Below are 57671 nucleotides of genomic sequence, written 5' to 3'. Positions count from 1 at the left end.
TTGCAGTAAGACTTCTTTTATCTCTTCTGCTGTACACCCAACATTCAATGCTGCATTTAAGTGTACTTTTAACTGCGGCTGACAGTGCCCCAATGCTGTTAATGCCGCAACCGTCGCGATTTCACGCGATTTGATATCCAGTGCAGGTCGCGAGTAAATATCTCCGAACGGGTATTCAATGGTGAACTTGGCTAAGTCCGGACAGATATCTTGCAGACTATCAATAACGTTATGCCCTGCCTCACCATCGATGTCTGAAAGCAGTTTTAATCCTTGATCAAAGCGTGACGATGACATGTTGATGCTCCTTTTGTATGAATCTAGGAACACTCTACAAGTTAGAGTTAACTCTAAGTCAACGAACTTTTCCTTGCTTATACAAATCTATTTTTGCTTCTAGCGCTGCAAGGTGTTGCTTCTGTAACTCTATGTATTCAGTCAGTTTTTCTTGATGTTTCTCTAGCAATACCTGACGCTCTTCAATCGTGCTCTCGCCTACTTCACGTAAATCTGCGTACTTAAGGATCTCTTCAAGCGGCATCGCGGTGTCTTTCAAACGTTTGACGAACTCGATCCAAGACAAGTCTTTGGCGCTATACATCCTATGTCCACTGGGGGATCTTTGAATATTCTTCAATAAACCAATTTTTTCATAATATCTGAGTGTATGAGGCGACAGTTCAACACGCTTCGAAAACTCACTCATGTTCATGCTCATTTCCCTACTTAAATTGCTGTATACCCAAGTAATCTCAAGGTGCTAGGTTCAGCAAGAATGACTTGGTTTGAAGGCGAGGCAACAATTTGAAGCTCTAGTGGTTCTAAATCAAAAATCGTTAACGAAACATACGAACCAAGGCAACTCGCCCTTCAAAGCACCTGTGCTATAAAGGCACTCAAATTTTCAATAGCTTTAATCATATAGAAAGAAGCGATGATCCAACAAATTAGGTAGCCTAAACTCAACCTTCTTGATGAAAACGCCAAGTAACAAGACATTGAAAACCATACCGTAGGACTCGACATGGAACGTCAAAAGCATCGGCTATCAATTTGTTTGACCGCTAGCATTACCGCACTGGTCTGTATTCTACTTCTACCGCTATCGGACAACATGAAGCTGTTTTCAATCTTAGCCGTAGAGAGCGTCATTGCGTTCAGCTACAACTGGAAGCAAAGCGTTTCAAAACCAAAAGAATAATCTGGCTTATACGGCTTATACCATTGCGATCCACACAAAAAAGGCGCTGTATATACAGCGCCTTAACTCTTTATGTGATCTTATCCGTTATGGTTTAAACCGTTGGGATAGATGCACGCCATGCTTGGTTTTGGCTATCAGCAATTGAGCGGAACAGCTCACGCAACTCTTTTAGCAACCCTTCTTGGAAGCCGACGTTTTCGTCTGCTGTCTGTTTAGCTGCTTGTGCGCGTGTCGCTAGAACTTCGTCTTCTTTACTACGAGCTTGAGCTTTGGTTTGCTCTACGTTTGACGCAGAGTTTGCCATTTGAGTCAGAGCTTGAATGACTGAGTTCGTCGCTTGGTTGTTGCCCATTTGCTTATCAAACTTACGTCCGTAAGCCGTGGTATCCGCTTTGATATGATCCATATCGGTACGAATCATATTTGCTTCGCGGTGCATTTCCCCACGTTTTACTTTCGCGCCTTCAAAGCCTTTGGTGTTTTTGATCTCAGCCATTTTGGCATCTAAGTTCGCTTGTTGCCCCTTAAATGCTTTGTTACCAGCGGCTTCTTGTTTGATCTTCTTACCTGCTTTCATTGAGCCAACTGCGCCCATGATTGCAGTAACACCCGCCATAACACCAGAGATAACCGCCATTGCGATCATCGCTTTGGCTGAGTTGTTAAGCTCTTGTGCTTGGCTCTTAAGGCTTGCTACGTTTGCTTCAACGGCAATTTCACGCTGCAGCACTTGCTGCTCACGGCTTAACTTAGACACTTGGTAAAGCAGGCTAAGTAGAGACAGTGACTGTGAAACGGCATCCGACGGAGATTTAATGACCTGCTCACCGTTTAGGGCTTTTTCTGTCGTCTGCATTAGCAGATTCACAGTTGGCGCCAATGCGCTCATCAGCTTTTCAACTACTCGAGCTTGATCGCCGATTGCAGGTGCTTTTGGACCATCCAATTGGTAATGTTTAGGACCTGATACTGCCGCCTCGCTGTTACCACGGATTGCCGCAGCTTCCGTTTTTGTCTCAGGCGCTTTTTCAGCCTTAGTGGTTTTACCTAGCTCGCCCAAACCGTAAAGATCTGCACGTCCAGTATTGCCAATTTTATCTAACATAAACGCTCCTTAAACCGTCGCTGGACGGCTCATCACCGCTTGCATCGTTTCGCCTTTCGCCTGAATCATCTGCATGATGACACTCATTAGCTCTTGGAAATCTTCCATCAGCTTAGCGATCTCTTCTTTAAGCTTGTCGATAACCGCTTGGCTAAGGGTCATCTTCGCTCGAAGGCTTGTGATGTCAGCTTGGATTTCTGTAACATCTGCGTTATCAGACGCATGAACCGCATCAGTGACCCCCTTACCAACGTTGACAGTAAGGTCGACGGTTTCTGCACCAAAACGGATTGCTTTCGCAGTCGTAGTCGCAGCTTTAGAGCCCATATCTGCGATCTTCGCCATGTTCGCTGCTGCTTTGGTCGCAATATCAGTGACTTTCTGTGCAATCTTACCTGCACTCTTCGCCGCCAATTTCGCGATACCACCTGCAGCTGCACCGCCAAAGGTGACGATTGCCCCGATAACTGCTACGGCAATCTCTAAAGCCATCACGACTTTGTTGAGAGCATCGACATTAATGCCAGCCTCTTTCATCGCGTCTTGTACAGCTGGCTCTTGTAGAACCATGCTAACCGCGCCCATCACGCCGCCCGCAATCATTAATGCGCCTGCTGCCGCACCAACACCAGTAGCCACCATGATGGCACCAACGACAATAGAGACAACAGCACTGATCCAACCAAAGATCTTAGAGGCTAAACCTGACTTTTGAGCTTCTTTTGCCGCAGCTTCAGACTCTTTGATCTTCTCTTGGTTTTCTGCCATTTCTTGCTCGTGCTTCGCTTTCGCTACTTTCACTTCCTGAATTTTAAGCTCGTTTTGAGCGCTCTTCAGTTTGTCTGTGATTGCAGCCAGCTCTACTTCAAAATCATCCGCAGAACCTGCGATGATTCTCACTGCTAGCGAGCCCGTATTGTCGGCAACCGCATGCAAAACCTTGGCAATCGAGTCTACGATTTTTTGTAGCTGAGCCATGGCTTTCAGCGTAAGTTCATTAACCTTATCGCTTACTGCGGCATTAGGTGCATCAAGCTGAACTTTAACTTTACCAGTGTTCAATGCTTCAGCATCTTTACCTTTTACGTTTTCAACGGTTACAGAAGGTGACGCATGAGATGCGGTCTTCGTTACCTTGTCTAACGTAGTTTGGCCAGAATCAGGTGTGTATACCTGGCTCTGAGTGCGGTCAAGTGCAATAGAATTCATATTCTAGTTACTCCTTTTGTTTCTCACCGCTTCTAACATGATGTCTGCTCGTTGATGCAAGTCTGCATACTCTGATTTCCCGGCAGACATCTCCTTCGCGCTGTAAAACCCACTCTCTGCTTCTGTCAATTGCTCAAGCTTAAGGTGACATTCTGCAGAGTGGAAAGGTGGGCGTGGATCATTAATATCCACAAGCGCAGCGTAGCTGTAGGCGTCAATCGCCTGCAGGTACTCACCCAGTTCCTGACGAGCGGCTCCCAAACCAATAAAAAAGCGCGCTTGGTAATGATCAAGCATGCTAAGTAGTTGGAAAACCTTAGCGGCCTGCTCTACCTTGCCTGATTGGAAAAAGTTGTATCCAACCGCGTAAATGTGCTCGATAGTATCTGCCGATACGTCGTGCAGCATTTTTAACGTTCCCCCATCCTCTAGAAACGAAAGTAGTTCCTCTGCTTGCATTTGAGATGGGTCAGTTGCCGCGTTTTGTGTAGTCATGGTTGTTTATCCTTAAATCGCTCGTAGGATTTCTTGTAAAATACTGTGGTACTTCTGAACAAACTTGTTCATAGCTTCAACGGTAGAGTTGTATTGAGAGCTGGTGTCGTTCAGCTCAGTGGTTTTGATTTGCACTTCATCGTTAAGCAACTTGGATTTAGCACTGACAGAACTAGAAAAATTAGACAGTTTTTTTGACTTCTCTTCGTCTTTAAAGCTTGCATTGTTAGACAAACTTACTCCCTGCTTTTGCAGAAAGTCTTGATGATTGTTAATACCGTTGTCTGTTAGGTACTTATATTCAGGTGAGGCTTTAAAGTCTGCATCTGAACCATAGTTAAAATCTGCAGCAGTAAACCCATAATCAACAGGTTTGTATGTGCCATCAACACTTTGTTTGGAGTGAATCTTTGACTGAACAACGCCAAATACTTTCAACTGAACGGTGAGGTTCTCTAACGTTTCTTTCTGCGCATTTCGTTTTTCAAGTCGGTTAACGCGACGCTCGTTTAAGGCAAACAGCACACGCTCATCAAAGCGATCACCAATGCTGGATTCAATCACAGACAGTAAATCGCGAGCAGTCAGAGAGTGTTCCGCTTTAACATCAGCGTGCTCTTTCCCGTCAGCTCCTGTGGTTATCTTCTTTTCTTCTTCTGAGATTTTGCTCAAGCGCGTATTTAACTTGCTAAGGTTCTCCATCATTTTTTGATGACGCGTAATGAAATCAGTACCAATGTCTTTTCTGGCAACAATCTTCTCAAATAGCAGGTTTATGTCTCGTGCAGTATTTTGTTTGATTAGATCAACCTGATCTTGCGTCGCTTGGTATTTCTGTACCTTATGGAGGTTACCGTAAAAAGTATCGACTTGCTTGTTCACAAGGCTTACCGCAATGCTAGAAAACAAACTCGAAAGTGTTATCGCATTTGGGGAGTTCTTGAGGTTTGCTACCACGGCATTAAGCACGTTTTGCAGTTGACCAACCTGTCCTGCCCCGTATTCGTTTTCGTACTGACCTTTCACTTGTTTTGCTAGGTCATTTAATGCACCGGTAAGCTCTTGCTTGGACATACCTGGAATCCAAGCAATCTTATCTGCCAAAGCCTTAGCATCACTGTTACTTAACGTGATGCCTACGCTGTCCAAAGAAGTAACCAGTTGAGCTGTAACCGCTGCACTAAAGCTTTCTTGCGTTAGCAAGTAGTCCGAGTTCTTGAGCCCGTTGATATCTACCGAGCCTAGATTACGAAAGGCATTGCGCAAAAATGAAATCGCACTATCACGGACTTCGCTAGAGCTCATTTGCTGCGCAAGAGCGTCTACAAATTTGCTGATCTCTGCTGTCGCGGCTGTAAGCGCGCTCGCATCTAGAACTGCAATTTGCTGCGCTTGGGTGCTTTGGCTGCCTAAACGAAACTCATTGATAAAATCTGTTGGAAGCGAGCTGTCGACCGTATCTTTTAATTGCTTATCGAACCAAGACTGGAATTGATGCGCGAGCGTGTTGTTTACGCCAGTCACTACGTCTTGAGGCGCAATCTGACCATTCACCGCTTGGTGTTGCAGTGACTGCATCCAATGCGCAGCAGTCTCAGCGGCAGCAGTCCCCGTAAAGGCGGCTTGCTTTTCTAGCAGCGTGCGTAATGAATCTGCATACAGGTCCAAACTTTCTTGTTCGGTACGCCCAACTACCATTGGTAATTGGCGAATCAAAGACTCTAATTGAGCTGCATCGGAATCGCCTAGAATTGGAGAAAGGGTCTCTACCAAACGCTGCTGGAAAGAGGCTTGAGAGTCACGATTCGTTGCTGTATTTAGAACTCCAGATACAGAGTTCATGGTTGTCATATCCGTCATTTAGAAACCTCTAGATCACCATGCCACGCATCATTGTTGGTCGCTTGCGCCTAGAGCCTTTGGTACTCGTGGCTTGCACTTGATGCTGTTGTTGTCTGCGGCGTTGTACTTCTTCAAGCAGTTCATGCTCTGCTTGTTTCATCAATTGGGGCGAAGCATTTAACCCATCGAGCAGAATATTTCCTGCTACTGGACCAACGCCTAATCCTTCAAGTAATTCATTGAAGACATCAGTTCTATCTTCCGCATTACGGATAGCAAGTTCTGATTTTTCAATGGTTTCGGTAAAGGGTTGCTTCATCTTGATACCTATCTTAAAGCGAAGCATCTCTTGGATGCTGTCAGTAACAGTCGAGAGTTTTTACTTTTTTCTCTTTTTAAGTGGGCGGTAATCACTGAGGCGCAAGAAGTACCAATCTTCTTGTTCATCGTGGCTCGCCCCACAGGCTTTTAAATAGAACTGCGCTAACCTTTGGCTACTCATATTGCTGCCTCGCAATACGTCAACGTTGCCGCGAATGCTCCAATCGGGTGGGTACAATCGGATCGCGTGTTCTGCGAGCAAAAACAGTGCAGAGAAAGGATTGCTCAAACCTTGATTAGGGCTGATTCTTCGCAGCAGTACGATGATGATTTCACCTTCTTCTACTCGGAATACCAGTTCCATACCGTCGCACTCGTATCGTTGCCCGAGCAAGATGGTGCTTTTCTGCCAAAAGTAAGGCGTCACTTCGATTCCTGACGCCATTAAAGACTGAGCGAGTTCACACGCCATTACATTCCTACCCTTCCCAGCGGTTGAATATTGATTTGCTGCGTCAGTTCTTGGAACGACAACACTGGCAGTTCGTAGTATTCAGATTCAATCAATTTACGTACGTAACGACGCACATCCATCGACACCACCAGCACAGGTTTATTTGGCATGCGGCTCAAATCACCGATGGTTTGCTTAACGTCGCTGACAAACTGTTGAGTCACAGAAGGGTCAAGCGCTAAGTAGCTGCCCGCTGAAGTCTGGCGAATACCGTTACGGATCGTATCTTCCAAGCTCTGATCCAACAGATACGCAGGCAGCATATTTTGACCGCTGGCGTACTTGTAACAGATGTAGCGTTTCAAGCTGGAACGGATGTATTCCGTCAGTTGAACCACGTCTTTCTCTTTTTGTCCCCACTCAACCATTGCCTCTAAGATCACACGTAAGTTACGAATAGAAATATCTTCAGAAACGAGGCGTTGCAGGATTTCCGTCATCTTTTGTAAAGGCACAATACGTTGCGCTTCTTTCACTAATTCGGAGTAGCTGCCTTCCATTTGTTCAAGCAAGTAACGGGTCTCTTGAATACCGATAAAGTCTTGGGCGTACTCTTTCAGTACGTGTGACAGGTGGTAAGTCAGAATGCGGTCGGGAGTCAAAAAGCCCACATGGCTGTTTTGCAATTTTTCTCGGTGACTGTGGTCAACCCAAATACTCGAAATGCCCGGCAGAAAGTCGTCATCGTTTTCGTAAGGCACACCCAGTAAATCGATCTGCTCATTGCCCTCTGTCACCAGCAATTTTTCGCTTTCAATTCGACCGCGAGCAACCGGTACTTCTTGCAATTGAATCAGGTATTCACCGTTGCTCATCCCTTCATTAAATCGCAAGTGGATGCCCGGGAATGGCACACCTAGATCGAGGTACAGCGCGCGTCTGACTCGTGCGAGTTCATCATTTAATGCCACAGCTTCTAGGCTCTCTTGTAAGCGAGAATCCAAGTCGATGAGCAGCGGTACTGTCATCGCAAACTCTTCTTGTTCACCCAATTTGCCTTTGCTGTTGCGAGAAGGGGTTGGTTTATTCGGTTTGGCAGCTGGCGAGCCCGCTCCTTGGGCGACAAAACTAGGTAGGTCAGAACTGTCAGATTCGCTTTGCTTTCTCTGTTGATAGAACAAGAAGAAACCACCACCGCCTACAACAACGGCAAGCACAAGGAAAGTGATTTTCGGGAAGCCTGGAATGAGTGCAAACAGCACCAATAGGACACCACCAATCAATAAAGCTCTTGGTTGCGCGGTAACCTGACCACCGATATCTGAACCTAGGTCAGAGGAATCTTCATTTGAAACACGTGTAACGATAATACCGGCCGTAATAGCGATAAACAGCGCCGGAATCTGCGATACCAGGCCATCACCGACGGTCAAAATAGCAAACAGTTCAAGCGCTTCAGACGCAGACATGCCCTTTTGAGTCACACCAATGGTCACACCGCCCAGAATGTTCACCACGATGATCACCAGACCGGCAATGGAGTCCCCTTTTACGAACTTCATTGCACCATCCATCGAACCGTACATTTGGCTTTCTTTTTCGATCAATGAACGACGATGACGCGCCTCATGAACGTCGATCACCCCAGCACGCATATCGCCGTCGATACTCATTTGCTTACCCGGCATCGCATCAAGGGAGAATCGAGCACTGACTTCCGCAACCCTTTCAGAACCTTTGGTGATCACCATAAACTGAACGATGGTGATGATCAGGAACACCACGATACCCACGACCAAGTTACCGCCAACTACGAAGTTACCGAAGGTATAAACGATCTGACCGGCGTCGCCTTGCAGAAGGATAAGTCGCGTTGTCGTAATAGAAAGTGACAAGCGAAACAGCGTTGTAATCAAAAGAACTGCCGGGAATGCAGAGAATTCCAGCGGTGAGGTAATGTAGATAGCAAGCATCAAAAGGACGACCGCTATACTCATGTTGGTACCGATTAGTACATCCACCAATGCCGTCGGTAAAGGCAAAATCATCATAAAGACGATCGCCAATAGCATCACGGCGAGCATGATGTCTTTGCGTTGTCCAACTTTGTTTAGAATATCGATCAACTTATTCATTTGATTCACTATTTAGAGATTTCAGATAACGTCGATGAGCACGGCGTGCCCCCTCAACATCATTTTGTTTCCAGCGCGCTTGGCTGAGACAAAACCATAAGCCCGCTTTATTTGAGTTGTTTGCTTCCAATAAGCTTTCGCACAGCTCGATTGAACGTGTGTAACGACCAGAATTCAGGCATGCCACCGCCAGTGTTTGGCGAGCTTCTTGATGCTCTGGTTCGATTTCCAACAACGCATCCAGCAACGTGATCGCCTGTTCGGGCTTTTGATATTGAACTTGGAGTGCTGCGTGGATAAGCAATAGCTCCACATCTTTTGTTTGCAACATGGGGCTTAAACCTGAATCAGTAGATTCAACGCCATGGTGAGATAACGTTGGTCTAATTGCGTGTTTTGCAGCGTTTCCACCGCTTGGGAAAGCGCATGGGAACCGTTTTGCTGTGCCAATTCCTGAAGTCGCTGCTGAGTCGTATCAAACTGCTGACGATACTTGTCTGGGCGAAGTAGCTCTGAATGGGTAAGCTTTGGCTTGGCGAGCGACATCAAGTACTGCTCAGATGGGCGAAGCTCATACAGTTTCTCTAAGTGCGTCGCGATGGCTTGACCATCAGGCAACAGTTGAAAGCGCTGTGGGAAATCGTTTTCAACTTGCTCAAGAGAGACATGAGTAAAGCCTTCAATACCAACGTTTAACGTACTAATTCTACTCATAAATTCGCCACATCATTGTGTAAGCGAACCAAGAGCGCGAATGCTTGTTCGATAGTTGGCAATGTCACTTCATCACCTTCAATTTGCGCAGAGAAAACCAGCGTCTGTTCATCGAGCAAGCCAGTTTTAATGGTAAATGGCCAACCTTGCCCTGCATGGCAAAAGCTCAGTGCCTTCTTGATCGGCTCATTAGATTGATGCCACGGCAGCGCTTTCGCCAACATAAGAAACAAACAGTCCTGATGCTTCTCAAGGTGCAAAGTACCGCTCTGTTCAAAGCTCAACTGAACACGTCCTGCTGACGAGAAATCCACAGCGTCAAGCCCCATTCCTCGGCAAAAATCATCCACTGACGCATCAATCCAATTCATCGTCCCACATTTCCTCTTCTTCTAAATCAATCGCTTCATCAAGCGCTTTTTGCACGGCTTGTATTAGGTTTTGTCGCTGTTCTTCATCGTTAAACACATCAATTGGGATATGCCGAACCAGTTTATGCAGCTCTCTGAAAAAGCTAATTTTTCGCTCGGTGGATTCCAATTCCATGGCATTCGCTAAGTTCCAGATCTCTTCACTGCCCACCCAGCGCTGCTCAACTAAAGCAATGACATCTGACATCAAATCAGTAACTTGATAAGCCATGGCTTGCCTGCTGAGGTTTAAACATCTGATAGAGATTGCCAACTTGGTCTTGAAGGGTGTTCAGCGTTTTAAGCTTTTGCATATCTGACATCAAAAGCTGCAACTTAACTGAGTCGATATTGCTACCTTGAACGCTTAAGTCAGCACTCATGCCTTGCAACATAAAGTCGACCGCCGTAGACACCTCTTTTTCACCAAAGCGCTCAACCACATCCTTGTATGCTGAGCCTAAACCTTGGTAGCTATGTACGGTGTCGCGATAGAAACCACGCAGTTGGTGCAAACTGCTGAAGCCTTGTTCTTGGCTGTATTCGTCCGCAAAACTGGATACGCGAATTTCAGTATCAATTTGAGACCATGAATCTGGGTTTTGCTCAAAGTTCAGAAGGGCTTGGTCGATCAGCGCCAGTAGGTTCTTACTTTCTGGGTTAGCGCCAAGAAACTTTTTGACCGCTTTTAATGCAAGGTACTGGTGGCTTTTCTCTTCAGAAAAACCATTAAGGTACGCTTGTAACTGGGCAATTGTTGATAAGTTGCCACTTGCCATTTTGGCAGCAAGGTCTTTGATCTTTTGGTTCTTCTCAAGATCAGGCACTTTTCTTAGGTAATCAGAAACCAACTCGTGGGCTTCATTAACGCGAATACCGCCATCTTTCACTTTGCGTTTGGTCAGATCTTTTTCCGCTTTTTCTGAGCCTAATGACGTCAGCTCTTCCATCGCGTCAAACAGTGATTGAGTAGCATTGTGTACACGGACAGTTTCGCCTCGATAGTTGCCACCAATTGACTCCCCAGAACGTGAAGACTCAAGACCGCTTCGAATTGGCGTGTCAAACTTGTTACCCGTTGTAATTTGATTATTGATAATACTCATTCACTTGCACTCCTTTCGTACAATATGAGCGAATTATAAGAATTGCATTTGCAACGGGCTGTCAAAATCAGACGTGTTTTTTTAGGGCGTTTTAAGTTTTCTAAAAACTCCCGACCAATAGTCACTATAAATACTGCACCATCCTTTTTATTCTCTCAGCATCAGTTATTGCGCATGTTTTCCTAAATTGAACGACTTCTCATACATCACCGAAACCCAACAATCTGCAATCAAACAGACACGTTTGATCCAAATCCGCGGTCGAGTTACTCAAGTTACCGGCACCATCATCAAAGCCGTGGTGCCAGGTGTACGTGTCGGTGAACTTTGTGAGTTGCGTAACCCGGATCAAACCTTGTCGCTGCTAGCGGAAGTGGTTGGCTTTCAACAACATCACGCGTTACTCACCCCACTTGGCAACATGTTTGGTATTTCCTCCAATACCGAAGTAAGCCCGCTTGGGAAGATGCACGAAGTGGGTGTTGGTGAGCACCTGTTAGGGAAGATTCTGGATGGTCTGGGTCGACCGTTTGATGGCACCCAAAGCAAAGAGCCGAGTGCTTGGTATCCGGTTTACAGAGACGCGCCGCCGCCGATGCAGAGAAAACTGATCGAGAAACCTATTTCCATGGGGGTTCGTTCGATAGACGGATTGCTCACCTGTGGCGAAGGGCAAAGGATGGGTATTTTTGCGGCAGCGGGCGGTGGTAAAAGTACCCTACTCGCAAAACTTATTCGTTCTGCCGATGTTGATGTAACGGTCCTCGCCCTTATCGGTGAAAGGGGTCGTGAGGTAAGAGAATTTATCGAGCACGACCTTGGTGAAGAAGGCATGGCAAGGTCAGTATTGGTTGTTGCGACCTCCGACAGACCAGCAATGGAACGTGCCAAAGCAGCGTTTGTCGCGACCTCTATCGCGGAGTACTTCCGAGACCAAGGTAAACGTGTCTTGCTGCTTATGGATTCAGTGACGCGCTTTGCCCGAGCTCAGCGTGAAATTGGCTTGGCTGCTGGTGAACCACCAACACGACGAGGCTATCCGCCCTCTGTTTTCGCTGCACTACCAAAACTGATGGAACGTGCGGGTCAATCAGACAAAGGTTCCATCACCGCGCTGTATACCGTGCTTGTAGAAGGTGACGATATGACAGAGCCAGTTGCCGATGAGACCCGTTCGATACTGGATGGTCACATCATTCTTTCTCGCAAACTGGCAGCGATGAACCACTACCCAGCTATTGATGTACTTCGCTCCGCGAGCCGTGTGATGAACCAAATCGTGGACAAAACTCATCAAGCGTCGGCAGCTCATATGCGTGAAATGTTGGCAAAATATGAAGAAGTGGAACTGCTGATCAAAATTGGTGAATACCAACATGGTGCTGACAGCCGCGCGGATATGGCGATTGCACAAGGTGATGATATCCGAGCGTTTTTACGCCAAGGCACACACGAACCAAGTGAACTCGACGAAACCGTGGCTCACTTACGAGGACTGGCGGGCTTATGATCGAGCAGTTACTAGAGATAAAAAAGATTCGAGCTGATCGAGCAGACAGTGCCGTTCAGCAGCAAGAGTATCGAGTCAATAGTGCGCTTTCTTTATTGCGAAAAGCCGAGCAGTCCGTGGTCGATTATCACCAATGGCGAAAAGAGGAAGAAGAGCGACGGTTTGCCAAAGCGAAGCAGAAAACGGTGGTACTAAAAGAGCTTGAAATATTACGCCAAGAAATCGCGCTATTAAGGGAGAGAGAAGCAGATTTAAAACAACGTGCCGCAGAGGCAAAAAAAGCATTAGAACAAGAAAACCAACGGCTTAAAGAAAGAAAACAAGAAGCCCTTGCCGCTCATAAAACAAAAGAAAAATTCATTCAGCTAAACGAACAAGAAATTGCTGAACAAATGCGTCAAGTGCAGTACCAAGAAGAGCTCGAACAGGAAGAGTTTCGTAGCGTCGTTGTTTCATAGAAGGTAAAGATGCGAGTCAAACACGATCACCCAAGCACAACAGAATTCTCACAACAAGGTCAACAGAGTCCAACAAGCAACATCTCTGAAGAACTTGAGTCTCGCTTTAACAACGCTCTTAAGCCAATGCCGTCAGAAGCGGAGCATGGTCAAGAGACGACTCGTTTGTACAAAGCGGCATTGAGTTTAGATAAGTTCGAGCCCCTGAAGCCTAAAGCTCAGCCTGACCATCTTCAGCAAGAAAGAGCCAAAGACCAAGCTTCTTCTGAAAAAACGGACAAAGCTGGCAGTACAAACGGTGCTGACAGTTCAGACAGTGCGAAACATGCTGCTAAAGCCAATCTTTCTCCGTTAGAAAAAGACTCTACGCTAGGCACAAATCATCAAGCTTCAAAAGACGCTTCGAACAGCGATGCTGTAGAACAGCCAAAGACCGCGACAGAAGCAGAATCAGATATCACAAAACCCGTTAAGCCTAACTCGTTAGTCGAGCAAGCTATTGGCGATAAAGAACGCATAAAGCATGAGAACAGCTTGCACAATACAGGGATAACAGAGCGCCCAAGTAAGGACAAATCTCCTGCCGAAAACAACGATAAAGACGCTGCTCAATCTCTATCTGAAAAAGCGCCTCTGAGTAATATGGCAGGTAAACATGCACAGCAGCAAGAGGAAATCATTGTGAAAAACCAATCCGTCGGTTCCTCAGCAACAAAAGAAAAAACGACTCGTGATAACCAAGCTGATTCAGCAGGTTCAACCGCATCTCTTGATGGTCTGTATCACGATCCTAAAGCCATTATTAGCGGTTTCCAAAAAGACTTGAATAGTCAACCAACGCCAATCCAGCTTGATGGCAAAGCTGCTACCGCCGTGCAAAACGTATTAAATGGTCAGCGACAAAAGCCCGATACGACAACAAAAGACGCAGGCACTTTAAGTAACGCGCAGACTAATGCAGAAGCGAAAGCTGCGTTGTCAGCGTTTGAAGAGAAGCTAAAGCACTCGAAGCACATTGATTTACATCATTCGACGCCTGAAGCCGACACCAAACTGTTCTCGGCGTCGAATATAAGCCAGCCGACCACCCAAGGTGATGTGATCCTCAAGAGTATGGAGGCACAAGCACCACAAAGTTCGGCAAGAGATGTGAACGAGCTGATCAGCAAGTTGGTTGACAAGATCTATGTGTCTTTGCCAAGTGCGAACGAGAAGGAAGTCCGACTGCTTCTCAATGAAGGTCAGTTAAAAGGTGGCGAGATCTCGATTAAACATGACAGTTCTGGTTACAGCGTCCTGATCAAGCAAGAGCATGCCCTGTCACTGATCAATCAAAACGCTAAACAAGAATTGGTTGAGCGCTTGCAACGCTTGGGTATCGACCAACCAATTCGAATCTCGGTCAGCGAACAAATGAACCAACAACAAGATCAACAACGCTCGCGACAACAACGCAGTATTTATGATGAATGGAAACCTGAGGACGAACGATGATACTTGATTTTCCCAAGGTCGACGCATCGAGCATCGCACTAAGCAACCAACTGTGTGCGAAGCAATGTCACTTTCAAGATAGCCAGAGCAACAGCCTGTCGGTCACGCTTGGACAAAAGCCTGAATTTTCGGGCTACCGTTTAACGCTACTCATTGGCGGACAAACGATTCAAATCGATTTTTGTGGTGCGCAGCTACAACAGTGGCTACATGGCATGCTTGACTCAACGGCATTTGAATCGCTGCCAAACTCATTGCAAATGGCGCTACTCAGCAGTCAGATTGAGCCCTACACCGATGTCATTAAGCGTCTGTTTGGGCAACTGCCAGTGTTGAGTAAATTGCAAGCTCATGAACAGCAAGCTCAGCAAGAGAATGTGTTGATGCTTACCATCAACCGTGATGACGCCTCTCTTAGCCTATGGGTAAATGAAGGTCGAGATGTGCTGATTGACGCCTTGCCACAAGCACCGTCTTACCTAAGCCAAAACATTGCGCTGCCGTTCTGGCTGAGCTTTGGCAAAACACGTTTAGCACTCGGTCAATTTGAACAATTGGAACTGGGCGATGTGGTGTTCTTCGATGATTGCTACATCGCACAACATCAAGTTCTCTTTCAGGTATCCAATCAAAACCTTTGGCGATGCCAACTCGACGAAACCACACTCCATATCCTAGAAAAAGAAACCAATATGAACGATATCAATAGCTCTGAAGCACTTACCGACCACCAGCAACTGCCAATTGAACTCACGTTTGATGTTGGTCAGCAGACCATTACTTTAGAGCAACTTAACGCTCTGCAACCTGGTTTTACCTTTGAACTTAACCAACCAATTTCTAACCCAGTGACAATGCGAGCAAATGGCAAAATCATTGGTGAGTGCGAATTGGTGAACATCAATGAACGCCTAGGTGTGCGTGTACTCGAACTGTTTGGCGGTAGTCAGGAGCCAGCATGATCCAGTTACCTGATGAACTGAACCTCATCGTCACACTCGCCCTACTTGCTTTGATTCCTTTCATTGCAATGATGGCGACTTCTTTCGTTAAGCTGGCGGTGGTGTTTTCCCTATTGCGAAACGCACTGGGTGTACAACAAATACCACCTAACATGGCGCTCTATGGATTGGCGATCATTCTGTCGATCTTCATCATGGCACCAGTGGGTTTTGAAACCTATGACTACGTGACGCAGCATGAAATATCCCTAGAAGATTCCGAGAGTATCGAAGGACTGATTGAGAGCGGATTGCAACCGTATCGTGAGTTTTTGAAGAAGCACATTCGTGAAACCGAATCGGTGTTTTTTACCGATGCGGCAAGAACATTGTGGCCACAAAAGTACGTCGATCGTTTGGAATCAGACAGCTTATTGTTGTTGCTCCCCGCCTTTACGGTAAGCGAGTTGACTAGGGCGTTTGAGATTGGTTTCTTGTTGTACCTACCTTTCATCGCAATCGACCTAATCGTGTCCAACATCCTATTGGCAATGGGCATGATGATGGTATCGCCGATGACGATCTCGCTACCGTTCAAACTGCTGCTGTTTGTATTGCTAGACGGTTGGACCAAGCTGACTCATGGCTTAGTGCTCAGTTACGGATAGTAAGGAGAGAAGCATGAATCCGGCTGAAATAATCCACTTTACCACTCAAGCTTTGACGCTTGTTCTGTTCTTGTCTTTACCACCGATTGTCGTTGCGGCGCTGGTTGGTACTTTGGTCTCGCTCATTCAGGCGTTAACTCAAGTACAGGAACAGACGTTGGGTTTTGTCGTTAAACTGATCGCCGTCATCATTACCTTGTTCGTCACCACACAGTGGCTAGGCGCAGAACTGCATGCCTTTGCAACATTAGCTTTGGATAAAATCCCGCAAATACGATGAGTTACGATGATTTGCACCAAGCGTTGTTCCTATACAGCTTAACGCTTCCTAGGTTAATGGCTTGCTTTATATTTCTGCCCATCTTAAACAAGCAAACTCTGGGCGGCACCATGGTGAGAAATGGTGTCTTGTGCTCCCTTGCGTTGTTTATTTTTCCGATGATTAACCAGCAGGATTTGCCCGCAGAAACGGATGGGATCTGGTTGATGATCATCTTGGGCAAAGAGGTACTGTTAGGTCTGCTGATTGGCTTTGTTGCGGCGATCCCTTTTTGGGCAATCGAGGCGGCAGGCTTTCTCGTGGATAACCAACGAGGCGCAGCAATGGCGAGTATGTTCAACCCTACCCTCGGCTCACAATCGACGCCAACCGCAGTACTGTTGACTCAAACTCTCATCACCTTGTTCTTCTCGGGCGGTGGCTTTGTCGCTTTTATTTACGCGCTATTTAACAGTTATGCTTCTTGGCCCGTCATCAGCTTTTTCCCGTCCGTAACGGAAGAGTGGGTACACTTTTTCTATGCCCAGTTCGAACAATTAATGTGGCTTGGGGTATTGATGTCTGCGCCTTTAGTATTGGCGATGTTCCTCGCCGAATTTGGTCTGGCATTGATCAGCCGTTTTGCACCGCAGCTAAACGTTTTCTTCTTGGCAATGCCAATCAAAAGTGCCATCGCCAGTGTGTTGTTGATTGTGTACCTGGCGTTGATGATGAATCACTTTCAAGCACTTTTCTCTGAAATTGTACTGTTCAGAGAGCAGCTCAATACCATTTGGTGATCGCATAAGAACACAGTGGAGAGAGGCGAATAGGTGACTGTTCACTAGCTTCCGCCTCTCCGATGATTAAAACGCTTTTAGATTGAACTAAATTTAACTATGAAAGATAAACAGGCCCAGTAATGAGCGGAGAAAAAACAGAACTCCCCACCCCGAAAAAACTCCGGGATGCCCGTCAAAAAGGGCAAGTTGCAAAAAGTCAGGAAATCGTTTCATCGGCGTTGATTCTGGCTTTGATCACCGTGCTATTTGCGTTTGCCGATTACTATATGTCGCATATCTCCGCCCTGCTTTTATTGCCAAGTGAACTGGCGTATCAGGGCTTTCAAGATGCTCTTCTCGATGTAGCAATCGCCATTGCCAAAGAAATGGTTTATCTGCTCGCGCCGATCATCTTAGTCGCCGCTCTCATTGCCATCATGGCGAACATGGGTCAGTTCGGCTTTCTGTTTAGTGGCGAATCTGTCAAACCAGATATCAAGAAGATCAACCCTGTTGAAGGGGCCAAGCGAATTTTCTCGTTAAAGAGCATTATTGAGTTTATTAAGTCGATCCTTAAAGTTTCGCTGCTTTCATGCATTATTTGGGTAACGTTAAAAGGTAACTTAAACACTTTACTGCAGATTCCTACCTGTGGATTAGAGTGTGTACCGACCATCACTGGCGTGCTAATCAAACAATTAATGATCATTTCGGCAGTTGGTTTTATTGTGATTGCTGCTGCCGACTTTGCTTACCAAAAGTTTGACCACACCAAACAATTGAAAATGACCAAGGATGAAGTGAAGCGCGAATACAAAGAGATGGAAGGCAGTCCAGAAATCAAAAGTAAGCGTCGTCAGTTGCACCAAGAGCTACAAGCCTCCAACCAAAGAGATAACGTTAAACGCTCGAATGTTTTGGTAACAAACCCAACGCACATTGCCATTGGTTTGTACTACAAGAAAGGCGAAACACCTCTGCCTGTGATTACCCTGAAAGAGACCGATGCGATGGCGAAACGCATGATTGCAATAGCCAAAGAAGAAGGGATTCCTGTCATGCAGAAAGTGCCACTCGCACGTGCGTTATATTCGGATGGCCAGCTAAACCAATACATACCTGGCGATCTTATTGAAGCCACCGCAGAGATCTTACGTTGGGTTGCGTCTTTGGAGCAATCTGAAGAGCAATAAGCAAGAAGCAAGTTTTGTCTTTACAACAGCAAGCCTTGGCCACGGTTGTTTTGACGTTTTTTCATTAGACGTTTTTTCATCAAAAACAAAAGGGAGCATCTGCTCCCTTTTGTGTTTTCTTGTTCGCTAGGATTTCACTGCGGACTTTGGTTTAAAGCCAAATCAGTTAAATCCAACCTTCTGCTAAGTACATCAAACGTAGTTGGCTTGGCGAACCTAGCTTTTCCAGCGCCGAAAGTTGCCCATCATCAAGGTTCGGGCTTTTATCCAAGTACACGCGTCCGTTCGCTGCATCAAGAGGCAGTTTGTAGGTCAAAGTCTTATTGATGTCCTGCGCCTTACCTTGATCAATGGCTCGGACGGCTGGCATCAACCAGTCCCAATCTTCATTGAGCAGTTTTTTAAACGCACCATTCGCCACCGATTCAGTTTGACTTGGAGCATCTTCCACACTCAGTTTAAGTATAGGGTCGACATCTGGTACTAAATGCTCACTAGCATCTGAGCCCAACATCTTCTTAAGCGTCAAACGCGCAGCTTCCATTTCTTGCGCTTCTTTTGGTGCTTGAGGCGATGTCATAGACTTGTCTTCCTTTGGACCTAAGTACGCCATTAAAGCGCGCACTGATGCTGCATCTTGCATGCTGAAGGTAAAGTCACCCTTGCTGTTAGACACTTCAATACGTGGTAACACGCCAGACATCGGCTCTTGACGAAGTTGATCTTGAACTTCGTTGTTCAAGCCGTAAGAGCCAGCTTGACCAGCAACAAAACCAGAGCCACTGATTAAGCCCGATGCTGCCACACTGCCTAGTGCTTCTTTTGCAACAGGAAGTACACCTGCGGTACCTACGGAGGTAACACCAAATGCTCCAAGGCTACCTGTTGCCATACCTAACGTGGCACCAATCGCGCCTTCTGCCGACAGAGTGGCGTGCCCATGTGCAAGCGCTTGCTGCATTGGCAGTGCCAACCTTTGGTCACGACCGGGTAACTGGGCAATTTGATCCAATTGGTGGTGGTATGCCTCTGCATCACCATTGACGGCGGCTTTATGCAATTCACGCCCAGTGGCAACCAACAAGCCAACACCCGGTAGCGCCAAGTTAATCGCTGCGTTGACACCAGTCCCTTTAATCTTCTCTTTCGCCATCTCAAGTAACTCAGCGCCAAAGCCATCCATCTTTCCTGGGTATTGGTTTTCGATACTGACTTGTAAACGTGGGTCTTTGCTGATCGAATCGAACGTGCCTTTTAGATTTTCATAAGCGCTTCCGTCAACCTTTACTTCTTCCAATAGGCTGACGACTTCAAGGATCTTACGCTCAGTCAAAGGCTCGCCGCGATAACCTGATGGGCTAACAAGAGAGAACGCCAATAATGCCGTTTCTGGTTTTTCTTCTTTTAACAGCGCCTGTTTTAAATCTAAGTGAGTCTTAATGTTTTCTTGGAAGTACTTTTGATATTTCGAGCGCAGCACGTTTTCACTCACCGCTGCGAATTTTTGCCCTTTATGGAAGGTCGATGGCTCTTTGACTTCACCGCGCTTACTGATAACGCGATCATCTTTTTGTGCCGCGACAGAACGGAATTGATCCAAGCTCGGAACGGGGCTTTGACTGATTTTGCTGGTTGGACTTACCATGGGAGAACTCCTTAAACTCGAAGCGTCTGAACGTGAGATTGTTCTTGATTGATAAATTGGGTTGGGTCTTGGTCTAGCATCGCAAATCGAGCCTGCCAGAGTTGCGTTTGCTCATTGAGGGCATGGAACCAAGTTGATAGGCTCGCTGCGTTTAAATGCTCAATTGGCTTTCGACCCGCAAGAACCAACTGCCTACCATTGGGTGCAAGTGAAAGCGTTAAGCTCCCATCCGCAATACCGAAATAATTAGCATGGGCGAGAAGTTCGAGACCTTTCAGTCTCAGTTCACCGCTTTTTTCGAGCCCACCAAAAGCCACCGATAAAATAAGATCGTTTTGTTCTGTCGCACTAAAGTAAATAACGTAACGATCATCAACCAATAACTGGCAACGATTTTCTTCAGAAAAAGAAAGTGGTGGTAGCTCGTTTATTTCGCAAAACTCTTTCAATAGAACTTGTAATGTATTCATCGTTTATTCCTTCTGTTTCACTATTGCTAGTAAACAACGAATGGCATAATTACGATGTCGAAAATGGCTTTTATTTTGTTAGTTTCACGATACTGTCGTGATTTGCGCCACAAAAAATGAGAAATAAACAATGAGTAATTTGAGTTTAATAAATGAAAAAAGAGCAGCAAAATGCTGCTCTTTTAAGAGATTAAATATTAACAACCGATTATGAAATCTTTAATTTAACTTATGGCTATCAAAAATAACTTCAGACGGTGGGAACATATTAGAAACCGGTGGATGAGCAATATCACCAAACATTCTTGCGCCAAAAGCTGATGCTGCCCAAGGGTCTACAATCTTCACATCTTTATTCCATGTACTTGGGTCTTTGATATCACTACCATCTTGTCGACCAACCAGAACATACAAGTGCGTTCCTGAGTGTCCTTTCTTGAATGCCACTACTTCAACCTTGGTGTTTTGATCCATTTCACCTTGCATTCCTTGAATCATTTCAGAGGCGGCGGCAAAGGCAAACGTCGTACAGCAACCGGCTTTAGCATCTTGAACAGATTTCGCGATGTTTTGCAGTGTGCCCATTTGAGGGCTATTGCCTCTTTGCGCTGCGACTTGAACCATGTTTGCCGACATGGTTGCTTTTTTATCTTGTTGAACTCTCGCTGGGTTGGCGTAGAACCCCTCTAATCTTGGTTTCGCTTTCGATTGATAGAACTCAGATCGCTTGTCACCGAACGTATTAAGGTCAGTACAGGCAAAATCACCCAGCTTTTGCAGTGCGCCTTGGTGCTTTCTGATCAGGGCATCTGCAGGGTCAGTTTTACCCGTACTGGATGGCTTTGAAGTGCTTGAAACACTCGGCCAGTTCTCTCGTGGTCCTGTCGATAGTCGCTCTAAATCTTTAAGGTTTCCAAGAGTCAGCTTATTCTCACCATTAAGTACGTTTTGCATCATGGCTTTTGCGACGTCTTTCGGCAGACCTTGCTTAACCAATAAACCCACTACAATCGCTTTCGCTTTGTTTTGGTGATTGATACGAGCGCTTACACTTGTGTTTTTCGGCGCACCTTCTTTAACAAAGATATCCTTGCCACCATGAGCTCGGACTTCTTTGTCATCTGATTGATTTTGCGTAGATAGGTGTGCAGTCAGCTCGCTGAGCGAGTGCATATGTGATGTATTGATATTTACCATGACCCTAACCTTTAAACAGAGATGAAAGAATGCAGCTTTTCGTGTTGTTCAGCCGACTGATGCTGAGTCGTTAGATATTGATTCCACAACTGGCAAAGCTCCATAAGCTGAGTAATCATGGTCGAAACTCGACTCACTTCTGACGTCATTGGCATGCTTACTTGCATGTGTACTTCTTGGTTTTCTGGGTTTATGCAGAACTGCACGCCACCTGATTCGCGGTATAAGAAGTTATATTCTAAAAGTGTCTGCAGTTTTTTAAGCTCAAATGCTTCTTCACCTTGGCAAACCTTGATTGAAAATAACAGTTCTTCTCTCTCATCCAAGCTTTGAACTTCAACTTCTTTGCCTGCAGACATATATACAGCCCACATTTGATTATCATATGCCGTCACTCGATCAATATCGAGTGTGTTACCAAGTTCAATTAGTAAGGTATTCACCTTATCCATACTCACCTACTATCCTGATATTTAATATTGATGTATTAATTTAACAACCAGATATAAAATCTCGAATTTAAAATACATCTATCACATCATTTTTGTTTTATTTTTTATTACTATGGTTAACTTTATTAAACTAACCATTACTGCAAAAACCAAATTAAGTATTCTTGAGCAAACGTTCCGCTCTTATGAGGCAATAGTAAAGCCTTTAAAGATGAACAGATTGTCAGTTGATGGGAGTATTGTGCTCAATAACAGCGACAAAATATGCCAGATATGGTCGGCTTTTTTTCGTTTTAAGCCGTTTATAGAAAGGTATACCCAAGAAACCTCAAGGCGCTAGGTTCAGCGAGAATGACTTGGGTATGTGGTGAGAATCAAAGAATCTCACCATATACCCAGCTTTACTCTTTCAATCTCAAGCAAGTTACAGCTGCTGAGATACTTCAAGTTGAATGGATTTCGTTAATTAGATGAGGACTTAGCTAAACAAAGCCACCAGAATACATCGGTTTAAAGGCTTCTGTTGCCGCTTTATCCGCATTCGCCACACTGACGTTTGGTGCACTGGATTCTCGGCTCAAAACCACAACTTTGGTTTGCTCTTCCATGTTCGAGCTATTTTTCTTGATATGATCAATCAAGTCAGCAAGCTCCGCCTCTCCTTTTGGATCGCTTTTACCACTCAAACCCGCTTTTTCCATCTCTGGCGTCGTCACACGTATGGTCACATGAGGTTGGCGGCGACCCATCGCAACTTCTGCATCGTGGATTCGCTTTTTCATCATAGTATTGGCTGAAGACGGGTAACCTTTCTCGAGATGTAAGGTGTAGCTTTGTTCAACAGTAAAAGACGTCCCCGCAGGAACCAAGATTTCTCTCTCACCTTCAGCTTTGCTGATAGGTTCAATATTCATCCCGATGTCTGGCGTAGGGTTGATGACTAAAAGCGCACCTTTCGCCATGTAACTTTGTGCCACGTCTGGAGCACGCGTTGTACTCATGAATCCAGGAAACTGAAAACCGGTTCCTTTCTCTAACGCCGCATCGGCGACACTAGTGTGACAGCCATGCCAGACTTTACCGGAGTATCGCTCAAACATTGGAGAGTCTAGCGCAGCCTGCAACATATCCACGGTCTGACGATACTCTTTCTTCGCCTGCGCTCGCTCAGCAGAACTGGTGTATTGGTTACGTTTTAGGAACGATTGAAGACGAATCTCCATTTCACTCTCGTTCTTTGGCGGAGCAAAGTCGCCGTAGCCTGGGTTGATAATATTCGCGCCATTCCCTGTGTAGAATCGAGTCGTCGCCAGCAGCATCACGTTAATCAACGTCGCTTGGTTATTCGCATCATCACCAATGGCTTCTAATACCGCTTGTTGGCGTTCAGCTGGCGTAGCTTTGCTACTCACGACATCTTGCAAAAAGGCCAACGCATCTTGGTGATCAGGTTTGTTTTTTAGCACCAACTGAGCATCAAGCATGTTTGACTTATCTACCGTACGAAAAGTATCCCACACGTCATTACGGTCGCCGTAACGAAAAACATTACTCAGCGATCCTTCCTGTGAAGATTCCGCCAACAAAGACGCAGCATTGCTGAGAAGCTGTTGGTATTGCTCAGGAGACTGACGCTCTAACCAATTGCCTAACGCTTCCGCTTTAACACCGTCAATGAATGGCTGTCCTGACGGTGTTCGCTCAGGCAATTCCGGCATGGTTCTCTGCTCGGTATTGTATAACTTCAAGTCGTTCATATTTTGCGCAGCGTAGAGAATTTTCTCAGAAGCCAGACCAAAGGTATCGTCCGCCTCTTGATGACTCTGAGCAGCCTGCGCCAGTGCGTCAAGATATTCACTCCCGGCATATTGTGATGGGTAGCCTTTCCCTTGAGTCACAGAATGGTCGAACTCCTCAACACTCATTTTCACCGGTTCAATCGCAGGTAAATGAATTTCTTGCCCATTTAGCGTGATTGTCTTGGCTTCCATTCCGGGTAAGTCGATGTCTTGGCTCACTAGCCCCTCGTAAGCACCAAGCCAATTGCCCGTCTCGCGCGCTTGCCACGCCATCATGCCATCACTGTCTACCGTCGCAGCGCCGTGGTCGTTGTGCTCCATCGCATAAGCATCCAGTGCTCCCATGATCTCTGTAAAACTGTGATCACGTGGCTGAATCATCCACCCCAATAGCAAGGCTCGAAATGCTTGCGCTTCAGAAGCGGGCATTTTGAGAAGGCGTGCCACTTCGTACATAAAAGAGGTGGTACTAGATGGTCCAGCAAACATAGGTAATTTCTTATCCATGTTCTGTTGGCGCCAGTTGACTGAAGTTGGCTCATCCTGACCAATCGTGGTTAAGGTTTTATCATTGATAACGAAACCACCATAGCCGGACTCATGCTCTGAACGCTCTTTTAAAGCAACGGCGTCGTTGTGATAAGCCGCAGGCTTCATGGCCTCCTGCATTCCTTGAAACTTGAATCCGGTCCCTTTATGAGGGTCGCCGTTTTGACGACTGCCGATAAAGTCATTGCCGGTTTTGTTGCCAAGCGCTTCACTTGTATTCCAATCGGCATACTTAAGCCATGCCCAACCATGGGGTTGGGTTGTGGTCGGAGTCGAGATCTCGGGCTTTGCCCCTGCACCGTGTGAGTGAAAAATGTTCAGCCTTTGATTCGCTTCTTTAGCATTCAGCAATGGCTGATTCACGGCATCGCCCATCATCTTAAGTCGCGAAGGATCACGAAATACCCTCAAATGACTATAAGCTAATGTAGTCAGTACCCGAGCATTGGCTTTAGGGTCATTGAGTACGCTGTTGAGCTGCTCTGCCCACTTAGCGTCGTCGTCACTCCAGCCGTCCAGAAAACCGATACCTGCGTCTTCATTTGTCTTTGCTACTGGCACTGAAGGATCTTTCGCTTGAGCGATCGCTACGTTTTCTAAGATTCGACGCAAAAACGATTGAGACATGTACTCAACTGCAGGGTTCTGCAGCAGGTCATTGCCCAAATGGTTAAACTCAAATGCTTGGTTGGCTTCTGCAATCTTCTCCACCGCCTGAGCAACTATCTGGTTTTTCACCGCGTCAGAGGTTGTTGGAAACTGCGCATTCACCTTATCTCGGACCAAATTTTCAATGCTGCCTTCATACTGTGCAGCACGCATGATGGCATGGTTAAACTCCTCCACAGCCTGACGCAATGGCGGCATTGAGACAGGTTGCGTGTTCAGCGGCGGCTGATTACCAACTAGGGAAACGGAGACCGATGGGGTCTGACTTAAAGAGGAATTAACCGCTCTTGGTGTCTGTTGCGAGGACAGTAAAGCCGCGGTGCTTGTCGCCCCGTCTGTGCGAATCGTCGTTTGCATCGATCACCCCGCAGTGGATTCAGTGATCGCATCAAACAAGGCACTGCGTAAACTGAGCGCATTTTGCCAAAAGACATTGAGGTCGCTATTCACCACGGAGTCATCCGGCAGTGCAAAATTGAGTACAACAGTAGCGTTGTCTGCCGCTAACGAGAACGACGCAATGCCGACGACATCAGGGTGAGAATTAAGCGCCAACAGTTTGGAAGGCGATATGCCCCCTTCTGGCTGTTTGGCTGGTGACAAAGGGAACATGACCACCATGCGATTTTCATAATTGAAAATCGTGGCGTAATGCATACCATCTTCGCCAACCAAGTTGCATTGACCATTCAAAAGCTGCCATTGCCCGCCAGATAAATCGGATAGCCAGTTGTTTATGATTTCTTCTTTGTTCATTGCGAGGACCCCTTTTCGTATTGAATAATCAAAACGATAAGCGCAAGGGCATTCGCCATATATCACTTTTGGTCAGAAGTTTTTAGGGCGGCTTTTATCAGTTAGCGCTCGCCGCTTTCATTTGCATGCTAGTGAGAGAAAATTGATGCTGAATCTAGAAATAGCCAGCCACTGAAAACAAAAAAGCCCAGCATCGCTGAGCTTTCAAGTTTCAAAGATAGGCGTTATGAGAGTACCTGTTGGCGCTCGCTGAACTGCTTGGTAATCGCTTGTTTGAGCGCTTGCAACTGTCCGTCGATACTGGCATCAATGATGCCGACTTCCGTTTCCAAGATACATCCGCCATTTTTGAGTCGCGCATCGGCGATCACTTCAACATAACCGACTTCAGGGAAGTCACTGAGTATTGAAGAAACCTTTTCTCGAACCTCAGTCACTTGCTCTGGATGCACATGCAAGATCACTTGTTTTTGGTTGCTAACCAGTTGAAGCGCTTCTCTTACGACACTTGCAGTTGTATCCACATCATCAAAGCTGCTGATGATCTTTCTGACTGCATCCAGTACTACACCTGTCATTTTCTGTTCGACCTGCAAGTAGTATTCATTACATCTTGCTAGCGTCGCCATCATGGTTTCCGCGTTCTCGATCTTCGCTTGATCGATACCATCTTGATAACCACGTTGTCTTTCTAACTCATAGGCTTCGTCGGCTTTAGCAACAATGCTCTCGGCTTTGGAATGTGCTGCTTCAACCAAATGTTGCGAATCTAAGTAACTCACATAATCTTTTGCTTTGAGAATTTTTAGACCCGGAGCCAACTGTAAGTTGTCGGTTTTTATTTCAACAAATGAAACCATTGAGGAATTACCTGTTTTGCGATTTTCTTTATAAGTCGATAAGCAAGATCTCGATGCGTTTCATCCAACCAATCTGCATTGAGTGTGGTTTGAGTGAGTGAACGTTCGAGTTTGAACTGCCATCTTTGCACGAGCTCAGAGGGCGATTTTGCCAATAGGAATCTTATCCATAGATAGCCGAGCTCACGGGCAGTCTTTTCAAAGCTGGTTTCATCTAAAGTCGGCGGCAACGATTTTTGCCAACCGCTTGGCCAGTTTGAAATCATCATTGGTCCTTGCTGAATAAGAAAGCGGGTTTCATCGACACCAAAAACATGATTGAGACACTGTTTAGGCTGTTTCAATACGACTTGGCGCATCGATTCACAATACATTGCTCCGCCAATCATCATCAACAATCTGTTGGTCGCTTCGGCTGGCAACAGTGCCAAACTGTTAAATGGATGATTAAAGACATGGTCAGTAATCGACGATAGCTGCCACTCTTCAATACACCACTGATTGATCGTCGCTTGCTCCCTCCAGCCTTGGAGTCGTAACAACCAAGGCTGTTTTTCGCTTACCCAGCTCTCATCAATATAGCTGCAAGGACAATAGTTAAACTGATGCTGAATCTGAGAAACCGGCGTATCAGAATTAACCACGTTTTGCATTCCTGCGGCACCATGCAAACGTCGCCGCGTTAGAACCAATGACGAGTAGCACTAAGAATACGAGGATTGCAATCAAATGGCTTGCCGTGTCTTTGGTTACTTGAATCGACAAAATACTTTCAAATTGGTTGCCCTGAGCCGTCACTCGAACTTCTGAAGATGGCACCATAACCACGCTAATACGATCGTAATTCAGCCCTTCGATACTGTTGTTCACCAACAGCTTGATTTGAGGGACGTAAGAATCCAGAGCGACATCCGCTGCGTGTTTGATAAACACAGATGCCGATGCTGGCGTCGGACGCTCACCTGGACGAAGGTTTTGATCTTCAAGTACAACGTGAACGCGAGCCACTAGCACACCATCAATTTGTGACAAGGTTGAAGACAGCTCTTGCGATTTCGCGTAGATAAGTCTCGCTCTTTCAGCAAGCGGAGACGAGATCAGGTCGTCTTTCGGGAACACTTCTTTCAGTGTTGAAAATTGCTCTCTCGGATAACCTTTACGTTTCAGTGCATCAACCGCAAACGCAATCTGGGCGTTATCGACCATCAATTTAACGGTGTTGTCTTTATCCGGCTCTTTCGTTGCCACTACGCCCTCAGAAAGCAGAATAGACAGCATTTCATTGCCTTCTTTCTGGCTTACTCCAGTGTATAGCTCCGTCTGACAACCGACTAAAAATAAAACGAGTAACATGCACGCGGCACGCATTGTCTTCATCATGACTATTGGGCCTTCAACAGTGTTTCTACGTTCTGTGTCGTTTTACCTACCGTCTTAGCAATCAGCTCTTCTTGAAAGGTAATTCGAGTCAACGCCCACTGCATCTGCAAAAGTTGAGCGGGGTCGTCACCGACCATTTTCATGCTGTCGGTTAAACTGGTTTTTGCATTGTCGATGGTATTTTTCAGTTCGCTAATGTTTTCTAACAAGCCACCTTCTAAACCGTGGTTTCCCTCCGGCGCTAGCATCGCTTGCTCGAAACGCTCACTAAGCCCCTCTTCAGCTTGTGCGTCTTGCACTTGCTCGAGGTTGGTTTGCATTACTTCTGTGTACTGCGTATTGATCATATCCGTTCCTATGAGAGGTCTAGTTTGTGGCTGTAAGTCAACATGTTCTTGACCATGGCATTCTTTTGTATAACAAAGCTCAGCTCTTTTCGGACCATGTCCAACACTGGGGCTTGATCAGGGATGTCTTTCAACTCTGCCCAACTGTGCCAAAGCGCTTGTTCTTTTTGCGCGCCAAGCGGGAAATGCTCAGAAAGCAACGCTTTCAACTCTTGGCGGTCTTTAGGGGGTTCCGCTAATAAGCGCCCCGAAAAACTGCCCAACAACTCTTGCTCTAATGATGCCAACAATTCTGGTGACGCTTTATCGGTGCCCTTTGCACTTCTCTCCTGACTAAAGGCGTACCATAACGCTTCTTTCTTCTCGCTAGGCGAGGAAAACGCACCTTCAAGCGTACTGTTGAGCGTGGTAGCACTGAAATTTCCAGTACGTTTTAGCGTCTCGTACCATTCCTTTATCGCCGTTGTTTTGGCTTCGGCTTGTGTGACGCTGTCCGTGCTCTTTTGCGTCGACGATGTGCTCTTATCTGATGAGCTATCACTCATTAAACGGCTCATCTTGTTCGCATCATGTGCATCAACTCTAGAAGGTTGCTGCACATGACCGAGCGTGTAGTTGAATGCGTTGTTTTCAACCTTCATTAAAGGTTCCTGATGTCCTTAGAGAAACTCATGGCAAAGGCTTGGTTTTCTTCACTGCCTTTTGATGCCATATCTAGCCAAGACTCCGCTTTGCTTGATAGCCCAGCTTTTCCTGCTGCTAACGCTGCCAGACTGATTAAGTCTGGGTACGTCATACAAAGCGGTTCAAGTAGACGATGAGCGTCTTCGTACAAGCCACGATTCATCAAACTCATTGAACGAATCATAGCGACGACTTCTTCTGCACCACCTTGTGACTCAAGGCATTCCGCGATGGTATTTGCCTCTTCATGACGATGCAGACCGGTTGCCATCAACGCTGTTTCAGCCAGCAGCAAACGCATGTCTTTATCCATAACTTACACCTTCTGCAGAATCGACTGCATCACGTCTTTGATTGCACGAGTTGTGGTCGCGTTGATGTTGTAAACCACAGACCATTTGTTGATTGTGTGCTGCAGCTCTGCAAGCTTCGACGGATCGTCTGCGTTCGTTTCTAGGTTTTTGATTGCCGTGTTTACGTCTTCGTTCGCTTTTTGAGCTTGTGCTTCTAGTTTCGCCTTAACGTCGTCGAGATAAACACTTTTACTCGAATCATAAAATGACATAGGTATCGCCTCTTTTTATTTATTGTCTTTGAAAGTTTCAATTACAGTTAAGGCTGCTTGATACGCCTCGTGCTGTTTGAGTAGCAATTGATATTCTTGTGGTGAACAACCAAGATCGAGCTGACGCTTTACTGCTGACTGCGCTTGCTTGAACTTGAGGATGATCGCCTCTTTTTCTTGCTGTCCTGAATCGCCTTGTAATAACTGCTCAAGATTTGTCATTGGTATTTTCACCTTCGTACCCTAGATCAATAGTGATCACTCGCCCGCCTTTTACGAGTTCAATCCCTGCAGGAGTAACGCTAGAAATGCGATATCCTTGAGGAGTGCGGGCACCTACCATGTAACGAACATTGTCTGTGAGGATGACGTAAGGGACTCGACCAAAGTTCACGCTACGAAACGGAAAATCGATGTTGGTTCCTTTGCTTACCTTAGGAATGGACTTCAAAACCAAATAAGGTTTCTCGCCATACTGCTCACGGAAATCTCTCGTTACGCCATAAAATCGAGTGGTCTCAATGTCATCAAGCTCACCACGAACTTCGATGCGGTCACCGCTAGTCACAAGCTGAACTTTTTTCAAGAGCTCCGCTTTTTCTAACAGTTCTTTAAGCGTATCCATGTACGCACCCGCTCTTTGTAGCTCGACCTTCCAAGCAACAAGTCCAGGGACATCGCGTTCTAATATCTGCTCAACTTGGCTCCAACGACTTGCGTCATCGATATAGCCCGTTAGCAGCAGCGTGCCTGTCTCATCACCATTTTCGACTTTGACTTGGTGATAACCGAGGTTGCGCAAGATAAAGCGCACACCACGGCGTATCTCTTCCATCGTTCTCAGGTCACTTTTGTAGTTGATACCTAAGGCATCAATCCGACCCAGTAGTTGGAGTTTCTGTGTTCTGTCTTCGACGTAACCTTCAAGTACCGCCTGTCGAGCACTTGCGTTCCATTCAACACGAACATCGTCAAGTTTGAGCTCGCTAAGAATGTTGCGCACCAAGACAATCGGTTCTGCTGCGGTGATGGCGTCTTTGTCACTGGCATGAATTTGACTGTACCAAACGCCTGCAAATATCACGCTTGGAATCAAGCTACACATCAATCCAATGAGCAGTGTTCTCTTCCAACCTGACGATGGTTTATGGCTGACGGGGGCAGCTTGCTTGTCTGATGCATCGCTTGCCACATCGATAACCAAATCGTCTTCTAGATAACCGACTGCAAAGGTTAAACGACCCACAGAGACCAGCGCGTTTCGCGCCAGTTCAATGCCACCAGCATCCACGGTGACACTCTCATTGTTGATGGAGACCTCTTCACAATCGCGCAATAAAACTGTTTCGCCATCGCAAACCAAAACAAGGTGACTTGCTTTGATGCCAGAGTCGGTTAACACCAAATCTGCAGTAAAATCATCACTACCTAATACCAATGAATCATTGGGTAAGGTGACTTCCACTCCGGAATGGACACCGGAGAGAATACGAATTTTCCATTGCTGCATTGAGGCTACTGCTCCTCTAATGGTCGAACGCAATGATTCTCTGAGCCATTACACTCTTTAATTTGTACTCGCCATCCTTTTTGTCCCGTAGGAAGCTCGCATTCTGCTAGCAACGATGACTTTCCTTGTGACAACAAATCTTGCTGGTAACGCTCGGCTTGCACTTGAGTAGTACAGCTGTATAGAGCAAGCGCTGATTTAAGGTCTGCACTGTTGTTTGAAATGTTGTTTAACGTGCCAATCTTTGGTCTTAAATCATATTCATTGCCGATGAGAACGTTGTCGCCAATACCATCCACAACGATTCTTGGCTCGATAATGAACATACGTACCGTTCTTCTTGTGGTGTTTTCCGTACTTCTAAACAAAGCACCAAGGTATGGAATATCTCCTAGCAAAGGGACTTTTCGCAGCTTGTTGCTGATTTCGTCACGGTATACACCACCGATGAGCAGGCTTTGTCCCTGTTTCACTGTCGCCAGTGTGCTGATTTCTGTCTTGCGAATTGAAGGCACACCGTCGATGTCACCATCAGAAATTTGCGCACCATCTTCTAAGTGCAGACTCAGGTTGATTTCTGGTCTTTCCACAAATCGATCGCCGACGATACGAGGCACGATTTTCAATAACGTACCGTACGTCACTTGCTCTAATGCTGCCGTCTCTTTACCGATCAACTTGACGTAAAAGGTGCTGCTGTTATTGAGTACGGCTTCCACGTTTTCTTGTGTTAGCAAGGTTGGTCTTGAAACTACCTGCGCGCTGCCTCTAGATTCAAGCAAACGGATTTGAGCCAATAGGTAATTCAAGTTCGTTGCGTCAAGCAAAGACTTAAAGGTTTGTCCGCTGCCAAGCTCGACATCGCCATCACCGACGTCACCCGTTGTTTTGAGATCCAGAATGCTGTTGTTACCAACCGCAACACCAGCTCGCCAGTCAACACCAAGCTGACTCAAATCGTTCGCGCTGATATCAACAATTGAAAGCGCCACTTCGATTCTTGACTGCGGCTGATCCAACTGAGCAATCAACTTGCGATACAGCGGCAATCGAGCTTGGGTATCGCGCACAATGATCGCATTTAACCCTGGTTCAGCTTCTACCGATGCGCCGCTATGGACAGAAGCTTTTTTAGTCACTGTTGCAGACTTACTCGCTCCTGCTTCGTCGCTCTCATTCGCCACCTTAACTTGAGTTTGAACACCAGATAGAACTCGGCTCAATACCGAAGCAATACCTGGCACCGTCACCCCTTGGTCACGATAAGTGATCTCTCTATCCGTCGCAGAGGCGTACTTCAACGGAATAATGTCAACAAACAATTCATCCGTAGAGTTGGATTTTTGTACCAGTCGGCTTTCCAGCGCTTCTGCCGTTTGCACAACCAGATCGACGTACCTCGGAGGACCAGCCAAGTAAACCAGACCTTTATTTTCTGCTGCGCGCCAACCGTAACGAGAATCCCAGATCCCTGTTGAAATCAGCGTGCTACGCAGTTCACGAGCCGTTAGCAGTTCTAGCTGTAGCAATCGCGAACGAGTTTCCGTCGCTTTGTATACATGAAGTACCGCGCCATCGAAGTACCACATCAAGTTGTAAACTTGCGCCAGATAATCGAGAAACTCGGCTGGGTCTTCTGGTGTAAATCGACCACTGACACGGTCATTTACTTTGTCGCTCACCGATACAGAAACGCGGTAGTTTGCGCCAAAGTTGTTCAGTAATTCTTTTAGCGAATCATTGTCCGCGTAGTAACGAAACGGTTGATCAGACCAATTAAGCTCAGAAGCATGAGAAGGAAGTGCCATCATCAAGCTTGAAGCACACACCGCTGATAACACGAGTCTGCGCATTTGTGTCTTTAAAACTGCAAGCATTATGGAATCCAAACACTGTGGCTAACGGTATGATTAACACGCTGGTGCTCGAGCAAATCGCTGAACTGCTCCACCAGATTCACGTGTTGAGAAAGTTGCGTACAAAGCGCTTCTGTCGTTGCGCTTTCCATATTCATTTTGCCTTGCACAATCAACTGCGCTTTGTCGTTCACCGTTAACGTGCTGCGCGTATCTCGCAACGTTTTCAAAGAGAGCTGCATACAGTGCTTTAGCGCCTGTTCTTTCTGATAATCAAGGTGCTGTTCAAACTGAAATGGGAGAACGGTTTCCCACAAGACCCATGATGATTGCTGCCGAATGTTAAGCAGCATCTGGTCGACTTCGATGTCATAGGAACCATTATTTGAGGCAATAAAATCCCCAACCCCTAGCGTTGCCGCTAGAGATTTCATCATTTGATCTAACATATTTAGCCCTATTTAAATCTGGCTGAGATGGTTACAAGCTTGACCGCACTGGTTGCTCTGAATGTCAAAGTAGTAATGATCCACGCTGCCAACAGTTTGCATGTCTTGAAACCATTGCCAAATTTTCGCGACGGCATTTAGGTCGCTGTATACAAGATCACACGCATCCCAAACATCGTTTAGCTCAGGCGCTTGTACTCGCGCTTCGCCACACCATATTTTCCATTCAGAGATAAACTTATCCGACGTTCTGCTGTACTCAGATAAGCCCTTGAGTTTTTCTAGAGTTGGTTTCCACTCTTCAACCAATGCTCGATGAGATTCAACCACTTGGTTTTGCTGCTCATTGAGAACACTTAGCTGCTCATGCAATTCACTCTGCTGGCTCTTAATCAGTTCCAGTTGTTGCTCTGCAAAAATCGCACTGCTCTCTTCTCCAGACAATCTCAACCAATACTCTTTCTGAATACTCAGTTGATTGATTAACTGTTCAAGCTTGATGGAATCATGCAACACCGTCTGATCCGTCTGCTGATTAACCCACTCATTTAGAGTCAAGTACATCGAAAGGATCAGCGTTTTAGGTGACGCTAGATTGAAGCGGTAACCTAATCGGTGATTAATGTAATCCAGTCTTTGTTCAAACGTGCTCAACGCACGATTGTCACTGAGTTGCCCACCCACCTCTAAAAAGAGGCGCATAGCAAATCGATCTAGAGACGTACCAAGCTTTTGATATGTCTTAATCAGCTGACTAGCACATAAACAATCGACGACATTGCGATCAAGCAAGCGCTGGAGTAAAGACAATTGGTCGTAACTCAGAACGCCTTCACTGAGTAGCTGTCGGTGATTGACATTAACAACATTGGGCTCTTGCGATGATTGGGATAAACCTTCGTATCGTGCGCCTCGCTGTAATACAGTGACCTTCCTTTGCGTCACAATGTTGTTAGGAAAAAGCGAACGGCGTCGCCAATGCTGCTTTTTCATTTGTGTTCTTCTCCGCATCTACTTCGAACAATCCAGAAGGAAGTAGAGGTAATAGTTTTGTTCGTTGTTACGCTGAGCATAATAGAGTTTACGTCAGTTAATGCCTTTCAAAATTAGTCAGAAAATTTTAGTCGTCAGACATTTCACTTAGCAATTGCTACTTGTTCATCTCCAGAACGAACCTTACTTGGTGTCGTTCCGAAGCGGCGGCGATAACTTTGTGTAAAGTAAGATTGGCTTGAGAACCCCGCTTCCATCGCAACGTCGACGATGCTCATTTTGCTTGTGAGCAATAGCTTGTGAGCATGCAATAAACGACGTTCACTGATCCACGCTCTAGGAGAAATACCATAATATTCATTAAAGAGCTCTTTAAACGTAGTCAAACTCGCACCAAATTCTTGGGCGTAGTCGGTCAGTTTCCACTCTTTAAGGTAATGAAGCTCCATAAAGCGCCGCAGTCGATCTGAGGTTCGGTTTGTCAGTTGTGATAACAACGCGTAGAGGTGTTCACCTTGGTCCCCATGCAACAATAAGATGAGCATTTCCTCATACTTTAAGCGCATAATAGCATCAGGAAAAGACTGCTCTTCTAGCGTCTTCATCCCTGATAGTGTCTGTTCTATCAATAAGTTGAGAGTAAAAGGGAATAATCCAGACTGAACATTCTCAACCTTTGGCAACGACATCAAAAGATCACTATGCTTTTGCAATAGTTGACTCACCAGTTCGTTGTCAAACTCGATAACAGAAGCCGTATATTGACCATCTATCGGTGTGTATTCTAGTAAGTAATCCCCTTGAGAGAGATAAATTCCACAACCAGCAACAACGTCTAGCGTGCAATCCCCTGTTTGGACTCTCAGTTGACCATTGTGAACGACAACAATGTGAGATTGACTAGAATGAAATACTTCATCGTGTTTTTCATAGCAGCAAGCACTATGGATTTTTCGCAAGCGCGAGTCGACCCTTTCTGTGTTTAGTTGGCCTAACACATCCATTTTCTACCCTTCATAATTTTAATTTCTCTAATCCCCATCAGAGAAACTGTCAAAGTCCCGCAGTGCGAAGACAAACGCAGGACAATTTCAATTAAAGAAGCAAAGAAAAGAGCATAGAAGCGCATAACACTCCCATACCCCCCGAATAATAACGAATAGCTCAAGCGCTACCTTTGGTAGCAAAATAATCTTGGCAAAGAAACCTTCCCGATATTGTTATGTATTGTTTTCGGGAATTAATAAGCTTTTGCTAAAGTTCAACTTATAACTAGTGATACTAAAGCAGCAAAAACTCTTTTTATATTAGAATAAATGAAAGTACTAATGTTAAAGTCCACTTCATTTATATTGATATTTCTAACAACTTTGAGCTGTTTATTTTTAAACCATTCTACCTAGCCAACGTATCCAAGGTGGTGGATATAACCATAAAAATTATGATGGGCGCAACCGATATTCATATAAAGACAAACTGACCCGATGACCTAAGTTGATTGATTAATAGAGACCTAGGTCTGGAGATATTACTTTCAATTGTCTTAATTTTTTTAAATAATAAAGACAAATGAAAACGATTACTTTTTTTAGTAATTCTTATAAGCTTCTAGCTTTAAGTCCTTATGTACACTGCCTTGCGTAAAAATATACTGCTCTTCTTTTTTTGCGATAATTTCACCTTGAGAACGCAATATAGCGCGCACTTTCATTTCGCCATTTCCAGCTTGTATTGGAGCAATAACAACCGAGTACTGAACAGGTAACTGAACCCCTTGATAGTCTTGCTGTACAACTGTAAAGCATTGATTATCTGAAACCTGACATACTTCGACGTTTACAGAAGTACTCACTGGAGCGACGTAATCATCAAACGTTATCCAACCAAATAGCGTTCCTTGAATATGATTAGAAAACCCATCTGATACCGTATTTGTGGTAGCACAAGCGCTGAGAAGCAATGCACTTAGTATCGGAATATACGTATTACATTTCATTATGGATTCTATTTGACTGAATATGTTTTAAATAAAAATGAGCAGGCGCAATTTTGGTACACAAATATATAAAAGATCAACTATTATTTTATACACCATTCGGACAATATAGATTCTCAAAAGTAAGACTCATTATTATTTGATAAGGAATTTTTATTGCCTTTATTTTATAGTTGATACTGCTTCCAAATAAATGCTCAAACTTTCTGCAAAGGTAAGTGGTACAACACTTGAGACATAAGCAACATAGTTGATAAGTTTTTATTATCCGCATAGAAAAAACGCTTATATAAAAAATTCCAACCAATATTGATAAACATCAGTTTTAACTTTCCATAATTTCGATGATAAAATTCTAAAAAGGACTGCTTCTATGTCAGCGCGCCAAATCGTAGATGAGGTTTTGCTTAAGTTTGCTCATCAAATAGGTTTGCCTGAATTACATTTGACTGAAGACGAACTGGGTTTAGCTTTTGACGATAACTTAAGAGTGCATTTCATTTTCCACCCAGATACAGAAACGCTTCAACTAGAAGCAGAGATTGTCGACCTACAAATTGTTAATTCTGATCTTTATCGTTCTTTTTTGGCATTCAACTATCATTGGTCTGAGCATCAACTGTTTTTTAGCCTAGATAATCACAGGCACAAGCTTTGTTTAAACAGGTTGCTTCAGACCGAGCAGCTCGACTATGAGCTGTTTGAGAGTGCACTTGCTGAACTGCTCACACAGAGCGAATCTTGGGAGTCATTGTTGTCTGCCCATATCGCAATGGAAGTTTCACCATCTATGCTTCAGAGCTCGGACTTAAGAGTTTAGGTACCCTATGTCCAATGACATCCAACCAACACCAAAGAACTTGTCTATCGACCGGTTAGAACATACCGAGCAAACAGCCTCTGTAAAGCAAGGCTCGTTTCTAGGTCGAACCGTTGTGCAGATAAGCCCTAAAGAGCGAGAGGTGAACCGAGCTAACTCCAAGCTAGAGTTAAGTGAGTCTCTGTCGATGCTTGCCAACGTCGATATTTGCAACTCAATCTTAAGCTTCGAGAAAGATTCCAATGCGGTACAAGCTTTGTTAAATAGAAAGGTTCAAGTGCTCAGTCAACCTCAATAAGACCGACTTTAAACAAGCACTCGCTTCGCCAAAAACGAAAAGCCCCGAACTCTCGGGGCTTTTGTTGTTTCTAAACTGCAGATACAAAAAAAGACGCCCTAGGACGTCTTTCTTCAAGAATGTGGCGGTGAGTGAGGAAGTCGAATTCTAAGTCTATCTATCTGAAATTTAACAACTTATGGCAAGTCGACTTTCGGGAATATACACCCTGTCATACATGTTATTTTTGTGACAACCATCAAAAAAATATTCTGAGATTAGGTCAGGTAGATACTAAAGTCGTCACAGGCATTTAGTAACCCTGTAACAAGAGTGTTCTCTAGAACTAATCTATATTACCCATTTGAACCATAAACACTTCATCAATATAAACGGAACTGCTTTTTCCGCCCGATATCCCAACTGGGAGGGGATATTAAAAACTGTTGGATCAAGAGCTAAAAAAGCGTAGCACCCTCAATTTTTGAACTAGTAAAAGGCTCCTAGGAGCCTTTTGTTTACCCAGCTTTTTGGAGAGTTTCAAGATTAGCTTGTCCAGCCAATAACGTACTTACCATTTGTTCTGCCACAGGGTGGATTACCTTCATACAGACTGAGTTGCCAAATTGTTTGTAGATTTGTCCCTGTGATACAGCATCGACATTAAATTCTCGAGGGAAGCCCTGTAAGTTCGCACACTCTCTTGGAGTAAGCTTACGAGGGTTCTTACTCAAATGACTTTGGTCAATCAGAATCTCAGAGCCATCTTTATAGTAACGAGCACTGATGGTATTCGTGTATTTACTCTCTGCGTTAAAAAGACTGTAACCGAAGCCATTGCCTTTGGTTTTGTGCTCTGCTTTTCGTTTTTGATGCCCTTCCCAGAGTTTATCTGAAATAGTGAATCGGTCTTTCCCATACTTTTCTTTATCAAGATCGAGTTCTTGTTGAGTTTGGAGGATATCCCCTACTCTGGTCGGCGTTTTTGGCGCCTCAGGCCAGCTGAATAATTTGTCAAAATCGACACTAGGGAATTCGTCTTTATTAAACCCGATAATAAAAATACGTTCACGGTTTTGAGGGGCACCAAAGTCAGCAGCTCTCAGTACCTTAACATCTACCCAGTAGTTCAGCTTGTCTGCAAGTGCGTGGCGAGTTTCCTCACTGAGTGGGATATCTTCTGGGATTTCCTGATCGTGCTTACCTTGTAAAATGTCTAGGATCGTTTTTAGAGTGCGTCCCTTATCATGGCCACGTAGCTGTTTTACATTTTCTAGCAGGAATGCTTTTGGGCGCTTTGCTGCAAGGATACGCTGAATTTCGAAGAACATGGTTCCACGAGTATCGCTGAATCCTTTTTTAAGACCAGCCTGGGAGAAAGCTTGGCAAGGGAATCCCCCAAGCAAAATGTCGTGTTTAGGGATATCTTTAGCTGAAATCTGGGTAATGTCGCCTTTTGGCATTTCACCGTAGTTTTCAAGATAGGTTTTTTGGGCGAACTTATCCCACTCAGACGTGAACACACAGTGTCCTCCGAGCTGCTGAAATGGGTAACGGATACCGCCAATGCCGGCAAACAAATCAATGAAAGTAAACAGGGACTGTTCGATAGGTTGCTGTTTTAATGGAGCGTTATCACGGTAGCGCTTCATCTCGCCTTTCAGTTCGATAATGCGGCTCCATTTTAAAGGAGAAGGTATATGTTCGCCGTTTTCCCAACCGCGAACCGTGCGCTCTCCATCCTTACCTAAACCTAACAAATTTGCGAACTCACGCTGGCCCAAGCCGTGATCATCTCTTAACTGTTTGATATGATGAGAGGTATTTTGTTTTTCTGCCATAGTGTTTATAAAGTATCCGGTTTTTTGCCTGGTAGTATTCCAGCACTGTATATATGAACATTAAAAATTGCAATAGGTATCCGGTTTTTTACCCTGTAAAAAGAGAGTTGTGATGACATATCTGATTAATAACGGTGTCGTCGAGTATGACAATGTGCCAGTTTCATCGGAAGAGCTGTACAAACAAGGTAGATTAACTGCCAGCCTTGATGATGAAGAAGTCTTTTTGATTGTGTCTAAACGTCCTGCAGAGATTCGGTTTCACTTTCATATTGATCCCAGCCCGCACTTTTCTGTCAGTTTTAAAGGTGAATTGTTAAATTCTGGGCAAATCAATGCCTTGAAGTCCCTAGGATACTTTATTGTCAATAATAAGCGGGTTCATTTTGTAAATCCGGTAATAAAGGATTATATAGACACGGCATTTAGTGAACTACACTTGCCTTTTCTGATTAAGTTACTCAGAACGCTGTCTCAGGAAGGGTTGTGTGAACAGTTACCTTCGAATTTTTTAGAGACCTTACGGGCAAAGAGCCAGCGTACAGCTCATCACGATAAGCTCTTCATCCAAGAGTTGTATCCTTATCAAAAGCAAGGAGTCGATTGGTTGAGTTTTTGTGTGGACAACGGAGTTGGTACCATCCTTGCTGATGATATGGGGTTGGGTAAAACGGCACAAATCATCGCATTATGCTGTGACACGCTGGAAAAGAGCCCCAAAGCCAAGATTCTTATAGTCGTCCCCAACCCACTGTTGGATAACTGGAAACGTGAGTTCGCATTTTTTGCACCAAGTATTGAGCCGTATATACACTATGGAAACGCACGGCGGGGTGTCAGTTCCGCTTTGTCGGAGCACGGCGTAGTTGTTACTCCTTATACAACGATGGCTTCTGACATCGCCATGTTAGAGGAACTCTATTTTGACCTTGTTGTCTTCGATGAAGCAAGCATGCTGAAAAACCCAATATCAGGTCGTTCGATAGCGGCCAGGCGCTTAGATACTGGTGTTTGTGTGGCTATGTCTGGTACGCCTGTAGAGAATAGCCTGCTGGACGCCTGGGCTTTAAGTGATTTGGTCTTTCCAAGATATCTGGGATCTCAGGAAGACTTTAAATCTCGCTATGTGCACCGCGACCTTTCCGAAACTCTCAATAGTAATTTAGATGAATTAGAGGCTTCTCTGCGTCAGATTACCCTCAGGCGCATGAAGAAAGATGTGCTTGAGCAACTACCAGAAAAGCTGGATATACACCTTCCGGTATCCCAAACTCAGAGCGAAAAATCGGCATACAGCAATATCATTGAAGAAATGCAAAATGATGCGGATGGCTCTGGGATTCTGCCACTGATCAATAAACTTCAGCAATTTACTGCCCACCCGGCTTTAATAAATTCCAAGGCTCCGACAGATGTCCGCTCGCTGGCTGCTCAGAGCGCAAAGTTTGAACTTATGTTACTTAAGTTGGATGCCATCGCCCTGTCGGGTGAAAAGGTCATTATCTTTGCGACGTTTCAGAAGGCGATTGACCTGGTCAAAAGTGCGATTAAAGAAAAATACGGGATTGTTGCCGGTGTGATTGATGGTAGGACACCAAATGAGGAGCGCCAGCCCCTTATTGATGAATTCTCATCTTCGGCAGGCTTTGATGTGCTGATTCTTCACCCGAAAACAGCCGGTATGGGGCTCAACATCACTGCGGCGACACACGTCATTCATTACTGCAGGCAATGGAATCCAGCTCTTGAAGAGCAAGCTACCGCTAGGGCCTGGAGGAATGGTCAGAAATCTGTAGTCAGTGTTTACTACATGTATTACGCCGACACAATCGAAGAAACTATCGATGAACGCATTCGATTAAAACAACAGCTCAGTGACCAGGTTGTCTCGGTTGCTGATAATAAAGATACAGACAAGCAAATCATGCTTGCATACTTGGAAACGTTAGGTTTATGAGTCAACAAACAGAAATACAAGAAGATGACTTTCGTCCTTCTGCGGCGCGCTTAGTCGAAAGCTTACGCGATACCGGATACAGCAGAGAAGCCGCATTTGCCGATATCATTGACAATTCGATAGCCGCGAATGCTACGAAAATCTCAATTGAACTTCAGTACATGTTCGGCGAGTTCAGGGTCATCATGACAGACAACGGTGATGGTATGTCTGAAGATGAGCTGAGAAACGCAATGCGCTATGGTTCAGAGAAGCGGGCGAACCCGAAATCTCTGGGTAAGTTTGGTATGGGGCTGAAAACTGCTTCGACGGCCTTCTGTCGTCGTTTGGTTGTGTTAACTCAGAAGGCAGGTATTCAATCTGGCCGCGCCTGGGATATTGACCGTATTATCAAAACAGATCGCTGGGAGTTAGAAACACCTGATACGGATGATTACTATGATGACTATGAAGAGCTAAGCGATTTTGCCGCTGATGGCGGCACCATGATCATATGGGAAAGCACGGACCGGTTGATTAAACAGGGCAGTGATCGCCAAGTTCGGGAGCAGATCAAAAACTTAGGCAAAGAACTCAAAGCGGAATTGAGTGCGGTTTTCTTCAAATACCTTGCATCCGGAGAAGTTTCCATTTCTCTTAAAATCGGTGATGCTCCGGCAGAAGAATTGAAAGGATGGGATCCACTTTGTGCAAATTTGGTTACAGTCGATGGTGTTCGTTCCCGGGTTTTAAAAGAAAAAACAGTCCCGGTAGAATTTGCGGGTAAATCAGCCTCATTCTCGGTCAGGGGCAGTGTAATTCCTTCGCAGAATGATTTGAACTCTGAGGAACGAGAATTTGTCCGCTACAGCCTAGATAACCAGGGTTTCTATATCTATCGGGAAGGTCGTCTGATCTGGCACGATGGCTGGCCACACCGTATGTACAAAAAGGAAAGCAAAATTACTCGTCTCAGAGTTGAGCTGCACTTTGACCATGAACTGGATGATGTATTCAGTATCGATTTCCGCAAGAGTCGGGTCATCATTCCAGTAGAAATACGCGAGGAGCTTAAACGTCTGGTTGCGCCATGGAGGCAGGAGCTGCTAAAAGGGCAAGATCGTTTGGTTTCAGCGAATACTAAGAGAGCTCATGGTCCTGCTGATAAAGCGATTGATAAACATAAAAAGTATACAAAAAACTCTGAAATCAACGTCGATGGCGACAAGGTTACCATTCGTAACCAGAATCAGCCTAAACCTACCGTGATCGAGGGCATTAGAGTCTATGAAGACAAAACGGTCAGAGTTCACGAAGAAGATTCGTTACTTGGTGATGATTTGTGGGAGCCTTCCTGTGATGAGGAGGGCAATACGTGTGTCACTCTAGGAAAATCACATCCGTATTTCCACAAAATGTATAACGTTTGCAAAGATAACGTTGAGGCTATGAAGGCGCTTGATATGCTGCTGTGGAGTCTCGCCAATGCAGAGCATGGTGAGTATTCTGAAGCGAATCGACACACCTTGAAAGGATACAGGCAGAAAGTCAGTCAAACGCTTCGTTACCTGAGTATTGAGTTGCCAGACGCGGAGGAAGACGAATGAACTATCAATACGATTTAGCCGATTTTAAACGTTACCTTAATGACAAGAACCCAAAATACCGCGTTGATGGTCTGATTTTCTGGCAGAACAGAATCCCTCTGCCTATTGATTTATTTAACCGGATTTTTAATGAGTCGGACCAAATTGTATCTGACTACGTTTATCAGGTTGCTGCCAGCGCAATAACTTTCAGTTACAGAGATTCCTTTGAAGAGACGCTGGGCGTCAAAGTGAGCGATTTACCGAAAGGAGACCTCAAAAAACAAATCGTGGGGCTGAAAGAGTGGCTGAATGAAAAACTGCCAGAAAACTCACCAGTTGTTCGCATGGCTTATGAAGTTGCTGATACTCTAGGCTTGGATAGTTTCGCTTTCTCCACTGATAAGGTTGCTGAGGCATTACAGCATCAGGGGAAGAAATACGCGCGCCTCTTTATGCCAGCTGAGGTCAAAGAGCATCTTAGTCTGATTGCGGATTGTGAAGGTGTAGGAACAGACAACACTGATATGTTCGGCAATATCATTGCTGATCGCTATAACATCTATCGCTCAGGTTTTAGTGATGCGCTTGCGATAATATTTAGTGCCCTACTTGAATTCAGAATTTTGTGTTCGGGTAGAGGTGAGCATCTGCAGAGGCTCCGTGTTATGGCCCCATTGGTCGAAGATATAGATATTCGATTGGGTAAAACTCGGGATGGCTCACTATGGGAGCCTGGCTATGAAGATGATCATTACATCACCTTGAATAGCGAACATCCGTTGGTTCGTGACCTTTCTGAAAACCAATCAAAACCCCTAGCAGAACTCTTGTTCTATATGGGTGAATTTGAAAACGGCCAGTTTTCTGACGAAAGCAAAAAACTGGTTGAGAACCTGCGTCAGACCGTTTCTCGTAGTTTGTGGATTAAGAACGATAAATAATAAATAGATGGAATGATAATATGCTCTCTGACCTATCAATAGTAAGTAAATTGTTTTTTGACGAGTCTGAGTCAAGTTGGTTTTTCGATGAAATAGCGTTTGATGATGAGGCAGTAGCTAAACTTAAACAGTTGCCCTTAGATTTAGAGTTTTTTGAACACTCTGCAAGACTTAAAACATCAGATAGTAGCCATGCATATCTGCCGTGTCATTATTTTTTATATGCTTTAAAAGTACGTCCGTTAGCGCTAATGTTGTGTCAATATGTATCTTTGAAGCAAGACATTGTAAGTACACTTTTAGGAAACAATAAAGCCAAAGCAACAGCACTTGAAAAACTAGTTACATCTGCTGGTCAAAATACTATCACGAATGCATTGGATGCATATAGCCGAGAGAATTTCTTTAATTTCTTCAAAGACACTGATAAAAGGCTTGGGGCTAAGGACCCTATAAACTCAGGAAGAGGGGTTATCCGAACTGATAGAGACATCTTCGGTTCGGTAATACTGAAAGCATTGCCAGTGCCAGATGAAAGTTCAAATGCCTTAGGTCGCTTAATATATGCTTTCTCAAAATCACCGCAAGTTTATGAATACTTGATTAACCGTTATGCATGTTCACTCCCCTATATCTTTAAGTCTAACAACGGCGATGAGTTACTTTATCTTATTTTTGTTACTTTAGGCTTAGAAAATCATTTCACCACAATTTTTTCCGGTTTAACTAGCACGGCAAGAATGTGCGCAATAGGAACTGTAGCAGATGCTTTGCTATTAAATACAACACCTGTTTCTGGTAACCCTTCTTACTTTGATACACCTATACACTATTCAACAGCACTAAAAGCATATGTCTTTTTCAAGAAAGGCCTATTAGATGAAGATACATTACTAGGAGAAATATCAAGTGAACTTTCGTCTTTTTGGCCTTATACATTTATTGATAAGGATGCAGATGGGTTCTATTTAAAAGCAGTTTCTTCGAATGCCCATGTTCAAAGAGTAACAGGTGCTTGTAATACAATAATTTATGGTGCACCCGGAACAGGGAAAAGCCACTCAATTGAAAAGAACACGGATGAGAAATTCATTGTCCGCACGGTTTTCCATCCCGAAACGCAATACAGTGATTTTGTAGGTTGCTTGAAACCCGTAATGGAAGGTGACCGTGTTGCTTATGGGTTCAGACCTGGCGCATTTACAGAAGCTCTGGTTAAAGCAGTTAACGATCCTGGTAATGAGTACAGCCTTGTTATTGAAGAGATAAACCGGGCGCCGGCGGCCGCTGTTTTTGGTGAGATATTTCAGCTACTGGACAGGAAGTCCGATGGCAGTAGCTGTTATAAGATCGATATTTCAGACCCTGATCTGCTTAGCTATCTTAATACGCAAACAGGCAGTCAGTTTTTATCTGGAAAACTATCTATTCCATCAAATCTCTCACTGCTGGCTACGATGAACAGCAGTGACCAAGCAGTCATGCCACTTGATACGGCGTTTAAACGTCGATGGTCTTTTGAGTATGTAGAACTTAGCTTTGCTAAAGCGCCAACCCAGGTTCTGGAGCTCCAGACGAGCGAAGGGCTGTTTAAGATATCCTGGGCTAACTTTGCTGACGAAGTCCTGAATACAATGCTGAAAGAGTTCAGAGTTCCTGAAGATCGAATGATTGGGCCATTTTTCCTAAATGAGACAGAACTGCAGGATTGGCAGTCGGCATTGCGTAGTAAGTTATTTGTGTACTTGTGGGATGATGTTTTGAGACATAAGACTCAAGATAGGGCCCGCTTGTTTTCAGATAAGTTTGGGACCTTTGGAGAGTTGTACAATAGCTTCCCCAAGGCTCAAGTCTTCGGCGTAGAAACCGATGCTCTCATTAGAAAATTCGGTACCGCTGTTGAGAACCTGAATGATTAACCTGGAATACTTTCGCGATAGAGACGAGGTTAGCTCATTACCTACTGGTCTTGTTGCTCTAATGCAGCGTCGGGGGCTGATTGCCCCTGACCAAACGCGGGTCCACTACTGTGGATTTATTTCCTGGCAGCAAGGCATCGCCGTGTTTATGCCAAGAAACACCCGTTTGGAATCGTTGCTACCTCATCATGCTTTTTGTCTTTTACAGTCTCTGAATCGTTACTATTTGGGGAAAAGCACTGGCATTAGTGAAGGGCAAGAAAGTGAGCTCATTGGCAAAGCCTCTCTGTCTCTGGTTTATTCTCTTATTGAGGACTATCGGGCTAATGGGCTTTATGTGCGCAGAAAGAAGCACTTTTCTGTAAATCAGGGCCGACCAAACTGGAAAAGAACCATTGCAAGGCGAACCCCTTACCCATCAGGTGGTTCGCCGGTTTATCTCGATACAGATACAAGCAGTACACGCTACGTATCTGACTGTGAAACGGCAAGAATCCATGCGCAGGTTATTCGCAGTATCTATAAAAAGTATGGCGTAATTATCACTGGGGATGACATCATTTCAGATGACAACCTAGACCGGATGCCGATGCCAAACGCAGGGGTTGAAACTCAAATGACAGTGCTCGAGCATGAGCTGTCAGAGAGTTACTCTGAACGTGATATACAATTGATCGGGATGTTGAAGGCGTATATTGAAGAGAGCTCGGCAACAGGGGGAAGTGAGCTTTTAGTCGGCACTCGAAAATTTCATAACGTATGGGAGGGAATGCTCGATAAGTGTCTGCCCAACAAAATTGAAATTAACAGTTCTCTTCCGGTTCCTTACTACCAGCAGGGTGAACACTTTGTCGAAGTTTCTCAAAAAGGCCAAAGAACCGATACCGTCATTGAAAGCAAGGATGGAAAACGCTGGGCGGTAATTGACGCTAAGTACTACAACGCTTCTACGCCCAATTTATCACCCGGCTGGCATGATTTGGTTAAACAGTTTTTCTACAAAACAGCAGCTGAAGGTGTATGTGGTCAGGGTGTTGCAGTAACACTTCACTTTGTCTTCCCTGGTACAACCCACTATCTGAACCGCGTCAAAATCGGTGAGCGAAATCAAAAGAAAGTGCCTGCCTCGCAGTTCATTGACGTTAGCGGTTATGGAGAAATACGCTGCCATTATTGTGACCCTGTTGCTCTTCTGGAGAAATACGCCAGTGGCCAGTTATTGGATATTAACAATGATGCTTATATCACTGGTGAGGTTTTCCCTTAGACTTAAACCATTAATATTGGTATCGATTGGCTAGTCGGCGTAACGCTTTAACCAAAGAACCTGGACAATATTAGACATATCCTGGAAGACATTAGATGCCCTCGAACTCTACTATAAACCTTAAGACACACTGATCGATAAGGGGCACCAAATGTTCATTGAAAACAAAATTAAAAACTTTGAAAAGGAAATCTGTCAGATTCTGGCGCAACTAGCTTTTCATATTCACCCTAAAGTAGTTGAGCGGATACAAAGAAAAAACCAGGAAGAGTTCCGGTACTTCAGAGAATTATTTGATGGAAAAATTGATGTAAATGATTACTTGTTTGATGGCTCAGCATGTGTTTTTCCGGGGGTTAAACGCTATGTTAGCGGACAAGGAAAAAAGAGAGCCTTTAACCCTGAGTATTCTGCCATTATTGATGACAACACCTTCCCACGCCATCTTTGGTGCTTTCTAGAAAATGGTCGAACCTATAATGGGCCTAGCTGGCAAAAGTCAGGCCTGAATCAGTTCGAACTCGCCCATATATTTACTCACAAGTCTTCAGAGCTCGATCTGGAAAGAGCGTTTTTCGACACTGTAAATGATGATTTACGACCATTTGGGGATTTCTCTTGTGCCGGAAACATTACCTTACTCCCCAAAGGTACTGTTCGTCCTACAGACAATTCTCCTGCTATCAAGGCGGTATTTTATCAACGTTTCATCTCTCTTTATGGTGAGTCACTACTGAATGGTAGGTCAGGTTTTAAGGCTGAACTCGTTCCGGATTGGTATCCCACACTAAGGTGGAATGAGCCACCGCTTCCTTATGAATGGGAAAGACGGACAGATTTACTGCTAGCCTATCGAACTAAACGCGTAACTGAAATTATGACAAAGCTAGTATGACGTTTCCTTAGCCCGCTTAAAGTAAGCTAATCTCCGATTATATTTGAAACGCTTTACAACTGGCTCAGAGCATTCTGAGGCCTTCAGAGTTAATTTCAGCCTGTCTGGTTTTGCTCTGGAGCCAGACTGATATAAGTAATATCAGCGTGTATTCATTCAACCGATTTTTTCCTTTGATGGCACATTCCCAGATTATGAGTACTCGCCTTCCCTCTCTCAGCAGTTCTTGGGTAGTACGCTTGTCCCTGTCCTTGTTGGCCAATAGTTTTTGTTTCCAGAATTCAGCATTGCTTTTCGGCCAGCGGAACTTTGCGCAATCGTGCACATGCCAAAAGCAGCCGTTGATGAAGATGGCTGCATTCCATTTTTTCATCCAGATATCCGGCTTACCCGTTATACGTTCCGGGGCTACACTGTAACGGTACCCTCTGCGGTGCAGAACCCTTCGGACAATCAGTTCCGGAGATGTATCTCTGGAGCGTATCGCCTTCATATTTTTGCTTCTGATAGATTTGGTGTGAACGTCAGGCATTGCACAATTATTAGTCTGAACCATTACCCTGATTATAGATATCGTGAAGAACTTGGTTTGCGAGTTGATTCTTCCTAAGGCTAAGCCAAGTCATTCTGAATCTTTATGGCTACTGATAGGTTATTAAACATCAATATGTTAAGTAGGATAAATGAAAGTGGCTTTTTGGGTTGTCCTACTAGAGTTTTTTATGAATAAAATACTAATGTGGTTTTCAGAGCTCTACGACGACGTAAAATTTCTCGCGCATAAAGCCAGAACGCGTCAGGACTGGCAAAATCTGCCTCAAGTGGAAGGGTACGACTACCCTCTTGGCGGGCGTCCTTTTACTCCGGAACAAATAGCAGCTCTGGAGAAAACGCCACGAATAAATAAACTGAACCCGCATGATATTAATGATCACTCGGGAATCAATGACCGGCTAAACCCAACGAACACTAACTTCAATGACCCAGCCGGAATCAACAACGCGTTTGTTAACGGCACTGGTAACGGCTTCAACGGTGGTGGTTTTAATGGTTAAGGTATCTCAATACCAACTCAGCCTATCCACCAATTCATAGAGCGCATCCAGCGACAGGTGTTGCCTTGCTGTTTGCATCGAGCTGCTTGAATGACATCAGTGGTACCGATTCCGGTTCATCGACATAAAAGGGTTGCTGGCGCGCGTTCAGAACAACAAGAAAACAGAGATCCTGAACTCACCCTCTGTCACGAACCTGTACCCGCCATTCCAACCATTCGTTTATGTCGCTTTCAAGCCAGGTGACTGTTCGTGAACCAATTGGCACGCTAACCGGAAACTCTCCTTTTTTAATTTGGTTGTAAATCGCTGATTTACTTAAACCTGTTTTCTCTCTCACTTCATCTAGTCTCAAGAACCTCATTTCATTTCCCTCATATTAGTTTTCAAAAGACGCAAAGCCCCGCCTAGGGGTATAGGGACGTCCGAGTAGGTCCACATTCAATAAAATAGCCCTCCTGAAACAAGCACCAGGCCATAAAGCCTGTTTCTTACACCCCATCCCTACATAGATTAAGTAAGTCCCAGTAGGTTTATTCTCCCTAGCAAAATACGACTAGACGTTTAGTCGATTCAAAGAAATTTCAGGTACATATCATCCAAGTGCGTATACCCACTAACAGGAGTTAATGTATGCACGATTTAAGTAATCGACACTATTCATTCCGGGGGCCTGTCTCTGCCCACCAAGTATTGGAGAAAGCCGCTGAAATCATCGCGGAGAAGTATCTGAGAGGGGGGGCGTTTTGTAACCCCACAGCGACTAAGGATTACGTTAAGTACCGACTGGGAAGCTATGAACGGGAGGTGTTCGCTCTCATGCTTCTTGATAACCAGCACCGCCTGATTGAGTTCAATGAGCTCTTCTACGGCACGATAGACAGCGCCAGTGTTTACCCAAGAGAGGTGGTCAAAGTCTGCCTTGAGAAGAATGCAGCCGCCGTCATACTGGCTCACAACCATCCTTCCGGAGACCCCACACCATCACAGTCCGATAGGCGTATCACTCAGAGACTCAAAGACGCTTTGGCCCTGATAGATGTTCGCGTACTGGACCATATCGTAGTAGGCGAAGACTGCTACTCAATGGCAGAAGGAGGCATGCTATGAGCAGTATTTTGAAAGAGATGGCATCAGCCTTTCAGCTTGCAAGTCTCCACCAGCTCACTGAGCTCATCCTGAGCTGTTACAACATTCCAGAAAACAGCAAACGTGTGGTCCTGAACTTTAAGGTCTCGAGCTTCTATACCGAGCGCTGCGGCATCCAGCCAGTAGAGATACAGCTTGAACGAGCCACACCGGACTCTCCATGGGAGCTTCGCTTCATTGCGACCTTTGATTACCCGGACGAGGAAGCAGAAAGCGTCGATGTCGCATTGTACTTCAACTTTAAGTACCGCTGGTTCTATCAACCGGATATCGAACGGTGCGAGTTATTCCGCCCAGAAGTCATTGCACTGTTCATCGCTTGGCTCAAAGCCTTTATCGACCATCTTCAAAGCAACCAGTTCGACACACAGACTCTGAAGGTCGTCAGTCGCTTCTGAGCAATCCGATTCAAACAGTTTTCATACCTACATTATCAATCTGACTACACACTCATTAACAAGGAGGCAGCTATGTCTACCGCTACACACGCGAAAGCGTTATTTAACAAATGTCCGTTGTCTATCTCACCTCAGCTACAAACCGTACTGATAGACCACATCAACACCAAGGCTAACGATTCCCTCACCGCCATTACGCTGAACTTTCGTGATACCAGTTATAGCGCTGAGGCTGGTGGATTTCATCCAGTAGAAATTGCCATGCAGAAAGATGGCGCACAGCGTTGGTCAATTCTCTATATCACTGACTTTGGTTACATGGGGAATACCTATCCAGAGCTTGAACGTAATGTCGATTTCGATATAGGCAACAACATGGCCTTTTTCACAGGCGTAGGCTGGCAAGCTATCGATGCCTATGGCGTCTATGATTTCTATCAGATATGGGAGAGTAACTTTCTGTCGTATCTCGAGATGGATGCCTTTGATGAGATAAAGCTATCCAGTCATTGAATAGGTCTATTGAGTAGTAGCAGGTGTTACAAGGCACCTGTTACTCATCTCTGTTAGCAGACATTAGACAGAATCTCTATCTCACTCTGAGTAGAGTTAACACAGTCCTACTAATGGGTTCTAAACAAAAAAGAAGAACCAAGAAAAAGGATGTCGCACTTACGTGCTCCACTGCTTTATAGAGACCCCAGCGTTTTGATACCCCACCTGACCCCAGTAAACGTCTGTTTACTGAGGCCAGGAGCTGTGAGTCATCACTGCTCTCATAGATATAGGTAAGTTTGAGTAAAAAAATTCAAACAATTCGAATTCCCAGCACAACCAAGGAGGAACAACACCGTTCACCATTCATATCGGCATAAACGCCCCTGATAAATCAGGAGCAACGTTGAAGATCGATCAGGCAAGTATTGCCGCTTTGATCACTAGCATGTGCTGCTTTCTGCCAGCTAGTGCATAAAGCCCATTCACAAACGCCATGACAACAAAACGTAAACCCACAACCACCGAGCAGTTGTCTTTCGCTTTTGAGCTGTATCATCGCATCCCCAAAGGCCGTAAAGTCACTGCTCAGGAACTACAAACCGAATTATCCCACGTTGGTATCACACGAGACATCCGCACCATACAGCGCAACCTGGATGTGGTTGTACAATATCTCGATGTGGACAAAGATACGAGAAACAAGCCATACGGATACAGCCGCCGATTGACAAGTCCGTTTGTATTAGGTCCAAGAGAATCGATCGTTTTGCAACTCGCCAAAGCCATGATCTCAGATGCGCTTCCGGAGCAATTACACTACGCCGTTGAATCCGCTTTTCAACCGATACTCAGCAACCAGCGCAGTTATCCAGGCTTACAACGAAAACAAGGAGAAAGCACAAGGGCTGGTACTCATTCTACTTTCTGTCCAGTTGAGACAGTTGAAGAGTTAGTCACCATTTTTGAACCACTCGCTTTAGCCCTAACGTATCAGCGGCTAATAACCATTACCTTAAAAACTGGCGAGACTATCGAAAGCATGATGCCACTAGGTCTATTACTCTCGATTCAGTCTTTCCATCTTATCTACCAGTCAGACAACAACACATTCGACATTGCGTTACACCACGTAGCAGAGGTCAAGGTTTTAACCTTCCACTTTGACTACCCCACCAACTTTCAGCTTCACCAGTATTCTCTACAACCAGAGCTCTACGGTAAACATATCGATTTGGATTCAGACCGTTACTTGACGGAAAACTAAACCGATCCGGCAAGTAATGCCGCTGCAGGTATTACTCTGTGTCTGTTTCAACTTTCTGCGGAACTACAGGGTTGCTTACTTCCCTGCTATTCGCAGAGCCATAGCACAAGACTTGATGAGTCAGCGCGTAAGTTAACCAGCGAAACTCCACTGGCTGACTTACAAAGGCAGAAAGCGCCGGCTATTCAATATTGTGCCTTGTATTCGCTTTATCCAAGGAATTCAAGTAGAGGGGAACGGCCGTCCCCTCAGTATGGCTTTCAGGCATATCCCGCATACTTATCTCCCACAATACATCCCATTCACAACCTGTCGTCTTGTCACTGACTGAATCAATGATTTATTCATCCATTAGCTAGTAAGGAACACACTATGAAATCTATCATCAAAACTATCGTTATCACTTCTGTAGTGCTCTCTACGAACGTTTTTGCTGAAAGCGCGATTGAGCACCTAAGCATTGAAACCATTAAGCAGGAGTTCACACCAGCTCAAATTGAACGGGTTTTAGATCAATGGAAAGCAGATGAGCTAACTTATCTTGAACAAAAGGCGCTGACCATCTCAGACCATGCGCCGATAGAAACACGTCGCGAAATGGTCAAACAACAAATCAATCAAGAGTACAAGCAAGCACTAATTACGCTTGGTTTGTAATTGGACTAAAGGTGCTCGAAAGTGCACCTTTTTTTGCCTCGGTATCATAAGTAGTAACCTAATACTACCTACGTGAGATACATTCTTCTTTCAGTTCTACTGTTATCAACTATTGCCTTCCAACACTGATAGTTTAGTTGGAAGCTTCGATTAGAGTAAAACATCAACTCTCCTTATTAACAAATATTATAGATGACAAGTAAGAAACAACCTTGTAAGACGTACTTAACAATAACGTAAAAAATAAAAACAATGAGTTTTAACCTTCATAATCATCATGCTATAAAATTCATTTTTCCGCTCTAAGAACAACCATCAATGGATGGTATTATTTATTCACCTCATCAGTTAAATATAATAGAAAAATACTTTAATACACTATCCATTAAGAATATAAAAGTCGGAACAAATTATTTTCATCTTAGTCCTTTATAATCTAGACTTACATATCAACCACTATAGATAAACACTATAATAAAAAACAAATATAAAAGTCATCAGAAAAATTTAAATAAAATCTTATTGAATTCCTCTAGACATTTTTATTACAAAAAACAGGAATTCTGCACAATATATTAATATTCTCATTCCGCTCTAATTCTTATAAAAAATTTTTCATCATTATACTTTGCAATCTCTTTTTTAAGAAAACACTCTAAATGATAATAATTAGCTAAAACCCTATTGATACCTTGTCTAAAAAACAAACAGCGAACAAAGTAAACATTACTATTTAAACCACATTCGCTACATTTAAAGTTGGAATCTTTTAACTCGACAATAAGCTTAATCATAAATAATTATTTGTATTACTAAAAAACAATTAATAACATAGCCACTACGGAAGCGATAAAAATCATTGAAAGTACATATAGAATACTAACATAAATACTCATTGTTTTATCTCTTTGACATACCGATAAAATGTGCAACCAAAATGTTTTTTAAACTGTTCGTTAAACCGGTATGTTGACTTATACCCACAACCTTCAGATACATTAAAAATATCTAACTCACCTCGTTCAATCATAATCAAAGCATTTTCCATTCTCCTTCTCAATAATATATCCTTAATAACAATGCCATTCATTTTCAAAAGCCTCATCAACTTTGATCGGCTTATGTTTAAATGCTCTGAAAGAGAAACTAATACACCCCTACTTTTATAATTATCATTTACATACAAATTAACTTTATCATAAAAAGATAATTCACTAAAAAACACAACATGCAATATTGAAATTTTTGCCATAGAAAAAAACATGACGTCCAATAAAGAATCAAGTGTCACTTTATCTATAATCATCTCAGCTTGATAAAGACTTAAAATGGTCTTTATCAAGCCTTTGATCTCTTTTTTAGTGCTTAAACTACAATTCTTGTTACACTCAAGACTCTTCGATAACAAATCATATCTAGGAGTAGAGTTGAATTTTATTAATTTTATTTCTATATCACTATTTTGCGTTAAGCTTTTAATGTTTATTTTCTTTTGCTCTCCTGGAAATATAAGATAATCATAGCAAGATAACGAATAGAACCTTTTAAAATAAACTATATGTTTTTTTGATTTTAACTTAACATATAACAGATAACCAAACTTAAGATTAATCATCAAATTATATATATCAAACGGAGATGTACTTATAACTTCCATGCAATCATAATTATTTTATAAAAATCTAGATAATAAAATTAAATATTCTTTTCTCTTTGTTTCCAACTCGTAAACTTCGGTATTTAACATTTCAAAATCTGGAAATTTAAATCTATCCAAAATATCTATTTTCTTCTTAATTATCGGTAATACCATTTCAATGTCTTTTGTTTTTGAAAGTACCTCTTCGCAATATAACATCTCATTAGACAAATAATCACAAAGTAATGTTAATAGTTTTTTCTCATTCTCTTTTATCATAAAAACATCCTTAAAAAGTATAGTTTTTCCACATGTAAATGTAATCGAAGAAATTTTTCTTTTCTTCAATTCCCTCAAAGTTATCATATCTAAATTGTAATAAGAAAAGGTGCAATGAATCCGTTTATTATTCGACAACGCTGTTTTTAAAAAATCTTCCATAGAATTGATATCTGAAGCAATAAAAAGGTCACAATCATCGACTGGCATACCTTACCCCCAAATTACATAACATTAGCGCGGAATATAGAATAGTAAAATTCATATGATTCATCTATATCTTTAAGTATCAATTAAAGTCTTCAAGAAAAAGCACATCCATTTGTTTTTTATAGTTTTTCTCAAAACTAATACGGTTAAAATGGAACTTTTTGTGGCATTTTTTATAAATAACATTCAAGTCACGAACTTGGAATATCTTATAGCTTTAATTTATAAAGATAATTTATTTACTTGGCATTCTATAACGAAGGGCTAATATCACCTTACTTTAGGCATATAGCCTATTACAACAACTTATTTTAATAATGGTATTAGTTGACAATAAAGACAAATATAACTAACAAGACACAGTTAATACACTTAAAATATTTCTTCAGAAATGTTGTTATTTTACATTTTAAGACACGGAATGATGTATAACCACCTGTGTAAGCAGGTGGTTTTTAGTTAATTCTAGTTAATTTTGAACTCTAGCAGCGAATGTTGGATATTTTCAGATCTAGAGTTTATTTCTTTTACAGATGTTGTAGTCCCTTTTATACTGTTAAGAGTATCCCTTGAAACATCAGAAACTAAAGTTACATTTTTATTTATATCTTCGATAACTTGACTTTGTTCCTCTGCCGCCGTTGCTATTTGATGACTCATATCATATATCTCCATCAACGAGTTATATACATAGTCAAAATTATTCTCAGCTTCATTTGAGGAAGAAACTGAATCTGCAGTAGTTAACATTATTTCATTCATTTTATCTGAAACCATGTTTGACTTGTTCTGCAAAGAAGATATTATGTTGTCAATTTCTAATGTTGATGTTTGCGTTTTTTGAGCTAACATCCTTACTTCATCAGCAACTACCGCAAATCCTCTGCCTTGCTCTCCCGCTCTTGCAGCTTCAATTGCAGCATTTAAAGCTAATAAATTAGTTTGGTCTGCAATATTATTTATTATGTCCGAAACAGAAGATATTCTAGAGCAATCTACTTCTAATTCAGATATCATTTCCTTACAGCCCATAATTTCAGTAGATGCATCTGAAACTGACTTGGTACTCGAGTTTAAGATATTTTTTGTTGTTTTTGATTGTTCAGAAATATCATTAGTTAACATAGCCGATCGACTAATATTACTAGTGACCTCTTGTGCAGATACATGCATCTCATTTATAGCGGTAGCAAGCATATCTATCGATGACATTTGATTCTCTAACGAAACTAAGTCTTCTACTGTTTTGTTATTTATATCATTAATCGCTAGCCTATTTTCCTCTATATTATTTATCATTAATTCAATAGTATCTTTGAATTTTTCTCTCACAAGTTTGATAGTTAACATAAGACTACCAATCTCATCATTTATAAACTTATCAGACGCGATAAATTTACACATAGGACCAACAGTTAGATCTAAATTTTTTAGCCTTTCCAAGGAAGCATTCATGATACCAATTCTGTCATTTATATTTTTGAAAAAAACAACTCCATATAAAACTGAAATTAACATCACCATAAAGAAAACAGAAATTGAATTATATAAGTTGTTCAGCCTTTCTTCCTTGCTATTTAGCCTATAGTTTTCCACGTATTCATCTTGCAATTTAGACATTTCATCAATGCTTGAAAGTGATTTTTGAAATTCTACACCTGTTTTGTTTGCAATATCAGCTCTAGCAACATTGATGCCACTCCTAACTAACTTTTCATTATTTATCATTTCACTTTGATAAACATCAAAGGAAGAAAATATCTTATTCAATAATGAATTATTATTCACTACAAATTCAAAATCACTTCTAAATAATTTGACTTTTTTGTCTATGATTTCTTTTTTTACATCTTCATATTCTTTAATGATTTCTGGTTCAGAGTCAAATTTATTCGCGATATTATACAAATCAAGACGACGCAAATTTATCAGATCGCTTTTTAGCTCTTGAAAGTCAACTATTGAAACTATAACCTCTCGAAAAACAACTCTTTCGTTTTTGTCATTTTCATTATAATTTGAATAAATAAGTTGGAGTATAAATAATAAACCAACTATGTTTATTAAAATTAATATTGTCAATCTCATTTTTATAGATATTTTTTTCACCGAAACGCCTCTTGTTGCATAAAGTTACAAATTAAAAATAAGAATTCTCAAGTAAGATACACAACACTCACCTAAACTTCTTCAACAAAAAGTTCCAAAATGAGACACATAACAAAAACCGTCCATTCACTTTTTACAACCAAACTCACGCATTCAGTCAAGACGTGAGAATAATCATGCAAAAATAGCATGACTTACATGTAATTTAAGTGAGTTTTATGTTTATTATGATTAAATAATCAAATAAACATATTTTCAGAATCATAAACTATATTACACAGTCTATTTTTGTTATATTCACTAAGTTTTAAAAGAAATACAAAACAAAAGTCAACATCGTAAACTTTCAATTTGTAAACATTTAATAAAACCCAGAATTAATTAATATTTCCCACATAAAAAAGTGTCACAGTGCAACTATATAAAAGGCTGTTATAGCATTAATTTATTA

General features: G+C 43.7%; 63 protein-coding genes (1 of these 63 running past the window's edge). 23 read left to right on the top strand and 40 right to left on the bottom strand.

Annotated elements, in window-relative coordinates; all coding sequences use genetic code 11:
• Positions 1–297, bottom strand: the 5' portion of a protein-coding gene (locus tag NL647_RS12105) for a carboxymuconolactone decarboxylase family protein (RefSeq protein WP_009698247.1). The gene continues 87 nt to the left of window position 1, outside the view; only the first 297 of its 384 coding nucleotides appear in the window; it begins with the start codon at positions 295–297; its stop codon lies beyond the left edge, outside the window.
• Positions 298–355: 58 nt separating this feature from the next.
• Positions 356–712 (bottom strand): MerR family transcriptional regulator, encoded by a 357-nt coding sequence (locus NL647_RS12100; RefSeq protein WP_253650195.1) that lies wholly within the window; start codon positions 710–712, stop codon positions 356–358.
• A gap of 312 nt (positions 713–1024) precedes the next feature.
• On the opposite strand from NL647_RS12100, the gene NL647_RS12095 reads away from it, so the two are divergent.
• Positions 1025–1201, top strand: coding sequence for a hypothetical protein (locus NL647_RS12095; protein ID WP_173364789.1), 177 nt, complete (start codon positions 1025–1027; stop codon positions 1199–1201).
• Positions 1202–1295: 94 nt separating this feature from the next.
• On the opposite strand, the gene vopD is transcribed toward NL647_RS12095, so the two are convergent.
• The 12 genes from vopD to sctW are packed head-to-tail and all read right to left on the bottom strand — an operon-like array spanning position 1296 to position 10995.
• Positions 1296–2309 carry a type III secretion system translocon subunit VopD gene (gene vopD, locus NL647_RS12090; protein WP_050925106.1) on the bottom strand — a complete coding sequence of 338 codons (1014 nt, stop codon included), beginning with the start codon at positions 2307–2309 and terminating at the stop codon, positions 1296–1298.
• A gap of 9 nt (positions 2310–2318) precedes the next feature.
• Entirely contained in the window at positions 2319–3518 is a 1200-nt protein-coding gene (vopB, locus tag NL647_RS12085) for a type III secretion system translocon subunit VopB (protein ID WP_017819092.1), read from the bottom strand.
• Between the two features lie 3 nt (positions 3519–3521).
• Complete coding sequence (gene vcrH / locus NL647_RS12080) at positions 3522–4013, bottom strand: SycD/LcrH family type III secretion system chaperone VcrH (protein ID WP_005450229.1); 492 nt, start codon at positions 4011–4013, stop codon at positions 3522–3524.
• A 12-nt stretch (positions 4014–4025) separates the two neighbouring features.
• Positions 4026–5873 carry a virulence-associated V antigen gene (locus NL647_RS12075; RefSeq protein WP_253650194.1) on the bottom strand — a complete coding sequence of 616 codons (1848 nt, stop codon included), beginning with the start codon at positions 5871–5873 and terminating at the stop codon, positions 4026–4028.
• A 10-nt stretch (positions 5874–5883) separates the two neighbouring features.
• The gene (locus NL647_RS12070; RefSeq protein WP_005441819.1) at positions 5884–6174 is read right to left on the bottom strand and encodes an LcrG family type III secretion system chaperone; all 291 of its coding nucleotides are present in this window, start codon (positions 6172–6174) and stop codon (positions 5884–5886) included.
• A 60-nt stretch (positions 6175–6234) separates the two neighbouring features.
• Complete coding sequence (locus NL647_RS12065; RefSeq protein WP_038898138.1) at positions 6235–6648, bottom strand: LcrR family type III secretion system chaperone; 414 nt, start codon at positions 6646–6648, stop codon at positions 6235–6237.
• Positions 6648–8774, bottom strand: a complete 2127-nt coding sequence (gene vcrD, locus NL647_RS12060; RefSeq protein ID WP_086028144.1) for a SctV family type III secretion system export apparatus subunit VcrD — start codon at positions 8772–8774, stop codon at positions 6648–6650. The genes NL647_RS12065 and vcrD overlap by 1 nt, the downstream gene beginning before the upstream one ends.
• On the bottom strand, positions 8758–9096 hold the full coding sequence (gene vscY, locus NL647_RS12055) for a type III secretion system chaperone VscY (protein WP_005441813.1): 339 nt from the start codon (positions 9094–9096) through the stop codon (positions 8758–8760). Before vscY ends, vcrD begins: the two co-directional genes overlap by 17 nt.
• A 5-nt stretch (positions 9097–9101) precedes the next feature.
• Positions 9102–9479: a type III secretion system protein VscX gene (gene vscX / locus NL647_RS12050; RefSeq protein WP_005441811.1), complete on the bottom strand. Its 378-nt coding sequence runs from the start codon at positions 9477–9479 to the stop codon at positions 9102–9104.
• Complete coding sequence (gene sycN, locus NL647_RS12045) at positions 9476–9850, bottom strand: type III secretion chaperone SycN (protein WP_253650193.1); 375 nt, start codon at positions 9848–9850, stop codon at positions 9476–9478. The genes vscX and sycN overlap by 4 nt, the downstream gene beginning before the upstream one ends.
• Positions 9837–10121: a TyeA family type III secretion system gatekeeper subunit gene (locus NL647_RS12040; protein ID WP_005441806.1), complete on the bottom strand. Its 285-nt coding sequence runs from the start codon at positions 10119–10121 to the stop codon at positions 9837–9839. Before NL647_RS12040 ends, sycN begins: the two co-directional genes overlap by 14 nt.
• Positions 10102–10995 (bottom strand): type III secretion system gatekeeper subunit SctW, encoded by an 894-nt coding sequence (sctW, locus tag NL647_RS12035; RefSeq protein ID WP_005441804.1) that lies wholly within the window; start codon positions 10993–10995, stop codon positions 10102–10104. The genes NL647_RS12040 and sctW overlap by 20 nt, the downstream gene beginning before the upstream one ends.
• A 187-nt stretch (positions 10996–11182) precedes the next feature.
• Between sctW and vscN the strand changes: the two genes are divergently transcribed.
• The 8 genes from vscN to sctU all read left to right on the top strand — a co-directional run bounded on the left by vscN (position 11183) and on the right by sctU (position 18300).
• A complete protein-coding gene (gene vscN / locus NL647_RS12030) occupies positions 11183–12505 on the top strand; it encodes a SctN family type III secretion system ATPase VscN (RefSeq protein ID WP_253650192.1) in 1323 nt (440 codons plus the stop codon).
• Entirely contained in the window at positions 12502–12963 is a 462-nt protein-coding gene (locus tag NL647_RS12025; protein WP_005441793.1) for a type III secretion protein, read from the top strand. Before vscN ends, NL647_RS12025 begins: the two co-directional genes overlap by 4 nt.
• A 9-nt stretch (positions 12964–12972) precedes the next feature.
• Positions 12973–14457 (top strand): type III secretion system needle length determinant, encoded by a 1485-nt coding sequence (locus tag NL647_RS12020; protein ID WP_253650191.1) that lies wholly within the window; start codon positions 12973–12975, stop codon positions 14455–14457.
• Positions 14454–15419 (top strand): type III secretion system cytoplasmic ring protein SctQ, encoded by a 966-nt coding sequence (gene sctQ / locus NL647_RS12015; RefSeq protein ID WP_005450243.1) that lies wholly within the window; start codon positions 14454–14456, stop codon positions 15417–15419. The genes NL647_RS12020 and sctQ overlap by 4 nt, the downstream gene beginning before the upstream one ends.
• Positions 15416–16066: a SctR family type III secretion system export apparatus subunit VscR gene (vscR, locus tag NL647_RS12010; protein WP_005426130.1), complete on the top strand. Its 651-nt coding sequence runs from the start codon at positions 15416–15418 to the stop codon at positions 16064–16066. Before sctQ ends, vscR begins: the two co-directional genes overlap by 4 nt.
• A 13-nt stretch (positions 16067–16079) precedes the next feature.
• A complete protein-coding gene (vscS, locus tag NL647_RS12005) occupies positions 16080–16346 on the top strand; it encodes a SctS family type III secretion system export apparatus subunit VscS (RefSeq protein ID WP_005441784.1) in 267 nt (88 codons plus the stop codon).
• Positions 16343–17125 (top strand): type III secretion system export apparatus subunit SctT, encoded by a 783-nt coding sequence (gene sctT, locus NL647_RS12000; protein ID WP_005441782.1) that lies wholly within the window; start codon positions 16343–16345, stop codon positions 17123–17125. Before vscS ends, sctT begins: the two co-directional genes overlap by 4 nt.
• Positions 17126–17247: 122 nt before the next feature.
• Positions 17248–18300 carry a type III secretion system export apparatus subunit SctU gene (gene sctU, locus NL647_RS11995; protein WP_005450246.1) on the top strand — a complete coding sequence of 351 codons (1053 nt, stop codon included), beginning with the start codon at positions 17248–17250 and terminating at the stop codon, positions 18298–18300.
• A 166-nt stretch (positions 18301–18466) separates the two neighbouring features.
• Here the strand turns inward: sctU and NL647_RS11990 are convergent, their stop codons facing one another.
• From NL647_RS11990 to NL647_RS11895, 20 genes are all read right to left on the bottom strand, one after another.
• Positions 18467–19945, bottom strand: a complete 1479-nt coding sequence (locus NL647_RS11990; protein ID WP_045488059.1) for a cation transporter — start codon at positions 19943–19945, stop codon at positions 18467–18469.
• A gap of 11 nt (positions 19946–19956) precedes the next feature.
• Positions 19957–20415, bottom strand: a complete 459-nt coding sequence (locus tag NL647_RS11985; protein ID WP_017188265.1) for a CesT family type III secretion system chaperone — start codon at positions 20413–20415, stop codon at positions 19957–19959.
• A gap of 219 nt (positions 20416–20634) precedes the next feature.
• Entirely contained in the window at positions 20635–21612 is a 978-nt protein-coding gene (locus NL647_RS11980) for a hypothetical protein (RefSeq protein ID WP_009698260.1), read from the bottom strand.
• An 11-nt stretch (positions 21613–21623) separates the two neighbouring features.
• On the bottom strand, positions 21624–22064 hold the full coding sequence (locus NL647_RS11975; RefSeq protein WP_005450259.1) for a type III secretion system chaperone: 441 nt from the start codon (positions 22062–22064) through the stop codon (positions 21624–21626).
• Between the two features lie 482 nt (positions 22065–22546).
• Positions 22547–25438: an ADP-ribosyltransferase gene (locus NL647_RS11970; protein ID WP_253650190.1), complete on the bottom strand. Its 2892-nt coding sequence runs from the start codon at positions 25436–25438 to the stop codon at positions 22547–22549.
• Positions 25439–25441: 3 nt separating this feature from the next.
• Positions 25442–25837, bottom strand: coding sequence for a hypothetical protein (locus NL647_RS11965; RefSeq protein ID WP_029789050.1), 396 nt, complete (start codon positions 25835–25837; stop codon positions 25442–25444).
• Between the two features lie 224 nt (positions 25838–26061).
• Positions 26062–26697 (bottom strand): HrpE/YscL family type III secretion apparatus protein, encoded by a 636-nt coding sequence (locus NL647_RS11960; RefSeq protein WP_017819085.1) that lies wholly within the window; start codon positions 26695–26697, stop codon positions 26062–26064.
• Complete coding sequence (gene vscK, locus NL647_RS11955; RefSeq protein ID WP_253650189.1) at positions 26676–27341, bottom strand: SctK family type III secretion system sorting platform protein VscK; 666 nt, start codon at positions 27339–27341, stop codon at positions 26676–26678. Before vscK ends, NL647_RS11960 begins: the two co-directional genes overlap by 22 nt.
• Positions 27334–28077, bottom strand: coding sequence for a type III secretion system inner membrane ring lipoprotein SctJ (gene sctJ, locus NL647_RS11950; protein ID WP_005441767.1), 744 nt, complete (start codon positions 28075–28077; stop codon positions 27334–27336). The genes vscK and sctJ overlap by 8 nt, the downstream gene beginning before the upstream one ends.
• 2 nt (positions 28078–28079) lie before the next feature.
• The gene (gene sctI, locus NL647_RS11945; RefSeq protein ID WP_005450269.1) at positions 28080–28424 is read right to left on the bottom strand and encodes a type III secretion system inner rod subunit SctI; all 345 of its coding nucleotides are present in this window, start codon (positions 28422–28424) and stop codon (positions 28080–28082) included.
• Positions 28425–28432: 8 nt separating this feature from the next.
• Positions 28433–29065: a YopR family T3SS polymerization control protein gene (locus NL647_RS11940; protein ID WP_009698264.1), complete on the bottom strand. Its 633-nt coding sequence runs from the start codon at positions 29063–29065 to the stop codon at positions 28433–28435.
• On the bottom strand, positions 29065–29421 hold the full coding sequence (locus NL647_RS11935; RefSeq protein ID WP_005441753.1) for a YscG family type III secretion system chaperone: 357 nt from the start codon (positions 29419–29421) through the stop codon (positions 29065–29067). Before NL647_RS11935 ends, NL647_RS11940 begins: the two co-directional genes overlap by 1 nt.
• Before the next feature lie 3 nt (positions 29422–29424).
• Positions 29425–29673, bottom strand: coding sequence for a type III secretion system needle filament subunit SctF (gene sctF / locus NL647_RS11930; RefSeq protein ID WP_009698265.1), 249 nt, complete (start codon positions 29671–29673; stop codon positions 29425–29427).
• Positions 29674–29688: 15 nt separating this feature from the next.
• Positions 29689–29895, bottom strand: coding sequence for an EscE/YscE/SsaE family type III secretion system needle protein co-chaperone (locus NL647_RS11925; RefSeq protein ID WP_005450274.1), 207 nt, complete (start codon positions 29893–29895; stop codon positions 29689–29691).
• Complete coding sequence (gene sctD, locus NL647_RS11920; RefSeq protein WP_005450275.1) at positions 29882–31183, bottom strand: type III secretion system inner membrane ring subunit SctD; 1302 nt, start codon at positions 31181–31183, stop codon at positions 29882–29884. Before sctD ends, NL647_RS11925 begins: the two co-directional genes overlap by 14 nt.
• A gap of 5 nt (positions 31184–31188) precedes the next feature.
• Positions 31189–33060 (bottom strand): type III secretion system outer membrane ring subunit SctC, encoded by a 1872-nt coding sequence (gene sctC, locus NL647_RS11915; protein WP_005450276.1) that lies wholly within the window; start codon positions 33058–33060, stop codon positions 31189–31191.
• A complete protein-coding gene (locus NL647_RS11910) occupies positions 33060–33488 on the bottom strand; it encodes a YscB family type III secretion system chaperone (protein ID WP_017188269.1) in 429 nt (142 codons plus the stop codon). The genes sctC and NL647_RS11910 overlap by 1 nt, the downstream gene beginning before the upstream one ends.
• A 12-nt stretch (positions 33489–33500) precedes the next feature.
• Positions 33501–34481: a T3SS regulon anti-activator ExsD domain-containing protein gene (locus NL647_RS11905; protein WP_301339188.1), complete on the bottom strand. Its 981-nt coding sequence runs from the start codon at positions 34479–34481 to the stop codon at positions 33501–33503.
• 143 nt (positions 34482–34624) lie between these two features.
• A complete protein-coding gene (locus tag NL647_RS11900; RefSeq protein ID WP_005450279.1) occupies positions 34625–35485 on the bottom strand; it encodes a helix-turn-helix transcriptional regulator in 861 nt (286 codons plus the stop codon).
• A 584-nt stretch (positions 35486–36069) separates the two neighbouring features.
• A complete protein-coding gene (locus tag NL647_RS11895; RefSeq protein ID WP_005450280.1) occupies positions 36070–36477 on the bottom strand; it encodes a YscW family type III secretion system pilotin in 408 nt (135 codons plus the stop codon).
• 373 nt (positions 36478–36850) lie between these two features.
• Here NL647_RS11895 and NL647_RS11890 point away from each other — a divergent pair, with 373 nt between their 5' ends.
• Complete coding sequence (locus NL647_RS11890) at positions 36851–37297, top strand: type III secretion system chaperone (protein WP_005450282.1); 447 nt, start codon at positions 36851–36853, stop codon at positions 37295–37297.
• A gap of 7 nt (positions 37298–37304) precedes the next feature.
• Positions 37305–37595 carry a T3SS regulon translocated regulator ExsE2 gene (gene exsE2, locus NL647_RS11885; protein ID WP_005450284.1) on the top strand — a complete coding sequence of 97 codons (291 nt, stop codon included), beginning with the start codon at positions 37305–37307 and terminating at the stop codon, positions 37593–37595.
• A 497-nt stretch (positions 37596–38092) separates the two neighbouring features.
• On the opposite strand, the gene dcm is transcribed toward exsE2, so the two are convergent.
• Complete coding sequence (dcm, locus tag NL647_RS11880) at positions 38093–39415, bottom strand: DNA (cytosine-5-)-methyltransferase (protein ID WP_253650187.1); 1323 nt, start codon at positions 39413–39415, stop codon at positions 38093–38095.
• A 112-nt stretch (positions 39416–39527) separates the two neighbouring features.
• On the opposite strand from dcm, the gene NL647_RS11875 reads away from it, so the two are divergent.
• The 6 genes from NL647_RS11875 to NL647_RS11850 all read left to right on the top strand — a co-directional run bounded on the left by NL647_RS11875 (position 39528) and on the right by NL647_RS11850 (position 47962).
• On the top strand, positions 39528–41372 hold the full coding sequence (locus NL647_RS11875) for a DEAD/DEAH box helicase (protein ID WP_253650186.1): 1845 nt from the start codon (positions 39528–39530) through the stop codon (positions 41370–41372).
• Positions 41369–42958: an ATP-binding protein gene (locus NL647_RS11870; RefSeq protein WP_253650185.1), complete on the top strand. Its 1590-nt coding sequence runs from the start codon at positions 41369–41371 to the stop codon at positions 42956–42958. Before NL647_RS11875 ends, NL647_RS11870 begins: the two co-directional genes overlap by 4 nt.
• Positions 42955–43881, top strand: coding sequence for a hypothetical protein (locus NL647_RS11865; RefSeq protein WP_253650184.1), 927 nt, complete (start codon positions 42955–42957; stop codon positions 43879–43881). Before NL647_RS11870 ends, NL647_RS11865 begins: the two co-directional genes overlap by 4 nt.
• Positions 43882–43901: 20 nt before the next feature.
• Complete coding sequence (locus NL647_RS11860; protein ID WP_253650183.1) at positions 43902–45800, top strand: AAA family ATPase; 1899 nt, start codon at positions 43902–43904, stop codon at positions 45798–45800.
• On the top strand, positions 45793–47067 hold the full coding sequence (locus NL647_RS11855) for an LlaJI family restriction endonuclease (RefSeq protein WP_253650182.1): 1275 nt from the start codon (positions 45793–45795) through the stop codon (positions 47065–47067). Before NL647_RS11860 ends, NL647_RS11855 begins: the two co-directional genes overlap by 8 nt.
• 151 nt (positions 47068–47218) lie before the next feature.
• Positions 47219–47962: a hypothetical protein gene (locus tag NL647_RS11850; protein WP_253650181.1), complete on the top strand. Its 744-nt coding sequence runs from the start codon at positions 47219–47221 to the stop codon at positions 47960–47962.
• Positions 47963–48026: 64 nt separating this feature from the next.
• Here NL647_RS11850 and NL647_RS11845 read toward each other — a convergent pair whose 3' ends face one another.
• Positions 48027–48494: a very short patch repair endonuclease gene (locus NL647_RS11845; protein ID WP_301339187.1), complete on the bottom strand. Its 468-nt coding sequence runs from the start codon at positions 48492–48494 to the stop codon at positions 48027–48029.
• 190 nt (positions 48495–48684) lie between these two features.
• Between NL647_RS11845 and NL647_RS11840 the strand changes: the two genes are divergently transcribed.
• The gene (locus tag NL647_RS11840; protein WP_253650179.1) at positions 48685–49017 is read left to right on the top strand and encodes a hypothetical protein; all 333 of its coding nucleotides are present in this window, start codon (positions 48685–48687) and stop codon (positions 49015–49017) included.
• 178 nt (positions 49018–49195) lie between these two features.
• Here NL647_RS11840 and NL647_RS11835 read toward each other — a convergent pair whose 3' ends face one another.
• Positions 49196–49381, bottom strand: coding sequence for an AlpA family transcriptional regulator (locus NL647_RS11835; RefSeq protein WP_253650178.1), 186 nt, complete (start codon positions 49379–49381; stop codon positions 49196–49198).
• Between the two features lie 269 nt (positions 49382–49650).
• Here NL647_RS11835 and radC point away from each other — a divergent pair, with 269 nt between their 5' ends.
• The 5 genes from radC (at position 49651) to NL647_RS11810 (ending at position 52983) form a co-directional block, all read left to right on the top strand.
• Entirely contained in the window at positions 49651–50127 is a 477-nt protein-coding gene (gene radC, locus NL647_RS11830) for a DNA repair protein RadC (RefSeq protein ID WP_253650177.1), read from the top strand.
• Positions 50124–50564, top strand: coding sequence for a DUF2787 family protein (locus NL647_RS11825; RefSeq protein WP_253650176.1), 441 nt, complete (start codon positions 50124–50126; stop codon positions 50562–50564). Before radC ends, NL647_RS11825 begins: the two co-directional genes overlap by 4 nt.
• Positions 50565–50636: 72 nt before the next feature.
• A complete protein-coding gene (locus NL647_RS11820) occupies positions 50637–51077 on the top strand; it encodes a DUF2787 domain-containing protein (RefSeq protein WP_253650175.1) in 441 nt (146 codons plus the stop codon).
• 478 nt (positions 51078–51555) lie between these two features.
• The gene (locus NL647_RS11815; protein WP_114093175.1) at positions 51556–52326 is read left to right on the top strand and encodes a hypothetical protein; all 771 of its coding nucleotides are present in this window, start codon (positions 51556–51558) and stop codon (positions 52324–52326) included.
• A 372-nt stretch (positions 52327–52698) separates the two neighbouring features.
• Complete coding sequence (locus tag NL647_RS11810; protein ID WP_017188291.1) at positions 52699–52983, top strand: hypothetical protein; 285 nt, start codon at positions 52699–52701, stop codon at positions 52981–52983.
• Between the two features lie 892 nt (positions 52984–53875).
• Here the strand turns inward: NL647_RS11810 and NL647_RS11805 are convergent.
• The 3 genes from NL647_RS11805 to NL647_RS27250 all read right to left on the bottom strand — a co-directional run bounded on the left by NL647_RS11805 (position 53876) and on the right by NL647_RS27250 (position 57220).
• Positions 53876–54640 (bottom strand): helix-turn-helix transcriptional regulator, encoded by a 765-nt coding sequence (locus NL647_RS11805; protein ID WP_253650174.1) that lies wholly within the window; start codon positions 54638–54640, stop codon positions 53876–53878.
• 15 nt (positions 54641–54655) lie between these two features.
• Complete coding sequence (locus NL647_RS11800; RefSeq protein WP_051177480.1) at positions 54656–55111, bottom strand: hypothetical protein; 456 nt, start codon at positions 55109–55111, stop codon at positions 54656–54658.
• Between the two features lie 465 nt (positions 55112–55576).
• Positions 55577–57220: a methyl-accepting chemotaxis protein gene (locus tag NL647_RS27250; protein ID WP_253650173.1), complete on the bottom strand. Its 1644-nt coding sequence runs from the start codon at positions 57218–57220 to the stop codon at positions 55577–55579.
• Positions 57221–57671 lie beyond the last annotated feature (451 nt).

Origin of the sequence: Vibrio sp. Y29_XK_CS5 (assembly GCF_024181835.1) — a bacterium.
In the GTDB taxonomy this organism is placed as follows: Bacteria; Pseudomonadota; Gammaproteobacteria; order Enterobacterales; family Vibrionaceae; genus Vibrio; species Vibrio harveyi.
The sequence above is the reverse complement of the archived record's forward strand: the minus strand, read 5'-3'. Positions and strand labels throughout refer to the sequence as shown.

Coding starts and splice junctions, on each gene's coding strand:
- NL647_RS11860 (WP_253650183.1), top strand. CDS start 43,902: ATGCTCTCTGACCTATCAATAGTAAGTAAATTGTTTTTTGACGAGTCT.
- sctJ (WP_005441767.1), bottom strand. CDS start 28,077: ATGATGAAGACAATGCGTGCCGCGTGCATGTTACTCGTTTTATTTTTA.
- NL647_RS12020 (WP_253650191.1), top strand. CDS start 12,973: ATGCGAGTCAAACACGATCACCCAAGCACAACAGAATTCTCACAACAA.
- NL647_RS11800 (WP_051177480.1), bottom strand. CDS start 55,111: ATGCCAGTCGATGATTGTGACCTTTTTATTGCTTCAGATATCAATTCT.
- vopD (WP_050925106.1), bottom strand. CDS start 2,309: ATGTTAGATAAAATTGGCAATACTGGACGTGCAGATCTTTACGGTTTG.
- NL647_RS12095 (WP_173364789.1), top strand. CDS start 1,025: ATGGAACGTCAAAAGCATCGGCTATCAATTTGTTTGACCGCTAGCATT.
- NL647_RS11960 (WP_017819085.1), bottom strand. CDS start 26,697: ATGGTTTCATTTGTTGAAATAAAAACCGACAACTTACAGTTGGCTCCG.
- sctQ (WP_005450243.1), top strand. CDS start 14,454: ATGATACTTGATTTTCCCAAGGTCGACGCATCGAGCATCGCACTAAGC.
- NL647_RS11825 (WP_253650176.1), top strand. CDS start 50,124: ATGAGCAGTATTTTGAAAGAGATGGCATCAGCCTTTCAGCTTGCAAGT.
- NL647_RS11900 (WP_005450279.1), bottom strand. CDS start 35,485: ATGGATGTGTTAGGCCAACTAAACACAGAAAGGGTCGACTCGCGCTTG.
- vscY (WP_005441813.1), bottom strand. CDS start 9,096: ATGTTGCAAACAAAAGATGTGGAGCTATTGCTTATCCACGCAGCACTC.
- NL647_RS12075 (WP_253650194.1), bottom strand. CDS start 5,873: ATGACGGATATGACAACCATGAACTCTGTATCTGGAGTTCTAAATACA.
- NL647_RS11835 (WP_253650178.1), bottom strand. CDS start 49,381: ATGAGGTTCTTGAGACTAGATGAAGTGAGAGAGAAAACAGGTTTAAGT.
- NL647_RS11985 (WP_017188265.1), bottom strand. CDS start 20,415: ATGAATACATTACAAGTTCTATTGAAAGAGTTTTGCGAAATAAACGAG.
- dcm (WP_253650187.1), bottom strand. CDS start 39,415: ATGGCAGAAAAACAAAATACCTCTCATCATATCAAACAGTTAAGAGAT.
- NL647_RS12065 (WP_038898138.1), bottom strand. CDS start 6,648: ATGGCGTGTGAACTCGCTCAGTCTTTAATGGCGTCAGGAATCGAAGTG.
- sycN (WP_253650193.1), bottom strand. CDS start 9,850: ATGAATTGGATTGATGCGTCAGTGGATGATTTTTGCCGAGGAATGGGG.
- NL647_RS12070 (WP_005441819.1), bottom strand. CDS start 6,174: ATGAAGCAACCCTTTACCGAAACCATTGAAAAATCAGAACTTGCTATC.
- NL647_RS11990 (WP_045488059.1), bottom strand. CDS start 19,945: ATGGTAAGTCCAACCAGCAAAATCAGTCAAAGCCCCGTTCCGAGCTTG.
- NL647_RS11820 (WP_253650175.1), top strand. CDS start 50,637: ATGTCTACCGCTACACACGCGAAAGCGTTATTTAACAAATGTCCGTTG.
- sctC (WP_005450276.1), bottom strand. CDS start 33,060: ATGCTTGCAGTTTTAAAGACACAAATGCGCAGACTCGTGTTATCAGCG.
- NL647_RS11940 (WP_009698264.1), bottom strand. CDS start 29,065: ATGAAGGTTGAAAACAACGCATTCAACTACACGCTCGGTCATGTGCAG.
- NL647_RS11840 (WP_253650179.1), top strand. CDS start 48,685: ATGAATAAAATACTAATGTGGTTTTCAGAGCTCTACGACGACGTAAAA.
- vscR (WP_005426130.1), top strand. CDS start 15,416: ATGATCCAGTTACCTGATGAACTGAACCTCATCGTCACACTCGCCCTA.
- NL647_RS11865 (WP_253650184.1), top strand. CDS start 42,955: ATGAACTATCAATACGATTTAGCCGATTTTAAACGTTACCTTAATGAC.
- NL647_RS11980 (WP_009698260.1), bottom strand. CDS start 21,612: ATGGTAAATATCAATACATCACATATGCACTCGCTCAGCGAGCTGACT.
- NL647_RS12040 (WP_005441806.1), bottom strand. CDS start 10,121: ATGGCTTATCAAGTTACTGATTTGATGTCAGATGTCATTGCTTTAGTT.
- vopB (WP_017819092.1), bottom strand. CDS start 3,518: ATGAATTCTATTGCACTTGACCGCACTCAGAGCCAGGTATACACACCT.
- sctD (WP_005450275.1), bottom strand. CDS start 31,183: ATGCAGCAATGGAAAATTCGTATTCTCTCCGGTGTCCATTCCGGAGTG.
- sctF (WP_009698265.1), bottom strand. CDS start 29,673: ATGTCATTTTATGATTCGAGTAAAAGTGTTTATCTCGACGACGTTAAG.
- NL647_RS11815 (WP_114093175.1), top strand. CDS start 51,556: ATGACAACAAAACGTAAACCCACAACCACCGAGCAGTTGTCTTTCGCT.
- vscX (WP_005441811.1), bottom strand. CDS start 9,479: ATGAGTAGAATTAGTACGTTAAACGTTGGTATTGAAGGCTTTACTCAT.
- vscS (WP_005441784.1), top strand. CDS start 16,080: ATGAATCCGGCTGAAATAATCCACTTTACCACTCAAGCTTTGACGCTT.
- NL647_RS11875 (WP_253650186.1), top strand. CDS start 39,528: ATGACATATCTGATTAATAACGGTGTCGTCGAGTATGACAATGTGCCA.
- NL647_RS11805 (WP_253650174.1), bottom strand. CDS start 54,640: ATGGAAGTTATAAGTACATCTCCGTTTGATATATATAATTTGATGATT.
- NL647_RS11895 (WP_005450280.1), bottom strand. CDS start 36,477: ATGAAATGTAATACGTATATTCCGATACTAAGTGCATTGCTTCTCAGC.
- vcrH (WP_005450229.1), bottom strand. CDS start 4,013: ATGACTACACAAAACGCGGCAACTGACCCATCTCAAATGCAAGCAGAG.
- NL647_RS11970 (WP_253650190.1), bottom strand. CDS start 25,438: ATGCAAACGACGATTCGCACAGACGGGGCGACAAGCACCGCGGCTTTA.
- radC (WP_253650177.1), top strand. CDS start 49,651: ATGCACGATTTAAGTAATCGACACTATTCATTCCGGGGGCCTGTCTCT.
- sctW (WP_005441804.1), bottom strand. CDS start 10,995: ATGAGTATTATCAATAATCAAATTACAACGGGTAACAAGTTTGACACG.
- sctI (WP_005450269.1), bottom strand. CDS start 28,424: ATGATCAATACGCAGTACACAGAAGTAATGCAAACCAACCTCGAGCAA.
- NL647_RS11890 (WP_005450282.1), top strand. CDS start 36,851: ATGTCAGCGCGCCAAATCGTAGATGAGGTTTTGCTTAAGTTTGCTCAT.
- NL647_RS11850 (WP_253650181.1), top strand. CDS start 47,219: ATGTTCATTGAAAACAAAATTAAAAACTTTGAAAAGGAAATCTGTCAG.
- NL647_RS12025 (WP_005441793.1), top strand. CDS start 12,502: ATGATCGAGCAGTTACTAGAGATAAAAAAGATTCGAGCTGATCGAGCA.
- NL647_RS11810 (WP_017188291.1), top strand. CDS start 52,699: ATGAAATCTATCATCAAAACTATCGTTATCACTTCTGTAGTGCTCTCT.
- NL647_RS11935 (WP_005441753.1), bottom strand. CDS start 29,421: ATGGATAAAGACATGCGTTTGCTGCTGGCTGAAACAGCGTTGATGGCA.
- NL647_RS12100 (WP_253650195.1), bottom strand. CDS start 712: ATGAACATGAGTGAGTTTTCGAAGCGTGTTGAACTGTCGCCTCATACA.
- NL647_RS11870 (WP_253650185.1), top strand. CDS start 41,369: ATGAGTCAACAAACAGAAATACAAGAAGATGACTTTCGTCCTTCTGCG.
- exsE2 (WP_005450284.1), top strand. CDS start 37,305: ATGTCCAATGACATCCAACCAACACCAAAGAACTTGTCTATCGACCGG.
- NL647_RS11905 (WP_301339188.1), bottom strand. CDS start 34,481: ATGAAAAAGCAGCATTGGCGACGCCGTTCGCTTTTTCCTAACAACATT.
- sctU (WP_005450246.1), top strand. CDS start 17,248: ATGAGCGGAGAAAAAACAGAACTCCCCACCCCGAAAAAACTCCGGGAT.
- NL647_RS11845 (WP_301339187.1), bottom strand. CDS start 48,494: ATGCCTGACGTTCACACCAAATCTATCAGAAGCAAAAATATGAAGGCG.
- NL647_RS11925 (WP_005450274.1), bottom strand. CDS start 29,895: ATGACAAATCTTGAGCAGTTATTACAAGGCGATTCAGGACAGCAAGAA.
- NL647_RS11965 (WP_029789050.1), bottom strand. CDS start 25,837: ATGAACAAAGAAGAAATCATAAACAACTGGCTATCCGATTTATCTGGC.
- NL647_RS11975 (WP_005450259.1), bottom strand. CDS start 22,064: ATGGATAAGGTGAATACCTTACTAATTGAACTTGGTAACACACTCGAT.
- sctT (WP_005441782.1), top strand. CDS start 16,343: ATGAGTTACGATGATTTGCACCAAGCGTTGTTCCTATACAGCTTAACG.
- NL647_RS11910 (WP_017188269.1), bottom strand. CDS start 33,488: ATGTTAGATCAAATGATGAAATCTCTAGCGGCAACGCTAGGGGTTGGG.
- NL647_RS11855 (WP_253650182.1), top strand. CDS start 45,793: ATGATTAACCTGGAATACTTTCGCGATAGAGACGAGGTTAGCTCATTA.